The sequence below is a fragment of the Maribacter sp. ACAM166 genome (assembly GCF_005771495.1).
In the GTDB taxonomy this organism is placed as follows: domain Bacteria; phylum Bacteroidota; class Bacteroidia; order Flavobacteriales; family Flavobacteriaceae; genus Maribacter.
The window spans coordinates 1-57,671 of the sequence record NZ_VAUW01000023.1; the positions used below are offsets into that span (position 1 = coordinate 1).

The 57,671-nt window shown below is 35.7% G+C and carries 54 protein-coding genes and 1 pseudogene (1 of these 55 running past the window's edge); 22 read left to right on the forward strand and 33 right to left on the reverse strand.

Annotated elements, in window-relative coordinates; translation table 11 throughout:
* On the reverse strand, positions 1 to 96 hold a 96-nt coding region (locus tag ES765_RS22965), incomplete at its 3' end, for a transposase (protein ID WP_171017281.1).
* A gap of 70 nt (positions 97 to 166) precedes the next feature.
* Between ES765_RS22965 and ES765_RS14350 the strand changes: the two are divergent.
* Positions 167 to 529, forward strand: a pseudogene (locus ES765_RS14350) (radical SAM protein); the annotation flags it as partial.
* A gap of 72 nt (positions 530 to 601) precedes the next feature.
* Here the strand turns inward: ES765_RS14350 and ES765_RS14355 are convergent.
* The 3 genes from ES765_RS14355 to ES765_RS14360 form a co-directional block, all read right to left on the reverse strand.
* Positions 602 to 2,335: an amidohydrolase gene (locus ES765_RS14355; protein WP_138115007.1), complete on the reverse strand. Its 1,734-nt coding sequence runs from the start codon at positions 2,333 to 2,335 to the stop codon at positions 602 to 604.
* A gap of 173 nt (positions 2,336 to 2,508) precedes the next feature.
* Positions 2,509 to 2,643 (reverse strand): hypothetical protein, encoded by a 135-nt coding sequence (locus tag ES765_RS22605; protein WP_262710688.1) that lies wholly within the window; start codon positions 2,641 to 2,643, stop codon positions 2,509 to 2,511.
* A 406-nt stretch (positions 2,644 to 3,049) separates the two neighbouring features.
* Positions 3,050 to 4,156 carry a cellulase family glycosylhydrolase gene (locus ES765_RS14360; RefSeq protein ID WP_138115008.1) on the reverse strand — a complete coding sequence of 369 codons (1,107 nt, stop codon included), beginning with the start codon at positions 4,154 to 4,156 and terminating at the stop codon, positions 3,050 to 3,052.
* Between the two features lie 368 nt (positions 4,157 to 4,524).
* On the opposite strand from ES765_RS14360, the gene ES765_RS14365 reads away from it, so the two are divergent.
* Positions 4,525 to 5,958, forward strand: a complete 1,434-nt coding sequence (locus tag ES765_RS14365) for a glycosyltransferase (protein WP_138115009.1) — start codon at positions 4,525 to 4,527, stop codon at positions 5,956 to 5,958.
* Between the two features lie 106 nt (positions 5,959 to 6,064).
* Here the strand turns inward: ES765_RS14365 and ES765_RS14370 are convergent, their stop codons facing one another.
* The 3 genes from ES765_RS14370 to ES765_RS14380 all read right to left on the reverse strand — a co-directional run bounded on the left by ES765_RS14370 (position 6,065) and on the right by ES765_RS14380 (position 7,981).
* On the reverse strand, positions 6,065 to 6,751 hold the full coding sequence (locus tag ES765_RS14370; protein ID WP_138115010.1) for an HD domain-containing protein: 687 nt from the start codon (positions 6,749 to 6,751) through the stop codon (positions 6,065 to 6,067).
* On the reverse strand, positions 6,748 to 7,332 hold the full coding sequence (locus tag ES765_RS14375; RefSeq protein WP_317131421.1) for a lysophospholipid acyltransferase family protein: 585 nt from the start codon (positions 7,330 to 7,332) through the stop codon (positions 6,748 to 6,750). Before ES765_RS14375 ends, ES765_RS14370 begins: the two co-directional genes overlap by 4 nt.
* A 238-nt stretch (positions 7,333 to 7,570) precedes the next feature.
* Entirely contained in the window at positions 7,571 to 7,981 is a 411-nt protein-coding gene (locus ES765_RS14380; RefSeq protein ID WP_138115012.1) for a BrxA/BrxB family bacilliredoxin, read from the reverse strand.
* A gap of 129 nt (positions 7,982 to 8,110) precedes the next feature.
* Here ES765_RS14380 and ES765_RS14385 point away from each other — a divergent pair, with 129 nt between their 5' ends.
* The 4 genes from ES765_RS14385 to ES765_RS14400 all read left to right on the forward strand — a co-directional run bounded on the left by ES765_RS14385 (position 8,111) and on the right by ES765_RS14400 (position 11,735).
* Positions 8,111 to 8,851, forward strand: coding sequence for a TerB family tellurite resistance protein (locus ES765_RS14385; RefSeq protein WP_138115013.1), 741 nt, complete (start codon positions 8,111 to 8,113; stop codon positions 8,849 to 8,851).
* A gap of 132 nt (positions 8,852 to 8,983) precedes the next feature.
* Positions 8,984 to 9,571 (forward strand): HupE/UreJ family protein, encoded by a 588-nt coding sequence (locus tag ES765_RS14390; protein ID WP_317131422.1) that lies wholly within the window; start codon positions 8,984 to 8,986, stop codon positions 9,569 to 9,571.
* 86 nt (positions 9,572 to 9,657) lie between these two features.
* The gene (locus ES765_RS14395) at positions 9,658 to 10,095 is read left to right on the forward strand and encodes a deoxycytidylate deaminase (RefSeq protein WP_138115014.1); all 438 of its coding nucleotides are present in this window, start codon (positions 9,658 to 9,660) and stop codon (positions 10,093 to 10,095) included.
* 14 nt (positions 10,096 to 10,109) lie between these two features.
* Positions 10,110 to 11,735, forward strand: a complete 1,626-nt coding sequence (locus tag ES765_RS14400; protein ID WP_138115015.1) for a S41 family peptidase — start codon at positions 10,110 to 10,112, stop codon at positions 11,733 to 11,735.
* Here the strand turns inward: ES765_RS14400 and ES765_RS14405 are convergent.
* Both ES765_RS14405 and ES765_RS14410 read right to left on the reverse strand, forming a co-directional pair.
* Positions 11,732 to 11,935 carry a hypothetical protein gene (locus ES765_RS14405; protein ID WP_138115016.1) on the reverse strand — a complete coding sequence of 68 codons (204 nt, stop codon included), beginning with the start codon at positions 11,933 to 11,935 and terminating at the stop codon, positions 11,732 to 11,734. The genes ES765_RS14400 and ES765_RS14405 overlap by 4 nt on opposite strands.
* A 37-nt stretch (positions 11,936 to 11,972) precedes the next feature.
* Positions 11,973 to 12,551, reverse strand: coding sequence for a MarC family protein (locus tag ES765_RS14410; protein ID WP_138115017.1), 579 nt, complete (start codon positions 12,549 to 12,551; stop codon positions 11,973 to 11,975).
* A 115-nt stretch (positions 12,552 to 12,666) separates the two neighbouring features.
* Here ES765_RS14410 and ES765_RS14415 point away from each other — a divergent pair, with 115 nt between their 5' ends.
* The gene (locus ES765_RS14415) at positions 12,667 to 13,236 is read left to right on the forward strand and encodes a DUF3109 family protein (RefSeq protein WP_138115018.1); all 570 of its coding nucleotides are present in this window, start codon (positions 12,667 to 12,669) and stop codon (positions 13,234 to 13,236) included.
* Here the strand turns inward: ES765_RS14415 and ES765_RS14420 are convergent.
* Complete coding sequence (locus ES765_RS14420; protein WP_138115019.1) at positions 13,229 to 15,133, reverse strand: tetratricopeptide repeat protein; 1,905 nt, start codon at positions 15,131 to 15,133, stop codon at positions 13,229 to 13,231. The two genes, ES765_RS14415 and ES765_RS14420, sit on opposite strands and share 8 nt — an antisense overlap.
* Before the next feature lie 80 nt (positions 15,134 to 15,213).
* Entirely contained in the window at positions 15,214 to 15,948 is a 735-nt protein-coding gene (locus tag ES765_RS14425) for a LytR/AlgR family response regulator transcription factor (RefSeq protein WP_138115020.1), read from the reverse strand.
* Positions 15,949 to 16,406: 458 nt separating this feature from the next.
* Here ES765_RS14425 and ES765_RS14430 point away from each other — a divergent pair, with 458 nt between their 5' ends.
* On the forward strand, positions 16,407 to 16,799 hold the full coding sequence (locus tag ES765_RS14430) for a hypothetical protein (RefSeq protein ID WP_138115021.1): 393 nt from the start codon (positions 16,407 to 16,409) through the stop codon (positions 16,797 to 16,799).
* 1,345 nt (positions 16,800 to 18,144) lie between these two features.
* Here the strand turns inward: ES765_RS14430 and ES765_RS14435 are convergent.
* The 3 genes from ES765_RS14435 to ES765_RS14445 form a co-directional block, all read right to left on the reverse strand.
* Positions 18,145 to 19,062 carry a hydroxypyruvate isomerase family protein gene (locus ES765_RS14435; protein WP_138115022.1) on the reverse strand — a complete coding sequence of 306 codons (918 nt, stop codon included), beginning with the start codon at positions 19,060 to 19,062 and terminating at the stop codon, positions 18,145 to 18,147.
* An 80-nt stretch (positions 19,063 to 19,142) separates the two neighbouring features.
* Positions 19,143 to 19,790, reverse strand: coding sequence for a gluconate 2-dehydrogenase subunit 3 family protein (locus tag ES765_RS14440; RefSeq protein ID WP_138115023.1), 648 nt, complete (start codon positions 19,788 to 19,790; stop codon positions 19,143 to 19,145).
* Positions 19,790 to 21,502 (reverse strand): GMC oxidoreductase, encoded by a 1,713-nt coding sequence (locus ES765_RS14445; protein ID WP_138115024.1) that lies wholly within the window; start codon positions 21,500 to 21,502, stop codon positions 19,790 to 19,792. Before ES765_RS14445 ends, ES765_RS14440 begins: the two co-directional genes overlap by 1 nt.
* 173 nt (positions 21,503 to 21,675) lie before the next feature.
* On the opposite strand from ES765_RS14445, the gene ES765_RS14450 reads away from it, so the two are divergent.
* The 4 genes from ES765_RS14450 to ES765_RS14465 all read left to right on the forward strand — a co-directional run bounded on the left by ES765_RS14450 (position 21,676) and on the right by ES765_RS14465 (position 25,723).
* Positions 21,676 to 22,668, forward strand: a complete 993-nt coding sequence (locus tag ES765_RS14450) for a sugar phosphate isomerase/epimerase family protein (protein ID WP_138115025.1) — start codon at positions 21,676 to 21,678, stop codon at positions 22,666 to 22,668.
* Between the two features lie 17 nt (positions 22,669 to 22,685).
* Complete coding sequence (locus ES765_RS14455) at positions 22,686 to 23,129, forward strand: DinB family protein (RefSeq protein ID WP_138115026.1); 444 nt, start codon at positions 22,686 to 22,688, stop codon at positions 23,127 to 23,129.
* Positions 23,130 to 24,359: a nucleoside permease gene (locus tag ES765_RS14460; protein ID WP_138115027.1), complete on the forward strand. Its 1,230-nt coding sequence runs from the start codon at positions 23,130 to 23,132 to the stop codon at positions 24,357 to 24,359.
* A gap of 224 nt (positions 24,360 to 24,583) precedes the next feature.
* Entirely contained in the window at positions 24,584 to 25,723 is a 1,140-nt protein-coding gene (locus ES765_RS14465) for a Gfo/Idh/MocA family protein (RefSeq protein ID WP_138115028.1), read from the forward strand.
* A 72-nt stretch (positions 25,724 to 25,795) separates the two neighbouring features.
* Here ES765_RS14465 and ES765_RS14470 read toward each other — a convergent pair whose 3' ends face one another.
* Entirely contained in the window at positions 25,796 to 26,254 is a 459-nt protein-coding gene (locus ES765_RS14470; protein WP_138115029.1) for an ASCH domain-containing protein, read from the reverse strand.
* Between the two features lie 110 nt (positions 26,255 to 26,364).
* The gene (locus tag ES765_RS14475) at positions 26,365 to 28,068 is read right to left on the reverse strand and encodes a GMC oxidoreductase (RefSeq protein ID WP_138115030.1); all 1,704 of its coding nucleotides are present in this window, start codon (positions 28,066 to 28,068) and stop codon (positions 26,365 to 26,367) included.
* Between the two features lie 159 nt (positions 28,069 to 28,227).
* On the opposite strand from ES765_RS14475, the gene ES765_RS14480 reads away from it, so the two are divergent.
* The 6 genes from ES765_RS14480 (at position 28,228) to nadD (ending at position 33,039) form a co-directional block, all read left to right on the forward strand.
* On the forward strand, positions 28,228 to 29,280 hold the full coding sequence (locus ES765_RS14480) for a sugar phosphate isomerase/epimerase family protein (RefSeq protein WP_138115031.1): 1,053 nt from the start codon (positions 28,228 to 28,230) through the stop codon (positions 29,278 to 29,280).
* An 11-nt stretch (positions 29,281 to 29,291) separates the two neighbouring features.
* Positions 29,292 to 30,029 (forward strand): DUF1080 domain-containing protein, encoded by a 738-nt coding sequence (locus ES765_RS14485; protein ID WP_138115032.1) that lies wholly within the window; start codon positions 29,292 to 29,294, stop codon positions 30,027 to 30,029.
* Positions 30,030 to 30,044: 15 nt separating this feature from the next.
* Complete coding sequence (locus ES765_RS14490; protein ID WP_138115033.1) at positions 30,045 to 30,872, forward strand: DUF1080 domain-containing protein; 828 nt, start codon at positions 30,045 to 30,047, stop codon at positions 30,870 to 30,872.
* 136 nt (positions 30,873 to 31,008) lie between these two features.
* A complete protein-coding gene (locus ES765_RS14495; protein ID WP_138115034.1) occupies positions 31,009 to 31,866 on the forward strand; it encodes a YicC/YloC family endoribonuclease in 858 nt (285 codons plus the stop codon).
* The gene (gene gmk / locus ES765_RS14500) at positions 31,867 to 32,448 is read left to right on the forward strand and encodes a guanylate kinase (RefSeq protein ID WP_138115035.1); all 582 of its coding nucleotides are present in this window, start codon (positions 31,867 to 31,869) and stop codon (positions 32,446 to 32,448) included. It abuts the gene before it with no gap.
* 6 nt (positions 32,449 to 32,454) lie between these two features.
* Positions 32,455 to 33,039 (forward strand): nicotinate (nicotinamide) nucleotide adenylyltransferase, encoded by a 585-nt coding sequence (gene nadD / locus ES765_RS14505; RefSeq protein WP_138115036.1) that lies wholly within the window; start codon positions 32,455 to 32,457, stop codon positions 33,037 to 33,039.
* Here nadD and ES765_RS14510 read toward each other — a convergent pair.
* The 4 genes from ES765_RS14510 to ES765_RS14525 form a co-directional block, all read right to left on the reverse strand.
* Positions 33,036 to 33,758 (reverse strand): DUF6503 family protein, encoded by a 723-nt coding sequence (locus ES765_RS14510; protein ID WP_138115037.1) that lies wholly within the window; start codon positions 33,756 to 33,758, stop codon positions 33,036 to 33,038. The two genes, nadD and ES765_RS14510, sit on opposite strands and share 4 nt — an antisense overlap.
* 51 nt (positions 33,759 to 33,809) lie before the next feature.
* Positions 33,810 to 36,113, reverse strand: coding sequence for an inorganic phosphate transporter (locus tag ES765_RS14515; RefSeq protein ID WP_138115038.1), 2,304 nt, complete (start codon positions 36,111 to 36,113; stop codon positions 33,810 to 33,812).
* 74 nt (positions 36,114 to 36,187) lie between these two features.
* Entirely contained in the window at positions 36,188 to 37,390 is a 1,203-nt protein-coding gene (locus ES765_RS14520) for a porin (protein ID WP_138115039.1), read from the reverse strand.
* Positions 37,391 to 37,925: 535 nt separating this feature from the next.
* Positions 37,926 to 38,282 (reverse strand): carboxypeptidase-like regulatory domain-containing protein, encoded by a 357-nt coding sequence (locus tag ES765_RS14525; protein WP_138115040.1) that lies wholly within the window; start codon positions 38,280 to 38,282, stop codon positions 37,926 to 37,928.
* A 178-nt stretch (positions 38,283 to 38,460) separates the two neighbouring features.
* On the opposite strand from ES765_RS14525, the gene ES765_RS14530 reads away from it, so the two are divergent.
* A complete protein-coding gene (locus tag ES765_RS14530; RefSeq protein ID WP_138115041.1) occupies positions 38,461 to 39,804 on the forward strand; it encodes a deoxyguanosinetriphosphate triphosphohydrolase in 1,344 nt (447 codons plus the stop codon).
* Here the strand turns inward: ES765_RS14530 and ES765_RS14535 are convergent.
* Both ES765_RS14535 and dxs read right to left on the reverse strand, forming a co-directional pair.
* Positions 39,801 to 40,928, reverse strand: a complete 1,128-nt coding sequence (locus ES765_RS14535) for a DUF3078 domain-containing protein (protein ID WP_138115042.1) — start codon at positions 40,926 to 40,928, stop codon at positions 39,801 to 39,803. The two genes, ES765_RS14530 and ES765_RS14535, sit on opposite strands and share 4 nt — an antisense overlap.
* Positions 40,925 to 42,691 (reverse strand): 1-deoxy-D-xylulose-5-phosphate synthase, encoded by a 1,767-nt coding sequence (dxs, locus tag ES765_RS14540; RefSeq protein WP_138115043.1) that lies wholly within the window; start codon positions 42,689 to 42,691, stop codon positions 40,925 to 40,927. The genes ES765_RS14535 and dxs overlap by 4 nt, the downstream gene beginning before the upstream one ends.
* A gap of 64 nt (positions 42,692 to 42,755) precedes the next feature.
* Here dxs and ES765_RS14545 point away from each other — a divergent pair, with 64 nt between their 5' ends.
* A complete protein-coding gene (locus ES765_RS14545) occupies positions 42,756 to 43,196 on the forward strand; it encodes a nucleoside deaminase (protein ID WP_138115044.1) in 441 nt (146 codons plus the stop codon).
* A gap of 65 nt (positions 43,197 to 43,261) precedes the next feature.
* Here the strand turns inward: ES765_RS14545 and ES765_RS14550 are convergent, their stop codons facing one another.
* From ES765_RS14550 to aspS, 4 genes are all read right to left on the reverse strand, one after another.
* Positions 43,262 to 43,453 (reverse strand): cold-shock protein, encoded by a 192-nt coding sequence (locus tag ES765_RS14550; RefSeq protein ID WP_138115045.1) that lies wholly within the window; start codon positions 43,451 to 43,453, stop codon positions 43,262 to 43,264.
* A 70-nt stretch (positions 43,454 to 43,523) separates the two neighbouring features.
* A complete protein-coding gene (locus tag ES765_RS14555; protein WP_138115046.1) occupies positions 43,524 to 43,790 on the reverse strand; it encodes a hypothetical protein in 267 nt (88 codons plus the stop codon).
* Between the two features lies 1 nt (position 43,791).
* Positions 43,792 to 45,585 (reverse strand): chloride channel protein, encoded by a 1,794-nt coding sequence (locus ES765_RS14560; protein WP_138115047.1) that lies wholly within the window; start codon positions 45,583 to 45,585, stop codon positions 43,792 to 43,794.
* Between the two features lie 432 nt (positions 45,586 to 46,017).
* The gene (aspS, locus tag ES765_RS14565; protein ID WP_138115048.1) at positions 46,018 to 47,766 is read right to left on the reverse strand and encodes an aspartate--tRNA ligase; all 1,749 of its coding nucleotides are present in this window, start codon (positions 47,764 to 47,766) and stop codon (positions 46,018 to 46,020) included.
* A gap of 253 nt (positions 47,767 to 48,019) precedes the next feature.
* Here aspS and ES765_RS14570 point away from each other — a divergent pair, with 253 nt between their 5' ends.
* Positions 48,020 to 48,370 carry a toxin-antitoxin system YwqK family antitoxin gene (locus tag ES765_RS14570; RefSeq protein ID WP_249356459.1) on the forward strand — a complete coding sequence of 117 codons (351 nt, stop codon included), beginning with the start codon at positions 48,020 to 48,022 and terminating at the stop codon, positions 48,368 to 48,370.
* 65 nt (positions 48,371 to 48,435) lie between these two features.
* On the opposite strand, the gene ES765_RS14575 is transcribed toward ES765_RS14570, so the two are convergent.
* From ES765_RS14575 to ES765_RS14590, 4 genes are read right to left on the reverse strand one after another with little or no spacing between them, the layout of a single operon-like run.
* Positions 48,436 to 51,927 (reverse strand): efflux RND transporter permease subunit, encoded by a 3,492-nt coding sequence (locus ES765_RS14575; RefSeq protein ID WP_138115049.1) that lies wholly within the window; start codon positions 51,925 to 51,927, stop codon positions 48,436 to 48,438.
* Between the two features lie 6 nt (positions 51,928 to 51,933).
* Positions 51,934 to 53,100, reverse strand: coding sequence for an efflux RND transporter periplasmic adaptor subunit (locus ES765_RS14580; protein WP_138115050.1), 1,167 nt, complete (start codon positions 53,098 to 53,100; stop codon positions 51,934 to 51,936).
* A 24-nt stretch (positions 53,101 to 53,124) separates the two neighbouring features.
* Positions 53,125 to 54,465, reverse strand: coding sequence for a TolC family protein (locus tag ES765_RS14585; protein ID WP_138115051.1), 1,341 nt, complete (start codon positions 54,463 to 54,465; stop codon positions 53,125 to 53,127).
* Positions 54,466 to 55,071 (reverse strand): TetR/AcrR family transcriptional regulator, encoded by a 606-nt coding sequence (locus tag ES765_RS14590; RefSeq protein WP_138115052.1) that lies wholly within the window; start codon positions 55,069 to 55,071, stop codon positions 54,466 to 54,468.
* 208 nt (positions 55,072 to 55,279) lie between these two features.
* Here ES765_RS14590 and ES765_RS14595 point away from each other — a divergent pair, with 208 nt between their 5' ends.
* The gene (locus ES765_RS14595; protein WP_138115053.1) at positions 55,280 to 55,546 is read left to right on the forward strand and encodes a hypothetical protein; all 267 of its coding nucleotides are present in this window, start codon (positions 55,280 to 55,282) and stop codon (positions 55,544 to 55,546) included.
* 20 nt (positions 55,547 to 55,566) lie between these two features.
* Here the strand turns inward: ES765_RS14595 and ES765_RS22740 are convergent, their stop codons facing one another.
* From ES765_RS22740 to ES765_RS14605, 3 genes are all read right to left on the reverse strand, one after another.
* Positions 55,567 to 55,824, reverse strand: coding sequence for a hypothetical protein (locus ES765_RS22740; RefSeq protein ID WP_317131423.1), 258 nt, complete (start codon positions 55,822 to 55,824; stop codon positions 55,567 to 55,569).
* A gap of 108 nt (positions 55,825 to 55,932) precedes the next feature.
* Entirely contained in the window at positions 55,933 to 56,220 is a 288-nt protein-coding gene (locus ES765_RS22355) for an RNA polymerase sigma factor (protein ID WP_317131424.1), read from the reverse strand.
* 96 nt (positions 56,221 to 56,316) lie between these two features.
* Positions 56,317 to 57,671, reverse strand: the 3' portion of a protein-coding gene (locus ES765_RS14605; RefSeq protein WP_138115054.1) for a CRTAC1 family protein. 349 nt of this gene lie beyond the right edge of the window; the window shows 1,355 of its 1,704 coding nt (coding positions 350-1,704); its start codon lies beyond the right edge, outside the window; its stop codon occupies positions 56,317 to 56,319.

A 57,671-nucleotide genomic window follows, 5' to 3' on the forward strand; every position in this document is an offset into this window, starting at 1 on the left:
ACCTAACTCTCTCGATACATCTCCTACCGACCTTCCTTGTTCATTTTCCTTTAGAGCTTTAATAATCTGGCTCTCGCTAAACTTGCTGCTTTTCATGATGACAGTTTGAATTTAAAGTTAGTAAATTCGAATTATTAACTGTCCTACTTATGGGGAAGCCTACACTATGTTGGAACCCATTATACCAGGAATAAACAGTCATGAAATATTAAACTTGGCAAAGGCGGTATCTAAAAATGGCGCAGTATCAATGGCATTCACAATTGTACGGCTAAATGGCGCGATAGGTGAAATTTTTACCGATTGGATAAAGAAAACCTTACCCAATAAAGCGGATAAGGTTTTACATCAAATACAAGATTGTCATGGCGGCAGTTTAAACGATAGTCGGTTTGGTGTACTCGGTAAAGGGGAAGGTAAAATAGCGACACAAATTCAGGATATGGTGCGTTTGGCCAAACGCATTTGTTTTAAGAACAAAGAGTTTCCTAAACTGAATACCCATTTACACGAACCCTATAAAGATTAACAATTGAAATTATTTAAAATCTTTTTCTTTTTAAGCTAGAGAAAAATAAATTTCTATAAATAGCACTATCCGCTAGTTTGAATCAGTGTTGGTGTAAACCACGTTGCCATCAAAAATGGTCATTGCTATTTCTGTATCTAAAAGTTGATTTTCATCTACCTTCATAATGTCTTGATTATAGATGGTGAAATCGGCCAATTTGCCAACTCTGATCGATCCTTTTATGTCTTCTTCAAAAGCACCATAAGCAGCATCTAAGGTGTATGATCTTAACGCTTGTTCTCTGGTCATTTTCTGTTCTGGTTCATAACCACCTTCTGGGGTTCCTTTTAATGTTTTACGACTAACACTAGCATAAAAACTGGCGATGGGGTTTAATGGTTCTACAGGAACATCTGTACCGTTCACAATCGGAATACCACTTTTTAATAATGCTTGCCACATATAGGCACCCTCAACAATTCTCTTCTCACCCAACCGGTCTATGGCCCATGACCTATCTGAAGACATGTGAACGGCCTGCATGGCAGGTATAACCCCTAATGCTGCAAAACGGGGAATATCATCTGGATGTAAATGTTGCGCATGTTCGATACGGAATCTATGGTCGGTTGTTAATTCAGGTAATTCTGTAAAAGCGGCTTCATAACGGTCTAGTATTTCTCTATTGGCACGATCACCAATAGCATGTGAGCAAACTTGAAACCCATTCTGTAAACCGTTTAAAGCTGTTTCTTTAACAAATTCCATGGGGAGTGTTTCATGACCAAAATGCCCTGGCCTATCTGTATATTCCTCCAATAGCCAAGCCCCGCGGGATCCTAACGCTCCATCACAGTTTAATTTAACCGAACGGATGGTGAACAAATTATCTGGGTCTATTCGAGGACCCTTTTCATACCATTCTTTGAGTAAATCTTTATCCCACCCAGTTAGCATTGCGTACAGACGAATACCCATTTTATCGGCCGTCTTCATTTCGTCATAAAGAGCAATGGTTTCTTTACCGATACCTGCATCATGAAAACCAGTTATGCCATTTCTATGACACGCAGCTACGGCAAGTTCAAAAGCTTTACTGTTTTTTTCTGGGGTACTCTCTGGAATATGTTTTGTAATCAAGGTAGTGGCTAGTTCGTTGAAGACACCTGTTGGCGTGCCTAGTTCATCACGAATGACTTCCCCACCTTCAACCTCAAATTTATCGACTCCATCCTTCGATAATATTTCAAGTCCTGCAATTTCCATAGCTTTTGCATTAGCAAAACCGGCATGGCCACTGGCATGGCTTAAGTAAACAGGATTGTCTGGTGAAATCTCGCTTAGTTTATAATGTGTTTGAAAACCATTTACGGTATTTACGGGCATTGAGTCCCATTTGCTTTGATGCCATCCCCTACCGGTAATCCATTCTCCTGGGGCTGCTTTTTTAACCTCTTCGGCTACGGCATCCACGATTTCTTGGTAACTGGTGGTGTTCATTAAATCTAAGTTCAGTTCATTGTAACCCAATCCCATAAAATGACCATGCCCTTCTATTAGACCCGGAGTCATCGTTTTCCCGGCCAGATCAATCAGTTGGGTTTGGGCGCCTTTGAATTTTTCCGCTTCGGCAAAACTTCCGGCAAAAAGAATGGTATCGCCATGTGTAGCTACTGCCTCTACCATTGCTTGTGTAGAATCTACGGTATAAATAGGACCGCCATAAATAAGTAAGGTAGCTGAAGTTTTATTAGGGCCTGAGCAGGCGGCTAGAATAAGAAAACAAAAAGATAAGCTGTAGAAAATGGACTTTTTTGATTGCATGTGTGTTGGGTATTTAATACTACGTTTAAATTATAAGGAAGTAATATTTATATAAATATATGAAAAGGAGTTAGTCCTTTAATTGTTTTACTAGAACAACTAAAGAAGAATTACTGTCAACACCTGATTTAGCTATATTTATTTGCTCATCTTTTCCATTTTTAAAGGTTTTGTTACAGGGGTTGACCTATGAAGTTTATGGATTGTCCTTCTGATGAAACTCTATTTGTATCATCGGCTACTTCTTGTATTTCTAAAGAGGACATGTCTTCACTTGGCGCTTCTATAGTTGTTATTAGTTTGTGCATTGAGTCCAATATCCATTAAAATAGGATATAAATACCCAATGTGTATTTTAAATAATTTATGTTTCAAAGTCAGTTCGAGTGCTGTATTTTTTAAATCTTTCATTAAAAAATAGGGTGTATCGAGAACTTTTTAAAGCCTAAATCGATTCTCGATACATTTTTTCTATTTTTTTTCGAAAAAAATGCTTGAAGTGACTCTCATTTCAGATAATCTAATCATAATGAACAATGGGTTATAATTGTGTTTATGAACCTTGCTCTTAATAGTCTTGAAAATCAACTCTACATCTGTTATAATACCATTGTAACCATAAATAGGATAAAGAATGCTATATTTTTTTGACGTAAAGTATTTAGTCTATTCCAAATGATGAAGATTAAGACTTGATGTATAGATTAATTTACACTATTTGACCCCCGTTAATTCCATAATCAAATCAACTTCCTCTTGTTTATATGGAGTGCCATCTGTTCTGAAAATTTCGTGAAACCAAAGTTCTGGTTCAGAACCATCTGGTATGGGTTTATCCCATGCATATTTGGTATTCGATTTTCCCTCTACAAGCCCCCAACTGATTGCGCCAATATTTTCTTTTTTCAAAATAGGCATAATATTGCTGAATAAGCTGTTATGTTTACGTGCCATATATTCGGTACAAATTAGAGGTCTGTTGTATTGTTTTAAAGAATCTATAACATCTTGATGACTGATTTCATCGTTGTAATTGTGATAGGTAATCACATCAGAATGTTTTACTTGAAACGTATTCAAGTCGGGTAAATCTAGGTTCCATACTCCGACAGATAGCGGTTGTAACGGATTTACCGCTCTAGCCCATTCAAATACATTTTTTAAAAGAGGTAAGGATTTGTTTTTGTATCCGGAATTTCCAGGCTCATTGTACAAATCCCAAAGAAGCACCCTTTTATCATCCTTAAAAGAGGTTAAAATATCTTTGGTATAGGTTTCAAGAATAGGCATTAAATCTTTTGAAGTAAACAACAAATCACCCGGATCACGTACCCAACCCGAATTGTGTATTCCCGGTTTAGGTTCTGGCTGCTTCCCTGCTTCGTAGGTGGGATTCCAGCAATCATCAAAGATCACAAAAATGGTGGTAATGTTATGCTTATCAGCAATAGTTAGATACGTTTTAACTCTTTCTTTAAACCCTTGCTTGTCTACTTCCCACGCCACATGATGCAGATATACGCGCATGCAATTAAGCCCAATATCAGCAGCCCAACTTAATTCCCTATCTATAGTTTCTGGGTCAAAACTTTCCTCTTGCCAAAATTCCAATTGATTTATGGCGGTACTCGGATTGAAATTGGCACCGCGTAGCCATGGTTTTTTTTCTGCCCATGCATTGGCTTTTTCTTCTGACCAACGTTCATTTATAGCTATTGGTTTCTTGTGTTTTTGATTCTTTTTCGCCTCTTGTTTACAGGAATATAAAAATCCTATCGTAATTAAGCCTAGGTATAATAGAATACTTTTAGTTTTTAGCATACGCTGTTGTAAGGGTTGATTATGATTTCTCAAGTAAGGTACAAAAAAGTGCCTTGGGGTTTAAGAAGGCTTAAGTGTTTCATTTCGTATTAAAAGCTTCGATTTCTTAGTAACTGCTGTAATGCTCGCCATCAGAAATTTTGGTTCTTTAATAATCATACAACAGGCACAAAATTGTTGTTTTGTTTCAGCTTAAGGAAAGTTTATACGAAAAGAGAAGATGGTAGAAATCTTTAAAAAGAGATGATTTTAAATAAATAGGAAATAACTAGATATACGAGTACATCTGATTTTAAAGAAAAAGTTTTGTTAAAGTAAAATCCAAAGAAGAACTATATACGTATTACATCTGAATAGTAGAACCATTTATGAGAACCAAGAATACTGCCAAAAACGAATTAAATATTCTGAACCAGCAAAATAGGGAGACCAAAAAGGGGTCATTTTTTTTAAGAATTAAACAGATTGTTGAGAATGCCAATGCATGGGGTATTTTCGTGTTAGGGAGCACATTTGTGTTAATGTTCGGTTCTGCTTATTTAGCCTATATTTTACAAAACGATTTTACTCAATTACACCTTGAAAGAAGAAGTACTTTAATCGGTCTTATTTTTATGACTATAGCTGTAGCGTTTTTTGTTTTTAAATTGAGCTTCTTTGTCTACACCTTTACACGGTTTTTAAAATATAAGGCGATATCTTCAGTATCGAATGATGAGTTGCCAATGGTAACTGTAATAGTGCCAGCCTATAATGAAGGCAAGCAAGTTTGGGCTACTTTAAAGAGTCTAGCTGAAAGTGATTATCCAGAACATAAAGTACAGTTGTTGGCTATCGATGATGGTAGTAAAGATGATACTTGGAAATGGATGTTAGAGGCAAAGGAGGAATTGGGAGATCGTGTGTCGATTTGTCAACAACCAAAAAACATGGGAAAACGCCATGCTTTGTACAGAGGTTTTAATGAAGGTACAGGAGAAATTTTTGTCACTGTTGATAGTGATTCAATCGTAGATAAAGACACCTTAAGAAATTTAGTAAGTCCTTTTATCGTTGATGAAAATTGTGGTGCGGTAGCAGGTAATATTCGTGTTCTGAATAATAAGGATGCACTTTTACCCAAGATGTTAGATGTGAGTTTCGCACTTAGTTTTGAATTTGTACGTTCTTCTGAAAGTACGTTGAATTCTGTGTTATGTACGCCAGGAGCATTAGCTGCTTACAGGGCGACAGCGGTGTTTGCTTGTTTAGATGATTGGATCAATCAAACTTTTATGGGGCAACCTTCAGATATTGGTGAGGATAGAGCGATGACGAATATGATTTTGAAACAAGGATTTCATGTTTTATTTCAAAGAAATGCTTATGCGTATACCAATGTTCCGGAACAGTATCAGGGATTATACAAGATGTTTATTAGATGGGGTAGAAGTAATGTTCGTGAGAATATTCAAATGTCTAAATATGTGTTCACGAATTTTAGAAAAGGACAAAAGGCAGGGACAAGGGTATTATTCTTTAGCCAATTTTCGAGAATTGTACTTTGTTACCCATTCGTATTATTCATGCTAGTATTTGTGGTTACACACCCTTTGTTATTTTTAAGTTCAACATTTGTAAGTATATTGGTATTGTCGACTTTTCCAGTTTTGTTTTATGCTAAACGATATACATTTATAGAGTCTCTTTGGGCCTATTCATATAGTGTTCTATATACGTTTGGTTTATTCTGGATTACTCCATATGCTATTGCAACTGCAAGTAGAAGAGGTTGGTTGACTAGAGACTTGTCTCAGAAATAAAAAGGGTTTTAAGGTCTTAAAAGTGCTTCAATATTTTTATATTGAAGCACTTTTTTTTTGACCTAAATCCAAACTAAAAATTAGTGAGTATTTTAATTGAAAGTAATTACTGCTTTAAGTTTTTATAGAACAGCGGATTCCATTCTTTATAAAATTGCTCTAAATAATCTAGCATGAATTGATGTCTTTCCTTAGCTATTCGTTTTCCAGTTTTAGTATTCATTTTTTCCTTTAACAACAATAGCTTTTCGTAGAAATGATTGATTGTGGGTGCGTTGGACTTTTTGTATTGCTCTTTGGTCATTTCAAGATTGGGAGGTATGCTGGGGTCATAAAGCGTTCTGTTCTTGAATCCACCGTAATTGAACGCACGGGCAATTCCTACAGCTCCGATAGCATCTAAACGGTCTGCATCTTGAACAACGTGTAGTTCCATGGATGAAAATATTTTCTGTTTACTATTGTCGCCAGCTAAACCTGCTTTGAATGAACTATATTTTATAATTTTCACCACATGGTCTATAGTGCTTTTCGATGCGCCCATAGATGATAAAAAATCTTCTGCCATTTGCGGCCCTAGCGATTCATTGCCGTCGTTAAATTTGGCGTCTGCAATATCATGTAATAGCGCACCAAGACTTACTACTAAAAGGTCAACTTTTTCTTCTTTTGAAATTAGAATGCTATTATTGAATACACGTTCAATATGAAACCAATCGTGTCCTCCTTCTGCGTTTTGCAAGGTTTCTTTAACAAAGGTGGTCGTTTCTTCTATAAGTTCAGTATCGGTCATTTAAAAGAGTTTACGCCAGAGGTTACCGAAGCTTCGATTTGAGAGATAAGTTCGTCTAAATTGCCTTGGTTTTCTATAGGTTGTTGTACATCAAAAGAAATCTTTGCGCCTAAGCCCATAGGAAATTGTCCATAACGAACCAATTTCCAAGAATTATTAATACTAATGGGAACCACCAATGCAGAGGGTGCATTTTTAAGGAGCATTTTCAAACCCATGGGTTTAAATGGTTTTGGGTGACCATCTCTACTTCTGGTTCCTTCAGGGAAAATAACGGCACTTCTATTGTGTTTTTCGATATAGTTTCCAAGTTTTCCAATTTCCTTTAAGGCAGATTTTCCATCATTCCGGTCAATTAAAGCTGAACCACCATGAACTAGGTTAAATGATACACTTGGTATACCTTTTCCCAATTCTTTTTTACTTACAAATTTCGTATGGTGTTTTCGCAAGTACCATATAATTGGGGAAATATCATACATGCTCTGATGATTGGTCACTATAATTAAAGGCCTATTAACAGGTAACTCATGGTTATTGGTAAACCTATACGTAGTTCCCAAAATATTTGTACTTCGCATGAGAAACAAATTGAGAACACTTACTGTTTGTTTTAATCCCTGATATCCAAAGATTTTAAACGTTAACCATTGTATAGGGTGAAAAATGAGCAAACAGAGACCAAATGCTACAAAGAATATGGGTGTTATGGTATAAGAAATCAATTTCTGCATGGTACAAAAATAAAAAACCGCTCCATTGGAGCGGTTTTTTAAAGCTATTATTTTTTATTCGTTTTTAGCTTAGGCTAAAATAACTCTAGCAAAACTCATCATAAGCTTGCGCCAAGTTTTGTGTAATCATTTCAGCTGGTCTTCCTTCAATGTGATGACGTTCGATCATATGAACTAACTCACCATCTTTAAACAAAGCCATACAAGGAGATGATGGAGGGAAAGGAACCATAAGGTTTCTTGCCGCATTTACAGCCTCTATATCTACACCTGCAAACACAGTAACTGCATAATCAGGTTTTTTATCATTTTGCAAGCTCATTTTGGCTGCGGGTCTAGCGTTGGCAGCTGCGCAACCACAAACAGAATTTACAACTACTAACGTAGTTCCTTCTTTTTTGATGGCATTTGCTACTGCATCCGCTGTATGTAATTCTTCAAATCCGGCTGAGGCCAGATCATCTCTCATTGGTTTTACTAATTCCGAAGGGTACATATTGTTTTATTTAAATTTATCAATTACAAAGGTAACCAATTAGTTATAGAGGTGCTTCTGACCTTAACTTTTCCTTAGTGGTACTTTCTAGTGGTATTATTTTATCTTTGGCGAAATTGAAAATAGAACATGATTAAATGGTTGGGAGCCTTGGTTGGCTTTTTTGTTAGAGGTTTGTCGGGAGCAGTTTTAGGATTTTTTGCCGGCAGTATTATAGATGGTTTTTTTGGTAATAATAAAAGTAGTGCGCGTACAGTCTTTCAAGATTATACAAGACCTAATGTGTCACCCGCAGATTTTGAATTGAATTTACTTTCGTTATGTTCCATTGTAATTAAAGCAGATGGACAAGTGAGTCAATCTGAAATGGATTATGTGCGACAGTACTTTGTGGGCACTTATGGCAAGGATAAGGCTAATACAATCTTCAGAACTTTCAATGAAGTCAATAAAAAAAGGGAAATATCTGCCCAAGATACCTGTAGGTTTTTAGTGCAACGAACACGGTATGAAGTACGTTTGCAGTTACTACATTTTTTGTTTGGCATTGCCCAGGCAGATGGGAGTATTAGTAATCCTGAAATTCAAAAAATTCGAGAAATATCGGGATACCTCAAAGTGTCGTTAAATGAATTCGAAAGTATTAAGGCAATGTTCATTAAATCTGCCGACAATTCCTATAAGATATTAGATGTTGATAAATCTGCAACAGATGCAGAAATTAAAAAGGCATACCGAGTAATGGCTAAGAAATATCATCCAGATCTTGTGAATACGAAAGATGAGGCTATTAAAAAAGGTGCTGAGGAAAAATTCAAACAGGTGCAAGCAGCATATGAAACCATTCAAAAAGAACGCGGTTTAAATTAATTTTAGTCGGTCTAAAACGGTGATTAGTTTTTGAATTTAAGACTGAATTATTTGCTATTGCTATTGCTATTGCTATTGCTAATGTGAAATTGACTAGCCCAATGTGACACTGTTAAATTCGATACAAATCATATGATACAAGAATTTTGGTTTTATGTACAATTAGGACTACAACATGTATTAGATATTAATGCGTACGACCATATATTATTTTTAACCGCATTAGCACTGCCTTTTACATTCAACAGTTGGAAAAATGTAGTGCTATTGGTAACAATTTTTACTCTTACCCATTGTCTGGCATTGGTTTTATCTGTTTACGAATTGATTAGTATTGATGTAAGTTGGATTGAATTTTTGATACCAGTTACTATATTCTTGACTGCTATTTTTAATATGGTTTACAGTCAAGAACAAAATGAGAATAATCAAATTCTGTTTCCTGTGTTTGCAACTGGCTTCTTTGGTTTAATTCATGGTTTTGGATTTTCAAACTACTTTAAGATGATGATTATGGGCGAGGAGGATAAATTCGGACCATTGTTCGGTTTCGCCTCTGGAATAGAAATTTCTCAAGTGATTATCGTTTTATTGGTTCTCGCATTGGCATTTGTAGTTCAATCTATATTTAATATAAAACAACGTTTATTCGTTTTGGTAGGCAGTATATTTATTATGTTGGTAACCCTCCCGTTGTTATATCAAACAATACCATTTTAAGATTGTTAAATTTTAGCCTAAGATATTGATCTTGCGTAACAAAGCAGGTACCTTAGTGCTGTATACGTGCGAGAAGCATGGTGAAAATGAAGAAAGTAAAACAAACAAAGTACGATAAGGCCTATTTACGAATGGCTAAGGAATGGGGTAAATTATCATCATGCACAAGAAAGCAGGTAGGCGCTATTATTGTTAAAGATCGAATGATAATTTCTGATGGCTATAATGGAACACCTACCGGATTTGAGAATTTTTGTGAAGATGAAGATGGGTATACAAAGTGGTATGTTTTACATGCAGAAGCTAATGCGATTCTTAAGGTTGCCAGTTCCACTCAGTCATGTCAAGGGGCAACCCTATATATAACATTATCTCCATGTAGGGAATGCAGCAAGTTGATTCATCAGTCTGGCATTAAACGAGTAGTATACCAAATCGGATATAAAGACGATTCAGGGTTAAAATTTTTGGAAAAGGCAGGAGTCGAAATAGAACACATGCCAGAAATAAATGTTGTTATCTAACGTTAGAGCTAAAGATGAACAAAAAAAATAATTTTCTATTACCATTGATTATTTCTGCAGCTATAGCTCTAGGTGTTTTTATTGGTGGGAAACTTAGTTTTAACGATACGCCAGAAAGACTTTTCTCCACCAATTCTAAAAAGGATAAGCTAAATAGACTTATAGATTATATTGATTACGAATATGTTGATGAAGTCAATACCGACAGTATTGTAGATGTTACTGTAAATAGTATTCTTGAAAAACTTGATCCCCATTCGGTATATATTTCTGAAAAGGAAATGGACCGTGTCTCTGAGAATATGAAGGGCGATTTTGTAGGTATCGGTATAAATTTCTATGCGTATCGCGATACGATTACGGTAATTAAAACTGTTAAAGACGGACCAAGCTATTTAAAAGGAATTTTACCGGGAGACCGCATCTTAATGGCAAACAAAGACACTTTGTTTGGAAAGGAATACCCAAGTGAGGCCATTGTAGATAAGTTAAAGGGGAAAAAGGGAACCTCGGTCAACCTCTTGGTGTATAGAAAAGCTGAAAACAAGACGTTCAGTGTAAATGTAAAACGGGGTATTGTCCCTTTAAAAAGCGTAGAATCTTTTTATATGCTTACCAAAGACATGGGCTATATTAAGGTAAATCGCTTTGCAGAATCAACCTACAAGGAGTTTAAAAAGGCCTTGTTTAAATTACAAAAAGAAGGCGCTAAAAAACTAGTTTTAGATTTAAGGGATAATCCTGGTGGTTATTTAGGGATGGCCGAAGAAATGGCCGATGAGTTCCTAGTAGATGGTAAACTTATCTTATTTACCAAAAATAAAAAAGGAAATATAAATAAGAGCTATGCTACAGATGAGGGCAGTTTTGAGGATAAACCAATTTATGTATTAATCAATGAAAGGTCGGCTTCTGCTAGCGAAATCGTTGCAGGTGCATTACAGGATAATGATATTGGCACGATAGTAGGTCGTCGTTCATTTGGTAAAGGGTTGGTTCAACGAGAAATGCCATTAGGTGATGGTTCTGCAGTGCGTTTAACGGTATCTAGATATTATACCCCAACAGGGCGTAGTATTCAAAAGACCTATGCAAAAGGAATCAAAGATTATTACCAGCGTTTTACAGACCGCTTTCATAGTGGTGAAATGATTTCTGTAGACAGCATTAAGGTAGCAGATTCTTTAAAATTTGTCACACCAAAAGGTAAGGTAGTATATGGTGGAGGTGGTATTATCCCAGATGTATTTGTCCCAATAGGGACGAATGAAGAAGAGGCTGTGGAGAGTATGGATAGCTTAGGCTTTTTATCCTTTTTTGTATTTGAACATTTAGAAGAAGACCGTGAAAGGTATCACCAATACACTCAAGAAGAGTTTGTGAATGATTTTCAGGTAGACGATATTTTGTTTGAAAAATTTGTGGTGTATTCTGTAGATAGAAACTTAAGAATGAACTTCTATGATTATGAGTACAGTATTAAGCGGTTTTTAAAGGCAAGCATAGCAGAACAATTATTCAACGCCAATATTCATGCAAAAATAAAGGCCGATGAAGATGCCATGCTTCAAAAAGTATTAGAATTGGATAGCGAAAAAATTCAGCAAAAAGAAGCTGGGTTAATAAAAGCCCAAAATTAATCTTTGTTTATCTTATCCTGAATCTTTCTGCTTGTTAAGAATACTAAAAGCAGAATAATTGCACATAATGATGCCATAATACCAATAAGTGCAATGGTGCTATTCTTTTCAAATGGATCTACGAAATTCACTAACGTTAAATTATAGGCAATTAAACCTAGTGCGATAACTATGAATATAATGGATAACGTCTTGCTCATACACTAATTTTTTATAAAAGTACAACCTTCTTTTCGGCTAGAAAAGCTGATTAATGTTAGCGGCGAACAATTTTACTGCGATAGCCATAAGAATAACGCCGAATACCTTACGGATAACATTTACGCCACCTGTTCCTAACATTCTCTCAATTTTCACAGATGACTTAAGTACTATAAAAACAAAAATGATATTTACGATAATTGCTACTATAATATTTTCAACATGGTATTCTGCCCTTAAAGAAAGTAGTGAGGTTAAGGTTCCTGCGCCGGCAATCAATGGAAAAGCTATTGGTACAATAGATGCACTCTCTGGTTCTTCGTCTTTATATAAAGTTATACCCAAAATCATTTCTATAGCCAAAAAAAAGAGAATAAATGCACCTGCTACGGCAAATGAGTTTACATCGATACCTATAAGGTTTAATATTTCCTCACCAAGAAACAAAAAGGCTACCATTATTATGGCGGCAACAACAGAGGCTTTTTCAGATTGAATATGTCCAACTTTGTTTCTAAGCCCAATAATAATGGGAATACTTCCTAAAATATCAATAACAGCAAAGAGAACCATACTCGCTGTAACAATCTCTCTAAGATTAAAACGAAATTCCATAATGAAAATTTTTGCAAAATTACGCTTATAAATATCGGTTTTGATGTTTATTCTTAAAATATTCTAAGGGCATTTTTTTTCAAAAAAATGTATCTTGCGGCAATTAAATTAAGCCATGTTTCAATTAGGTAAAACCATAGTGTCAGAAGAAATTATTGAAAACGATTTTGTTTGCAATCTTAGTGCGTGTAAAGGGGGGTGTTGTGTAGATGGGGAAGCTGGTGCGCCAGTTGAAGACGATGAAACTGAAATTATGGTGGATATCTATTCAAAGGTAAAACCATTTTTACGCCCCGAAGGTATTAAGATAATCGAAGAGCATGGTGCTTTCGTGAAAGGTGAAGATGGTGAGTGGGAGACACCGTTAGTTAATGGAAGTGAATGTGCTTATGTGATTTTTGATGATCGCAAAATAGCTAAATGTGGTATAGAGGAAGCTTATAACCAAGGTAAGATTAAATGGAAAAAGCCTGTTTCTTGTGAGCTTTATCCTGTTAGGGTTCGAGAGTATACCGAGTTAACTGCCGTAAATTATCACAAATGGAGTATCTGCGATCCAGCTTGTGCATTGGGCGAAGAGTTAAAAGTTCCAGTTTACAAGTTTGTAAAAGAGGCCTTGATTCGAAAATTCGGTAAATCTTGGTATAAGGAACTAGAAGAAGTAGCAGCGGAGCATCTTAAATAGTGGGTATATAAATAATAATTTGTGTTCCAGTAGGATTATTTTCTTCATCGTATTTATCAATGATTTCTACTTGAAAATAATTCTCATAATCACGTGAAAAATTAGCTAAGCGTTCTTTAGTAATATCTATTCCAACCGATTTTCTTTTTAAAACTTTGCCGTTCTTAATCTTTTCTGCGGCATCTCTGCCCACCCCATTATCGATTATCATTATTTCGATAAATCCGTTTTTGCCTTTTTTAATCTCTAGGTCAATATGTTTAGCACCAGCCTTAGAAGAGAGTCCGTGCCACAGGGCGTTTTCTAAAAAGGGTTGTAGAATTAAAGAAGGTATTTTAATGTTTTGTGTATTGATATCATCCTTTATATAAATATTGAATTTAATCTCATTAGAGAATCTAATGTTTTCAATATTCATGTATAGCTCTACAGTTTCTAATTCTTCTGCTAATGATATTTCTTTTTGAGATGAGGCTTCAAGTATTTTACGAACTAATTTCGAAAATTTATTAAGATAGTGCACGGCATTCTTTTTCTCATTATTGATAATGTACAGTTTTATTGAATTCAGAGAATTAAATAAAAAATGAGGATTCATTTGACTACGTAACATGCTCTGTTCTAGGGTTAGAAGTTTCTTCTCTGCATTCAATTGGCTTTGCCTGTAAAGAATGTATAGGATACCGATAAGTAAGACCAGAAAAATACCAATTATGATTAACATGGTTCGGTTCTTTCTTAATTTTAAACGAACAGATTCGTTTTCTTCGGCTAATCTTTCAAATTGATTGGCTCTTATTTGAGATTCATACCGCAAGATCATATCATTAACATACCTTAGGTTAAGGGAGTTTGTAATACTTTCTTCATATTTTTTAGATTCTTTGAAATAGCGCATGCCTTTTTCATAATCATCTCGTTTGATCCAAAGTTCTGATAGAAACTTGTTGGCTTCTGCAATTTCAGAATCTATATCATAGCTTTTGGCCAAAACAAGACCTTTCTCTAAATTCAATTCTGCTGATTCATAGTCTCCGAAACGTATAAAGGCCCATCCTAAATTAATATAAATAGTTGTAATTATTTTTTTGTCGCCTAACGCTATGGCCTTCTTTAGGTTTGTTTGAAAGAGGGTAATTGCTTCATTTATTCTACCTATATGTACATATACGTGAGCAATGCTGTAGTTGCAAATAATCTTACCTTTTTCAGAATCGATGATTTCGTTATAAACGAGAGATTTTCTAAAATTTTGAAGTGCAGGTTCTAATTGGCCTTGGGCTTCGTAGCATTCACCTAAATTTTGATGATTGATGGCTAGGCCTAGTTTGTTATCTAGCTCTTTTTCTAAAATCATTGATTGTTCAAACTTTTCTATTGCAAGGTCATATTGCTCTAACATCTGGTAGATGTTGCCAATACTATTAAGAGAAACGTTGATGCTTCGTTTTAATCCAACACTCGGCTCAGACACCGTTTCTGCTAATTCTAATGCTTCTTGACTATAATCTAGGGCAGATTTAATAGCATCCGTTCTTCTATGAGTTACACTTATCATATTTAAGCTATAGACTCTAAATTCTATACTATTGGCTTCTATTGATATTTTTAATGCCTCCTTAAATAACGTTAATGCCCTTGGGTATAAGGAAATATTCCGATAAATTCTGCCTAATTGATTATTCGCATAAGCTTGACCATATAAATATTTTTTGTCTTTTGATTTATAGTCAAGGTATTTTAATAAGGTGCTATCTTGTCTGTATTGACGTAAAACCTTATCTATTTCTCGATAGGTTTTTGGGGCTGCTGAGATTAAACTATCAACCTTGTTTTTGAATGTGGGTGTAAGCTTTTGCGAAAAATTAATGTTTGAGAATAAAAAAAACAGTAACATACAAAACAGTAATTGAAACCTAGTTTTGTGCTTTAGTATTCGTATCGGGTGCGAGTATTTTAGAATAGCCATAAATAAATCTACAACATATCTAAAAAATCTGATTTTTTCTGTCTTGAAACGGGAATTTTATGGTTAGACTTTAGAACAACGTAACCATCGGTTTTTAAGAATTCTTTTATTTTATTTAGGTTAACAATGTATGAATTATGAATGCGAAAAAAGGAGTCTGAAGGAAGTAATTCATTTACCTCTTTTAACTTTTTGGTGAGAAGTATTTTTTGCCCGTCAGTTAAGAATATCGTACTGTAATTACCATCTGATTCTGCGTATAAAATCTCATCACTTTCAAGAAATATCAATTTTCCATCTGTATTAAGGGTAATTCTATTATGAGACGATTTAGAATTTAAATTTAATAATGCCATTTCCAATTTTTCAACAGAGAAGTTTTTGTTATTAAACTTTTTTATTTTGACTATTGTCTCTTTCAAATCATCTGTATCTATTGGTTTTAATAAGTAATCTAAAGCTTCATTTTTAATTGCCTTTAGTGCATATTGGTTATATGCTGTCGTAATAACTACAGGGAAGTTTTTGTTGGTAAGTTTTTGAATAAACTGAAATCCATCCATAGTGGGCATTTCAATATCAAGAAAAAGACAATCGGGTGTGTTTTTTTCTAAATATTTTAGGGCATCATGGGGATTTGTGAACGAGGCAATAACATTTATTTCATCACTGAAATTAGTAAGTTCCCAAGTTAAACTTTGCAACGCTTTTATTTCATCATCGACTATGACAGCTTGTAGCATAAATGTAGTGGTATCAAGTTAGAAAGTTAGGAAAAAATAGGGGCTTGATTCGTGCTCCAGTATAATATTGTATCAATGGATGCGGTTTTGGTGTAATTGGTTCAAATAACGCTAATTATGTTTCTATTTGAAAATCGTTTTTTTGAAAGAAAAGCATTACAAGACTATTTAGATAGGGATTATTTTAAGGTTAGTAATATCCGATTACACAATAAAAAGCACAATTTATACAATATCGAGGTAGGTCTTTTCATCTTAATATACCTTTAACATGCACGTTAGAATTATTTTAAATCTAATTAACATGAGAAAATGCGGCTTAATGTTTGGTTTATTGATTATAGTCTTGGTAATTGCTTCTAAGGTTACGCAGGCAGATGAAAATGAAAATTTAGTAGTAGCACTTGAGTTACAAGTTAAGCAACCATAATATAGTTCTTTCGTCAAATATGCTATCTATGATTCAATTAATGAGTAAGTCTTTAAGGATTTTTTTTTTAGGTATTACTCCACTGTTTCTAGCCGCTTGTGTTTCAAAAACAGATCGTGTTTACTCTAATCTTGATAGTGGAGTTAATCAATTCGAATTCTCAGGACCAGTGAATTATAATAGTGTTGGTTCAGGATTTTCTCAAAATATAGTTGAAAATGATGTATTCACAAATGAAGTGAATATTCTTAAATTGAATTTTAAGTCTAAATATAATTCTCATTTAGATTTGATTCAATTTCTCATCTCTCCAAATCCGTTAGGAGCTAATCATCTTTCTGCTGGTATATATGAAATTAAGAATCTGAACCAGTTGATTAAACGATATAATGGAGTAGAGTGTATGGTTTTGCCAATTTAGGAGGGTTGGTAAGTTGCTTTTTTTGTTAAAATAGGGACGATGACTGACAATAAAAATGAGACCGTTGGAGTAGTGGGAGGTCTAAAAGTAAAGTTTGAAAATGCGTACAAAGAGTCTTTTATTTATAAAAGGTTTTTTTTAACGCTGATTAAATAATAAATACCAAAGAGAAGTACGGTCCGTTATAAGGTAGTGTATGTTATTTTATTTCTGATGTTTTGAGCGCCAAAATAAGTGAGGTTTACGTCTTGTACGTAGCATTACAATCTAAGAAAAGGTTTCGGGGGAACTACCTTTATTAGACTTGGTGGGCATTTTTCATAACATGAGCATTGGAGGGATCGTACAATTTTGGTAATATCAACTGCAATTCTTATTCTTTCTACTTAAACAACTTAGTTTGAGACATAGCAACGAGATGTCTATACATAGAGTGGTGTTTTATTGGTCAAAGTCAGTTATTGAATTTGTTCATGGAACATCGCACTTTGAACAGGTATGTATTACTTACGTATCAACGCGGCAGTAGATGCGATTACGTTACAATAGACAAGATCAAAAAAAAGAAGCGCTGGTAGCTGTAGAATCTGAAGTGGTAATATCAGTTTTTATTGAATAGGTAGGGGTTGAAGGAGCTGCTTATAAAGTAATTCCCTAAGCGGAGTTGGATAATTTAGCCTTTGTCTTCACAAGAAATGAAAGAATTAATTGGTAGGACCAAAGGAGGTCAAACTGAGGACGATTTTTTAATAGAAGTAAATAAAAAGGACCTCTAATCAAAGAGGTCCTTTTTATTTGTGGCTAAAGTTTAGTTTATGTAATGGAGTTTTTAATTATCGTTTTTGAGGTAGGGCTTTAAAACCGTTGTGAACAACAAAGCAACTACGTATATGATTAATACTGTGATATAAGGATCCATAGTATTGAAATTTAAGGCAATAGATTATGTTCGGTTAGTATATCAGTATTGGTTACGGGAACTTAATAAAATTATTGAATAAACTGCTAAAGTTTAACTTGTAGTTATTTTTAATAAGTTGCCATTGAGAATTTAATTTCATTCGAAAAATCTCAAAAGAATTGGACTGTACCTTTATATATATATAATAAGATAATTTAGAGGCCAATAATAAACAGGCGTAGACGATTAATGTGTATAGGTATGGGGACATACACAAAAGAACGAAATAGTAGGCTATCTCTTACATTTTGCGAGTGCAGTTCATCGAAAGGTATGTTTTTTTCGTTGAAATACATGTTTCGACTCTTTGTATTAGCGATTTGAGTAATATTGTAATCAAGGAATTTTAGCGATATTTCGAATGATTCTCGTAAATAATAGATATTATAAAAAACTATCCTCGTGCTTGTAAGCTTCTAGAACTGCCAACTCACCATCTTTACCTTGTTTTGAGTTTCCATGCTCCATACCAAGAACTCCATTAAAACCTTTTTCATGTATCCATTTAAAGACGTTACGGTAATTGATTTCACCTGTGGTAGGTTCGTTTCTTCCCGGATTATCCCCAATTTGTATATAGGCTATTTCATTCCAAGTAAGGTTCATATTATGTATTAGATGACCTTCATTCTTTTGCATATGATAGATATCATACAGTATTTTGCACGCGGGACTATTTACACCCTTACATATCAAATAAGTTTGTTCAGAAGTCTGTAGGTGAAGATTAGGCGAGTCTGATAGTGGTTCTAAGACCATTGTCAGTCCATGTGGTTCAAAAATCTCTGCACCACGACGTAAGGCTTCGATAACATTGGCATTCTGAATACCAATAGGTAAATTTCTTTCATAACCGCCAGGCACAACGGTCATCCATTTGGCATTTACGCGTTTTGCTACGTCTACGGCTTTTCGGCATCCATCTAAAAAAATATCTAGATGCTCCTGTTTGCCTGCTGCTAGGGTGTTTTCCATATTCCCGCCTTTATCAACAACGAAAACGCCCATAGTCATACCTCGTTTTGCTAAAGTTTCACCCATTTTTTCTTGTAGGGCTATATCTCGCTTCATCATATTATTATCCTCAAATGCAGTAAATCCTTGATCTGCCATAAAATTTATTTGATCAATGGGGCCTTCACCAGCGAGATGTTTGAACATGCCTAAATGTGGTGCGTATTTCAAATTAAATTTATACGCATTTACAGAACTATTTAAGGTATTGGCATAAGATAAGGTACTGCCAATTGAAATAGCCCCTGTGCTTAAGGCTGTTTTTTGAATAAAACTTCTTCTTTTCATAACTATAGGGTTTAAACAAAAAAGCCAAGGGAATATAAAATCTTCCTCTTGGCTTTTTGATTGATAAATTATTTACAGGTTTATAAGGACCAGTCCTTGCCACCGGTAAGCTCTTGAACATCTGCACAGGCAATATACTCGCCTGGTATCGGTAAATATACCAAAACTTCCTCTCCAACATATTCAGAGGCCTTATAGCCCCAAATGACCATTCCTCGTAAATTATTTGCAAAGGCGAACCTAGTTGTAGCTTCATCAAGTGTAGAAGTTTTACCTTCTGCGATAGCTTTTGTATAACTGGTTATGGACTCAAGCATTTTTGTTTGGTCTTCTTTGGAAAACTTTAATGAACTAGATAGTACTGGCTCTAAATCATCAGCAGTTAAATCATCAGCTTTTTCTTTTCCAGAAGCTGCTAACGTTTTATCCAAAAATTTTCCCATTGACATTTTGAAAAAATCTTGTTGCTCTTTCTCCATCACGTCATTGGCGAACTTGTCAATAAAAATATCGACCTGAACTTCTGATGCAGATGGTGTATCTGTTTTTGGCAAAATAATGTCCACTAATTTGGTTAGAACATTACCTTCTTCTTGTGTTAAGAATTCGGGTGTCCAAGTAATAGCAGGTTCACTTTTGCAACTTTGTACAATTCCTAATAGAGTTGGGGTTGCCACTATATATCCAAGTGACAGTCCCATATTCTTCAATACGCGTCTTCTATCCATTATATATTTCCTTTTTTAAGTTCTTTAACCGCATGGTCTGCAGCTCTAGCCGTAAAGGCCATGTATGTTAATGATGGATTTACACAACTCGCTGAAGTCATGAAAGACCCATCCGTTACATAAACGTTAGATACATCATGTAACTGGTTGTTCCCGTTTAAAACAGATGTTTTTCTATCTCTACCCATGCGGGCAGTTCCCATTTCATGAATCCCTAAACCTAAAGCACTCTCATTATCGTAGCCTTTTACTTCTCTAAGTCCGGCTTTTTTCAACATTTCAACAGCCGACTCTAGTATGTCCTTACGCATTTTTAGTTCATTTTCTTGAAGCTCAGCATCAAAAGTAACGGTAGGTAGACCCCAATCATCCAATTTGTCATAGTCTAATGTAAATCTATTGTTTTCGTAAGGAAGCACTTCTCCAAAGCCCATCATCCCAAAGGTCCATCCCCCTGGTTTTAAAACAGCTTCTTTTAATTCTTTTCCATGAGAAAGCTCGGCTATAGTTTCTTCCCAATCACCTCTTGAGGCACCACCTTGATAACCAAATCCTCGTTTATAATCGGTTCTATCGGTATCGCCACCTATATTTCTAAATCTAGGAATATAGATGCCACTTGGTTTTCTTCCTTTATAATATTTATCCTCAAACCCATCAAATTTACCAGAAGCACCTACCTGTAGTTGATGATCCATAATATTACGTCCTAATTGATCAGACTCATTACCCATACCATTAGGGAATGTATCAGATTTTGATTGCATTAATATCGAGGTCGACGCAATTGCAGAGGCACAAAGAAATATTACTTTGGCCTTAAACTCAAAAGTTTCTTTAGTTATACTATCTATTACCCTAACACCTGTTGCTTTTTTTGTTTTAGGGTCATACATTACTTCATGTACTATAGAATCTGGTCTAAGTGTCATATTGCCGGTAGCTTCTGCTGCTGGCAAAGTAGAAGAAAGACTACTGAAATAAGCGCCAAAAGGACACCCTCTTATACATCTGTTTCTATATTGACATTTACTTCTGCCGTCAAACTGTTTCGTCCCTGTTAAGTGAGCAGTACGGCCCGCCGTTACCACACGACCATCAAAATTTTCGGATACTTTTTCCTTTATATGTTCCTCAACACAGTTAAGCTCCATCATAGGTAAAAAGTCACTATCAGGTAACTGTGGTAAATTTAATGCTTCACCACTGACCCCAATATAATTTTCAACTTTAGAATACCACGGTGCAATATCTTTATACCTTACGGGCCAGTCAATGGCGACACTTTCTTTTTTATTAGCATTAAAATCGATATCACTCCAACGGTAACTTTGACGCCCCCATTGTAAAGAACGACCTCCTAAATGATAACCTCGCATCCAATCAAAACGTTTCGTTTCGTTATATGGATGCTCTTTGTCATTTACAAACCACATATGGCTTGCTTGATTCGTAGTGTACCCAGTTCTATTTTGTTTGGGTTGTTGCTCAATTATCTCCTTCGTAGCGGCACCACCATTTGGAAAATCCCAAGGATCTTTATTTGCGGTGACATAGTCATCTATATGCTTTACCATTCGACCACGTTCTAAAACCAATGTTTTTAGGCCTGCCTCACATAATTCTTTTGCGGCCCAACCACCACTAATACCTGTTCCTACAACAATAGCGTCGTAGGATTCTTGCTCGTTATTGTAATAAAATTTGCTCATAAAAGTTGTTTATTCTATAAATTTATTGAATATAAAATTAATTCTATACATTTAATGTCCATTCTTCTTGCGAAATTCGCTAAAATTAGCAAAAAGTAAGAGTATTAAACCAATTAAATATATTTAACGGTAACCATTGAGGTTATATTTTAAACTACAGCAAACAACCAAACATGAAAAGAAGAAAGTTTATTCAAAATGCCACTACAGCAGGTTTTGGGGTCACACTATTAGGAACTTACGCATGTAAGCAAACCAAAAAAGAGAATACCGAGAATACAGAAACTGCACTAGACGACCAGATGTTAGAGCCATTTTTTAAATTGTCCTTAGCACAATGGTCAATACATAAAATGATTAATGATGATGGTGTTGATCCGTATACTTTTGCCGAAAAAGCTAAAAATTGGGGTTTTACTGGGTTAGAATATGTGAGCCAGTTATATAATCCGGAATTGTCTGATGCTGATTATTCCGCAGAGGCAATGGCGAATTTTGTTTCTAAATCTAATGCCGAAGCTGAAAAGCACGGTATGAAGAACGTTTTAATCATGATTGATGGTCAAGGTAATCTTGCAGTGAATGATGAGGCTGAACGAAATGAAACCGTTGAAAAACACAAAAAATGGGTAGATGCTGCCGCTGCTATGAGTTGTCATTCTATACGAGTAAACCTAAATGGAAGTGATGTCCCAGAAGAATGGAAGGTTAACGCCGTAGACGGCTTGACAAAATTAGCTACATATGCCAAAGCTAAAAACATTAACATCTTGGTAGAGAATCATGGAGGACTTTCCTCGAACGGAGCTTTACATGCAGCCGTTATGAAAGAAGTGGGTATGGATAATTGTGGTTCACTACCCGATTTCGGTAATTTTTGTATTGAGAGAAAACCAGATAGTTGGGATTGTCTAAAGGAATATGACAAGTATAAAGGAGTAAAAGAATTAATGCCATTTGCGAAAGCCGTAAGTGCTAAATCGAATAATTTCGATGCTGATGGTTATGATACAGGTATAGACTATGTTGAAATGCTGAGAATAGTAAAAGAAGCAGGTTACACAGGGTATATAGGTGTTGAATTTGAAGGTTCTGAAATAAGTGAAGAAGCAGGAATTATTGCTACAAGGGATTTATTATTAAAAGCATCCAAAGAACTGGGTTAATCTAGATAGTATTACATATGAAAGCCTTTTTTAATGAAATTTTTGATTACAATTATTATTGTAATAAAAAACTTATAGATGAATGTTTAGAATTGGTTGAATTGCCACTAAAAACAAAAAGTTTATTTAGCCATATTCTAAACGCTCATGATATTTGGAATGCTCGGATATTGGGAAAAGCATCTGGATATAAGGTTTGGCAAGAACACGACGTTAAAAATTGGGCGGATATACATTATGAAAACCAACGTAGCTCTTTTGAAATCATGTCTAATGCCGATGAGTTTGATAAGCGTATAGATTACGAGAATTCTGAGGGCCGAATTTTCACTAATACCTTACAGGAAATGCTTTTTCATATTATAAATCATTCCACTAATCACAGAGGGCAAATAGCGGTAGATTTTAGGAATAATGGGATAACACCTATTGGTTTAGATTATGTCCATTATAAAAGATAGATGAGAAATAAAGTACGAGCACAGCTGTGCTTCATGATGTTTCTCGAATTCTTTATTTGGGGTGCATGGTTTGTTACTCTAGGTACATTTTTAGGAAATAATCTAAAAGCTACAGATGGTGAAATTGCATTAGCATTTTCCACACAATCATGGGGAGCTATTATTGCTCCCTTTGTGATTGGAATTATTGCAGATAGGTATTTTAATGCTGAACGCATATTAGGAATATTACATCTTTTGGGGGCTGTTCTTATGTACTTTATGTATATGAGTGCAGAGTTTGATACCTTCTATCTTTTTATTTTAGGATATATGGTTTTATATATGCCGACCTTGGCCTTGGTTAATTCGGTGTCCTTTAATCAAATGCGAAACCCTGCCAAGGAGTTTTCTATGGTTCGTGTGTTTGGGACGTTGGGATGGATTATGGCCGGACTTTCAATTAGCTATATTTTTAATTGGGATCAAGGGACAAATATAGGGGACGGGCTTCTGAGAAACACATTTCTAATGACCGCCATTGCATCCTTACTTTTAGGATTGTTTAGCTTCACATTGCCCAAAACACCTCCTAAGGCCACAAAATCAGAAAAATTTAATATAAAGGAGCTTTTAGGATTGGATTCTCTTAGTTTATTCAAGGATAAAAACTTTTTGATTTTCTTTATTTCATCCGTTTTAATTTGTATTCCATTAGCATTTTATTATCAAAATGCCAATCCGTTTCTAGTTGAGGTGGGAATGGAAAATCCCACAGGAAAAATGACATTAGGGCAAGTGTCTGAAATAGTATTCATGCTGTTATTACCCTATTTCTTCACCAAATTCGGGTTTAAGAAAACAATTCTTGTTGCCATGGCCGCTTGGGTAATCCGTTATTTGCTGTTTGCATTTGGCGATGTTGGTGAGCTAGGTTTTATGTTGCTCACTGGGATAGCGCTTCACGGTATTTGTTATGATTTTTTCTTTGTTTCGGGTCAGATTTATACCGATAGTAAGGCGGGAGCAAAGTTTAAGAGTTCTGCTCAAGGCTTAATTACATTGGCAACCTATGGAGTAGGAATGTTGATAGGATTTTGGGTAGCCGGAGAAATCTCCACTGCATATCTTTTGAATGACGGCAAACATGTCTGGGAGACCATCTGGTTGTATCCAGCAGGTTTTGCTTTAGTAGTGTTTGTTTTGTTCGTAATTTTCTTTAAAACTGAGAAAATAGACTATCAGTCTTAGATAATTTCTCTAAATTAAACCCCTGAAATTATTTCTTGAAAATAGCTTTCATTTTTTTATAGATTTATGCTATAATTTATTGGCAAATAACATAATGTCAGTAAGTTAAAAGGGTTGCGGTATAAGTCAAATCTTGAATGGATTACTTGTTCGTTAAGAATGTGGCAGAATACGAAATAAAATAGAATTTAGAGGAACATATATTCAACTTAAACAGATTAAAAATGCCAAAGAAAATACGCTTAGGAATATTAGGAGGGGGAGGCGATTCCCTAATCGGAGTGCTGCATAGAGTGGCATCACACATCAACGATAATTATCAAATCACAGGAGCAGTTTTTAATCCAGATTTTGAAGTCAGTTTAGCTTTTGCGAAGGAAATTGATGTTCCTTTAAATAGAATTTATAAGGATTTCGATACTTTAATTGAAGAAGAATTAAAGTTGCCTGAAGATGAGCGAATTCAAGTATGTTCAATACTTACGCCAAATTTCTTGCATTATCCTATGGCCAAAAAATTATTGGATAATGGTTTTCATGTAATTTGCGAAAAGCCAATGACAACTTCGTTGGACGAGGCCAAAGATTTGCAAAAGTCCCATGAAAAAGCAGGTACTGTTTTTGCATTGACCCATACGTATACTGGCTACCCAATGGTCCGTCAAATGCGTGAAATGATAAAAGCTGAAGCATTAGGAAAGATACATAAAGTAGATGTGGTTTATTATCAAGGGTGGGTCAATACGATTATTCATGACAAAGAAAAAAGGTCTTCAGTATGGAGATTAGATCCTAAAAAAGCAGGTATCAGCTCATGTATGGCTGATATTGGGGTGCATGCTTTCAACCTTGTTGAGTATACCACCGGTTTAAAAGTAAATGAATTGCTTTGCGATTTTAATTACTTGTATGAAGATAATAAGATGGATGTAGATGGTACGGTACTTATACGCATGGGAGACCATGTAAAAGGAGTGCTAAGAGGTAGCCAAGTTGCTACCGGAGAAGAAAATGGTTTAGCCATTGCTATTTATGGTGAAAAAGGTGCTTTCCGTTGGGAGCAGGAACGTCCAAACTTTTTATATAAATTGAGCGACACCGAACCTACTCAGATTTATAAACCAGGACATGCCTATAACTCAGAATTGTCTTTGGATGGAACTAAACTGCCTGCTGGTCACCCAGAAGGGATTTTTGATTCTATGGCGAACATCTATTTGGGTGTAGCAAAAGCTATTAGAGGTGAAAAATACAACGATGGTGAATTCCCAACTATGATTGATGGTGTTCGCGGGATGAATTTTATTGAGGCCACGGTAGATTCTCATAAAAATGGAAATACGTGGGTTGCTTTAGAAAAGTAATTTAACTGAAATCATTAAATATAAGAGCCGCATAATGCGGCTCTTATTGTTTGCTGAAAATAGGGGTGTCCATTAAAATACTTTGACGAACTGTTGGCAAACAATAATCATACTTTCCCTAGGCTCTCTCCCAAATTCGTTTAACTCTCTTGTGTAATAGTCCCAATGTACTTTTTTCCAGTATTCAAGTGACTTATCACCTTCGCCTTCTAGTTGTGCATAAGGTATGTCGATACTAAAGTACGGTTTAAGGATGACTGCTGTTGTGCGAACAATACATTGTGCCTCACCATGCCAATTAGTTACCACTATAAAATCTCCTATTTTAGGCAGTACTTTTTTGCGATTTTGTAATCCTAAAAGAGAATGTGATGTTGCTTTTTTAACCTCTTTTTTTACCAGCTCTGCCAATTCATTAGCATCTTTTTCAGTATCACCATAATAGGTTGTTTCAGGAGTGTTTTCAAAAGCGTGTTCCAAATGGGTGTCTAAATAATCTCCCCACATATTTCTAGCCGAAGCATTTTCCATAAGATGATATTAACTTTTTTTGATTGTATTAATCAACCTTCATTGAAGGTTATACCTTGGTTTATAAAGTACTGAATCTATACGTTTGTCTTTTTGTATTTCATTTGTAATCAAGAAAATTTTCCTTCTTTTAATTGTTCGGCAGCATGGTTTGCCGCTCTTGCCGTAAAAGCCATATAAGTTAGTGAAGGGTTGACACAGCTTGAAGACGCCATAAACGCCCCGTCAGTTACATAAACATTAGGCACAAGGTGAACTTGATTGTTTTTATTTAAAATAGAGGTTTTTGAGCTATGACCCATTCTTGCGCCTCCCATTTCATGTATACCTAGACCCGGGCCCGATGCTTCATCATATGAATTTACATCTTTAAACCCAGCAGCTTTGAACATGTTTACAATTTCCTTTTTAATGTCTTTGCGCATGTTGTATTCATTCTCTTTAAACTCGACGTCAAACGCTAATTGAGGTAATCCCCATTTATCCTTTTCGGTAGGGCTTAGTGTTACCCGGTTATCATCATACGGTAAAAATTCTCCAAAACCGGTTACGCCAATGGTCCAATGCCCTGGTTTTAATATAGATTCCTTTAAGTCTTTTCCATATCCCATTTCACCGATTGCCTCAGACCAATCACCTCTACTTGCGGTTCCTTGGTACCCAAAGCCACGTAAATACCCGTCGCGTTTAGTCTGCTCATTGAGATTCACAAAACGGGGTATATAAAAACCGTTAGCACGTCTTCCTTTATAATACTTATCTAAATAACCATCAACCTTAGCTGTGGCTCCTAACTTGTAATGATGATCCATAATACCTCTTCCTAAGGCGTCTGAATCATTGCCCAACCCATTAGGGAATCGTTTAGATTTGGACTGTAGCAAAATACCTACAGATGCCATAGAAGAAGCACAAAGGAAGATAACTTTAGCTTTGAATTCTAGTTTTTCATTTGTTTCAGTATCTATAACTCTAACACCGGTTGCCTTTTTAGTTGTATCATCATATATAATTTCATGAACTATTGAATTTGGTCTCAACGTCATATTGCCCGTGCGTTCTGCTGCTGGTAAGGTTGATGAATTACTACTAAAATACCCCCCAAATGGGCATCCTCTCCAACAACGATCTCGATTTTGACAAGTACCTCGACCCTCAAAAGTTGCTTCGGGATCGGTAATATGTGCGGCACGACCTATTGTAATCAAGCGACCATCTTCAAATTTTTCTGCGGTTTGTTTCTTAAAATCCTCCTCAACACAATTTAATTTCATGGCCGGCTGAAATTTTCCATCAGGTAACACTTCTAAGCCTAATTTTTCACCACTAACACCAATATACTTTTCAATTTTATCATACCATGGCGAAATATCTTCATATCTAACGGGCCAATCGACTCCTATTCCCTCTTTTTTATTAGCTCCAAAATCAATATCGCTCCATCTGTAACTTTGACGCCCCCAAGTAAGCGATCTTCCTCCAACTTGATACCCTCTTATCCAATCGAAACGTTTAGTTTCTACATAAGGGTGGTCTAGGTCATTTACAAAAAAGTGTTTTACGTCTTCTTTTGGCGCCCAATTTACACGGCTTTGTACATGATATTTCTTCTTATCCTCCTTAGATAATTCTCCTTTCATAGGATAATCCCATGGATCATCGTTCATAGTTGGGTAATCCTCAATATGTTTCACCATACGACCGCGTTCCAAGACAAGGGTTTTTAATCCCTTTTCAGTTAATTCTTTTGCAGCCCATCCGCCACTAATTCCTGTTCCGACCACGATTGCGTCGTATATTTCATTTTGATTCATGCCTAAATTTTTATCTTTTTCTATTGGTATTTCCTATATTTAGGGCATTGCTCCTAAGTATTGAGGATACTGCAAACAATTCTTTAAATATAATATTAATTGACAAGTTTATAGTGCCAATATTGGTAACTAATTAAAATAACATATAGTATAAAACGTATGAAAACAATAAAAGGCCCAGCGGTATTTTTAGCACAATTTGTAGATAGTAAAGCACCATTTAATACTTTGGACGGTATGTGTAAATGGGCAGCGGATCTTGGATATAAGGGAATTCAGATTCCTACTTGGGAAAGTTTCTTAATTGACTTGGACAAAGCGGCAGAAAGTCAAACTTATTGTGATGAACTTAAAGGCAAGATAAATTCTTATGGTCTGGAAATCACAGAACTTTCCACTCACTTACAAGGACAATTGGTTGCAGTAAACCCTGCATATGATTTAATGTTCGATTCATTTGCTCCTGAAAATGTTCGTGGAAATCCGAAGGCAAGAACCGAATGGGCAATAGAGACCGTGAAAAAAGCAGCAACAGCAAGTAGAAGATTGGGCTTAAATGCTCATGCCACATTTTCTGGTTCCTTATTATGGCATACGATGCACCCTTGGCCACAAAGACCTGCTGGTATGGTTGAAATGGGTTTTGAAGAATTAGCAAAGAGGTGGACACCTATTTTAAATCATTTTGATAAAGAAGGCGTTGATGTATGTTACGAGATTCACCCAGGTGAAGACTTACATGATGGGGATACTTTTGAACGTTTCTTAAAAGCTACGGGTAATCATAAAAGAGTAAATATTCTTTACGATCCTAGCCATTTCGTATTGCAGCAGTTAGATTATATCACTTATATAGATCATTACCATGAATTTATAAAGTCTTTTCACGTGAAGGATTCTGAGTTTAATCCGACAGGAAAGAAAGGTGCTTTTGGCGGATATAATGATTGGGGGGATAGAGCAGGTAGATACCGTTCTTTAGGAGATGGTCAAATAGATTTTAAAACGATATTCTCAAAACTTACACAATACGGTTGTGATGTTTGGGCGGTAATGGAATGGGAGTGCTGCATTAAAAGTCCGGAACAAGGAGCACGCGAAGGCGCAAAGTTTATTCAAGATCATATTATTGAAGCTACCGAAAAGACATTCGATGATTTTGCCGGTGCTGAGATTGATAAAAAAATGTTGAAAAAAATGTTAGGACTTTAAATATTATAGAAATGAAGAAAATAATTGGTAGTGTCGCGTTTTTACTGTTTTTTGTCTCTTGTAAACAAGAGAAGAAAGAAACTTCAGAAGCTACGGTTCAAGAAATTGAAACTCCTGAAAGTGAATGGGAAGTTTTATTTGATGGTTCTTCTTTTGATAATTGGAAAGAATTTCAAAGTGATAGCGTAAGTGATGTTTGGCAAATCGAAGACGATGCCATGGTGTATAACCCGCCAGCCGATGGTGGGGAGAACAAAAATCATGATCTTGTCACCAAGAATGAATTTACTGATTTTGTGTTAAGCTTAGATTGGAAAATATCAGAAGCAGGAAACAGTGGTGTTTTCTGGGGCGTGAATGAGGATGACAAATACAATACTGGTTATAAGACTGGCCCTGAGATTCAAATATTAGATAACGATAAGCACCCAGATGCAAAAGCAGGTACAACACATCAAGCTGGTGCATTATATGATATGGTTTCTCCGGCAAAAGATGTTACTAAGCCAATCGGGGAATGGAATACCATGGTTGTTACCGTAAATCATAAAGAAAATAGCGGTAGCGTTACTTTGAACGGAACGGAAATGGTAAGTTTTCCTGTGGCGAATGAAGAATGGAACGCTATGGTAGCAAAATCTAAGTTTGCAGGTTGGGAAGGCTTTGGAAAGTTTACAACTGGTAAAATCGGATTACAAGACCATGGGAACGTAGTGGCGTTCAGAAATATAAAAATTAAGCAACTTTAATTCAAACAAAACCTGATGAAATACAAATATATAGTACTATTATTGGCCGCATCTTTCGGTGTAATATCGTGCCAAGAAAAAGTAAAAGTAGAGCCCATTGATGATGTGAATAATGATGCAATGAATAGTATTATTGTTTATGATGAATATATGGGCGAAGAGCCGACGACACCTGAGGAAACGGAATTTTATGAACCTAACGTTTCTGTGATACAATCAGGTGCTTTGGGAGCGCCACCAAGTGATGCCGTTGTTCTTTTTAACGGCACCAGTTTAGATAATTGGATCAGTTCAAATGATAGTACAGCAGCTAAATGGCATTTGAACAAAGATGCTAGTATGACCGTAAATGACAAAACAGGAAATATTCAAACCAAACAAAATTTTGGTGATGTACAACTGCATATTGAATGGAAATCTCCTTTGCCTGTTCAGTTGGAGGGACAGCATAGAGCTAATAGTGGTGTTTTTCTGAATGGTATTTATGAAGTGCAAATTCTAGATCAAAATGATAACCCTACATATGTAAACGGGCAAGTTGGTTCTATCTACAAGCAGCATGTGCCTTTGGCAATGGCATCTGTTCCGACAGGTGAATGGAATATATATGACATTATCTACCATGCACCAGAATTTAATACTGATGGTGGTAAAATTAAGTCGGGTGACATCACGGTTATCCATAATGGTGTGTTGGTTCAAGACCATATTGAGTTGAAAGGTACGACCCCTTACATTGGTTGGCCTAAAAACCCAGCACATGGTAAAGGACCATTGTTGCTGCAAGACCATGGTGATGATAGTCGTGTAAGCTTCAGAAATATTTGGGTTAGAGAGTTATAACACAATTTTAAGAATATAAAAAAAGGGGTGAACAAGAATTAATTTTTGTCTACTCCTTTTTTTATTAAGGATAGGTAGATTCATGAAAACTAAATTTCACAATTACCTTACCTTTGTCAAAATCTAAAATGCATCCATGATTCAATCCATGACAGGCTTTGGTAAGTATGTAATTCAATTACCAAATAAAAAAATTACGGTAGAGCTAAAATCACTCAATAGCAAGAGCATCGATTTAAACGCTCGTATGCCATCTAGTTATCGCGAAAAGGAATTGGAGTTAAGAAAGATAATCGCAAACTCACTTCAACGTGGTAAGGTAGATTTTAGTCTATATGTTGAACTTACAGGTGATGAAACTACTTCTCAGGTAAATGAGGTTGCTGTTAAGCAGTACATGGCTCAATTGAAAAGTATAGCTACGGGTGATGACCTAAAATTATTGGAGATGGCACTTCGTTTTCCAGATGCTATGAAAACCGCAAAAGAAGATATCGATGAAACCGAATATGAAGCAATCAAGCAAGCGTTACAAGGGGCATTGGTTGAAATAAACGAATTCAGGTCTGAAGAAGGCGGTGTTTTGGAACACGATTTTTTAGCTAGAATCGCTTCTTTGCAACACTTATTGGATACAGTAATAGAAATAGACCCAGAACGTCAAGGCACTATTCGTGAACGATTAGAAAAGGCTGTTCAAGATTTGAAGGCAGACGTTGACGCTAATAGATTTGAACAGGAGCTTATTTACTATTTAGAAAAATATGATATTACCGAAGAGAAAGTAAGATTGGCAAACCATTTAGATTTTTTCAGTAAAACGATGAAATCTGACGATAGTAATGGTAAGAAATTAGGTTTTATTTCTCAGGAAATAGGGCGTGAAATCAATACGATTGGTTCTAAGGCAAATTATGCGCCAATGCAGCAATTAGTGGTGCAAATGAAAGATGAACTTGAAAAGATTAAAGAACAAATGTTAAATGTGCTATAAATGAAAGGTGGAAAACTTATAATTTTTTCTGCACCTTCCGGAAGCGGAAAAACAACAATCGTACGTCATCTCTTGGCTCAACCCGAATTAAACTTGGCCTTTTCGGTTTCGGCGACATCAAGACCTAGAAGAGGTAAAGAGAAGAATAAGGAGCATTATTACTTCATGTCTGTTTCAGAATTTAAGAATCATATCAAAAATGATAATTTTTTGGAGTGGGAAGAAGTGTATAGAGATAATTTTTATGGCACTTTAAAAAGTGAAGTAGAACGTCTTTGGGCAGAGGGAAAGAACGTTATTTTTGACATTGATGTAGTTGGAGGCCTTCGTATAAAAAAGAAATTCCCAGAGCTTACATTGGCTGTATTTGTAAAACCACCTAGTGTAGATGAATTAAAAATCAGACTTAAAAAACGAAGTACTGAAAGTGATGATAAGATAAATATGCGTATTGCCAAGGCTTCGGTTGAGCTCGCTACAGCTCCGCAGTTTGACCGTATTATTAAGAATTACGATTTAGATATTGCGCTAAAGGAATCAGTAGAATTGGTAGCCGCTTTCATAGGTACTGAAAATGAATAGTTAGATATGAAAAAGGTTGGTCTTTATTTCGGAACCTTTAATCCTATACATATTGGTCATTTGGTCATTGCAAACCATATGGTGGAGTTTTCTGATTTAGATGAGGTTTGGTTCGTTGTTACTCCACAAAGTCCTTTTAAGGTCAAGAAAACGCTTTTAGATAATCATCATAGATATGAAATGGTCTACGAAGCAACGAGAGAGTATCCAAAGCTAAGCCCTAGCAAAATTGAATTTGACCTTCCCCAACCAAACTACACTGTAAATACTTTAGTTCATTTAAGCGAAAAATATCCTACTGGGTTTAGTTTTTCATTAATTATGGGAGAAGATAATTTGAAAGGGTTGCATAAATGGAAGAACTATGAGACCATTTTAGAGAATCACAATATTTATGTTTACCCTAGAATTTCTGATGGGTCTATTGAAAAACAGTTTATACAACATGAAAAAATACATCGTGTAAATGCGCCCATTATGGAAATCTCATCCACCTTTATTCGAAAAGAGCATAAAAATGGGAAAAACATAAAACCTATGTTGCCGCCAGAAGTCTGGACGTATTTAGATGAAATGAATTTCTATCGTTAGTTAGTAGTATTTGCTTTTACAAGCGTGTCAGTTGCTAAATAACCATCATCCTTATTATAAAACCATTCACGGATTTTAGGAATTTTCATCCCGTTAACGCTAATCATTTCCGATAGTAAGATATACTCTCCGTCGTTTTGGCTCTCATCATGGTAAAATTGATATACCTCCATAGCATACGTTTTTGGGTCAAAATAGAAATACCAGGTATCACTTCCCACTTCCTTGTCGTAACCAACTTTAAGTACTACATATTCTTTTCCTTTAAAACTCTTTTTAGTCACCTTGGAGTCAATGATACTGCCAGGGTCCTCTAACTTCATTGGGAGGCCATACAGATAGGTGTAATAATTCTTCATCATTTTAGCTCTCTCACACGTAATATTCAAACTATCCTTAATCGTAGGCAATATAGACGTGCTTCCATTTAATTTTAAGGTACATTCCCCTTGCTTCAATTCTGATTCAATTGTTGAATTATCCTTTTTAACAGTAGATTTAAAATAATTTTCAGGCAAATTGACCTCTAAAGTTGTACTGCGAGAATCATTACCCGGACTTTCCATTTCTATGAGCATCTTCCCTCTAAAAGATTTCCAATTACCATCTGGGTCATGAAAGGCAATAGCGTTTTTAAGAAGTTGTTTGCCACTAAGCTCTTGTCCAAAAACGGTAATATTTAACAGGAGCGCAATGAATAAAAAAAAGTACCTCATCATCAGATTGATTTGTGATGACAAGGTACTTATAATTTCAGATTTTAAAAATTGTTATGACTTCTTGGGTTGTTCTATTGTTGCTGGTGCTATAGAACTATCATGTTCATTATGGTATTGTTGTAATAGATTCATAACAGAAGTCATTAGATCTTTTGTTTCTAATAGTAATGAAAAGTATAACGTCGTGTTTTTAGGGCTCGATTCCTCTGTACGTGTTCTGGCTACCTGTGTTTGTATTTTATCAGAAACCATATCGAATAATTCTTGTTTCTGATTTAAAACAAGTCCGATTTGTTCAAAAGACTGATTGGAAAAAGCATCTTGAGTCTGATTTAGAATTTCTTCTAGTTTTAAATCGATTTGTTTTAGTTCTTTTATTTGATTGTACTTTAATTTTTTATGATTGTTGTTGACATGCTTGTGGCTAACTTTTCCAATATACTCCAAAGACTGAGCGATATCCGTCAAATAACCTAAGGTGTTAATGTAAAAATTACTAGCGCCAACACTGTTATCATCAAGGTTTTTGATAAAATAGAAAATATGGTCACGAAGATCATCAATTTCGTTTGAAAGTTTTTCTCCTTGTTTTTTATTCTTCTTCAATAAATTAACATCCTGTTTCGCTAGACCGTTAATAGAATTCGTGAAAATTTTATTAGTTCTTTTCAAGACATTTGAAATATTCATCGCACTTTCAAAAATCACCCCTTGAATAGAGCTACTCTCGGCCCTGTTCAATGAATCCTCGGCACGAAGCTCTTTTGCCTTTTTATTGTGGGAAATGTAGTTTCTTGCCAATAACAAAACAGCTGCGAATAATAGCACCGCTAACGCAGCACCTTTTCCAAAACTTATAAGGGTCAATATAATACCTGATGCGATAAAGGCGATAATTGCTGTTCCGAACCAACCGCCGATAACATTAAGTACACCTGCTACTCTGTATACTGCACTTTCAGCTCCCCAGGCCCTATCGGCAAGAGATGAGCCCATAGCAACCATAAAAGTCACATAGGTAGTTGATAGCGGTAATTTGTAGGATGTAGCAATAGAAATCAATATTCCAGCTACCATAAGATTTACAGCAGCACGAACCATATCAAAGGCAGGGAGTTCATGAACTTTATTTTTTGATAAAGCGATTACAGGTTTGTTAAATTGCGTATCAATTTTGGTCTGCCAAGATTTAGGCATTGCATAGGTTAGCATTTCGGAAATAGAGATTGCCAATCGCACCAAACTTCGTGATAGAAAATTTGGTTGAAAACGCTCTTTGGTGTCTTCTTGGCTTGATAAATCTATTGAAGTTTTGACTACACTTTTGGCTTTACTCGAGAACCATAAAGTAAGTACCATAATCATGCCCGCAGTGAATAAAAGTAAGGTTGGGGTTGGAACTTTTTGGGCCAATATGCCCATGCTGAAGTCTGAAGCGGCAACACCAGAGGTCATCCATGCCTCATACGATTGCCATGCAGCAATAGGTACTCCGATAAAATTCACCAAATCGTTACCAGCGAAAGCCAAAGCCAATGCAAAAGTGCCCACTCCAATAATCAATTTATAAATATTTACCTTGGCGAACTTCATTAAGATATAGGATAGGCATGACCAGATCAAAAAATTCAATAGGACTAATATAATTAATTTGGTCTCCAAGAATTCTTTTATAGTAATACCACCAATAATATCATAGCTTTCACCGGAAAACGAAGTTCCGCCAATTCCTTTAATTAAAATAAAATAGGTGATTGATGATAATGCAAAACCACCAAACAGGGCACCTACATGTGTTGGTTTTTTTTCAAAGTTATAGGATAAGAGTAATCTTGAAACCCATTGCACCAATGCACCAATAGAAAATGCGACAACTACCGAAAGTAATATTCCAAATATAATTTGAATTGCTTTATCATTATTGATATAATTGACAACATCTGTAAAACTACCATTGTCCGCTCCAATTTTAATCAATGACATTGCAACGGCCGCACCCAAAAGTTCAAATACGATTGAGACTGTTGTTGATGTTGGCATACCCAGGGTATTGAAAAAATCCAACAACAAAATGTCAGTAATCATTACTGCCATAAAAATGAACATGATCTCGTCGAAATAGAATTCACCTGGATTAAAGATCCCTTTTCTGGCTACCTCCATCATGCCGCTTGAAAAGAGTGCGCCTGCAGCGATTCCAAAACTAGCCACAATCATTATGGTTCGAAATGAAAGGGCTTTAGAACCAATTGCTGAATTCAGAAAATTCACCGCATCGTTACTAACTCCTACAACAAGATCCGCTACAGCCAAAACGGCTAGTGCGATAAGCATTAAAAAATAAATATTATCCATAATATAGTACGCTATCAATTTACAAATATCATTATCGCAATCCGCTATAATGTTAGGTTAAGGTTATTATTTCACTAGAAATGAACGTCTAGCTGCAATCTGTACATTAAACCATCTTGCCCAGCTTCTTCTGAAAGATAGCTGAGATCGGTCTGTATTTTTAATTTATGGCCTACAATGTACTTTGATAGCCCTAGGGTGTATTGCGACTGCAGATTTCTCCCTGTTATTTCTTTGTCTAGTTTAATGTTGGTGTATCGGCCTGATATTTCCCATTTATTTTTGAATAAATAGCCAGATTGAAGATTGATCCCATCACCAACTTGCACTTCCTCTCCAGTAAGCGAACCATCTGAATTTTTAGCTAGAGGGTCATTGGCTGTTCTATGGGCATATTCTCCCATAAATGAGAACCCGTTATATTTAAACATTGCGTCTATGAAAAGGGTGTTAATATCGGTTTCATAAAATCCAGTATCAGTGAACATATATGTGCCTTGATTACTTCTGGTTTTTACTGCGTTTTGATTACTGTCGAAGGTAGCTGCTAACATTAGTTTTGGTGTTTGCTCTCTTTTTTGGTCACTGCCCCTATATTCACCTTTACTTAAGAATTCACCAAAGGGTAAAAGCTCCAAGCGAGTTGAAAATTGATGACCTCCAAGATTGCCACTAGTGATATTTCTTCCTTCGCCTTGTGAAATAGCTAGAATTTCGCGTAACAAGAATTTTTCGGAAATATGAAATTGATGCCTTAATTGAAAACCGACGTCGCGATCAATGTTAAACCTACTATTTAATAAGGAGCGATCAACCTGCATTAGATCGCCAGATGAAATAACACGTTCTATATTGCCCGGTAATTTGGTCTGACCGAACCACAGCACAAAATTTTTATAAAAATTCCATTTCACCACGGCATCTAGAATATATCTTGGTGCGTTACTTGTAAACTGCGAAGCACCTGAGATATCTCGATTGGAAAGCCCGAGTTCTAATTTATATTCTAATTTTGGAGAGTATGCAAACCCAGCGAATTTAAGTCGTGCCCTACGAACAAGGAAATTTTGTTCAGGATTTATTAGACCACCATCAACAGCATTCCAATTGGAAATTGCCAAAATCTGCATTCTTGCCCCAACTTTCATAGTCCATGAACTATCTTTTCCAACAAGATTGAATAAGCCATTACCAAAGGCGGGCGAATTAACTTCTTGACTTTTAGCGCCAGATGAAATTAAAAAAAATAGGCATAGCCATAGTGGGTTGATTTGCATCAAGTATTAGTTTTTGTCGATTGCAAATTACTTAAATGAATGTTAAGTTAATGTATTCTTAAGATTAACTCTTGGTGTGGATTTTGGTATTTTAGGGTACAGTAAATTTAATTGTGCCCGCTCAATGTGGGCATATGATCACTTATGATGAGAATAGGATACAAAAAAAGCTACCTTGGCCAAGGTAGCTTTAGGATTTCAAAAAACTAGTCGACAAAAACTAATAGTACAAGAAATCATCTTTGTCTTAAGACATCAACGAAGATCAGTGTTATAAATAACCTTAATGTAAGGCTAACATTAAGTAATCTTTAATTCTTTTATAAAGTATATAAAATCGCTAATTATGCTTTTTCTGATCTCTGAATTAGTTACTACTGAAGTAAATTGAGTAGGAAAATTAACGTCGTGAAATGGTCAAAATGATTAAAAGAAGCAAGTGGTGTTAAGAAGTTACCATTAAAGCTATTTTTAAGATTGATATTTTATAAAAGTATCGATCTAATCTTATACAAACGTTAATTGTAGCAGCTACCTATTTTGATGCTGCTTTTACCGCAGTCAAGCCTATTACCCTTAAAGTTTTAGCTTTTAGGCTAGCTTGAATATTTTTTGTTTCGCCTGAGGCAACAGTTACTGATAATACAACGTTTTCATAGCCTAAATACTGTACTACGATAGTATATGCTCCCGGTGTAAGGTTATTAAATTCAAAATTACCACGAAAATTCGTGTGTGTAGTTAATGAAGTATGTTCAATGAAAACGGAGGCCATCAATAACGGTTCATTAAAAAGTTCACCATCTACTATATTGCCCTGAATTGAACCAGTATGCTGTCCAAAAGAAAAGGAACAGATGATTAACGTAAATAGTAAAAATACTTTTTTCATGTATGTTTTAACATTTGTTTACAAAGAAACCTCAGCTAGGTTAAACTAAGGTTAGCTAAGGATTATGAATGTATGTTTTAATGGTTAAGATTTTGCGCGCCCAATCTCCAATGAGTGATTTCTTGTTCTACTATGAAATCTCAAAAAATGTATCTTGCAGTCTGTTAAAAGAAATTACATGAATTGGGAGCAATTACTTTCTTTGCGAAGGCAAGGAGATAAGAATAAACGTTTAAGAAATGAGCAAGATGATACCCGTTTAGGGTTCGATGTAGATTACGATCGAATTATTTTTTCTTCAGCCTTTAGGAGTCTACAGGATAAGACTCAGGTTATTCCACTTTCCAAGACAGATTTTGTACATACTAGATTAACGCATAGTCTTGAAGTTTCTGTTGTAGGAAGAAGTCTGGGAAGGATAGCAGGTAAAAAAATTATAGAAAAATATCCCTATTTAAAAGAGGTATATGGATACGCCTTTAATGATATTGGTGCGATAGTGGCTGCAGCAGCATTGGCCCATGATATAGGTAACCCACCTTTCGGTCATAGTGGCGAAAAAGCTATTGGTGAATATTTTAAAACAGGTAATGGACTTCGGTTCAAAAATGTAATTACTGAAGTAGAATATCAAGATATTATTGATTTTGAAGGTAATGCTAATGGATTTAGGTTATTAACTCAAGACAGGGCAGGGGTGTCTGGTGGTTTGCGATTGAGTTATGCTACATTGGGGGCTTTTATGAAGTACCCCAAAGAATCACTACCCAAGAAACCTACAAAGCATATTTGTGATAAAAAGTTTGGTTTTTTTCAAAGTGAAAAACAGAATTTTAAAGAGGTAGCAGAAGATTTAGGTTTACCGAGTAGAAGTAACAATGAATCAATTTCCTATGGTAGACATCCGTTGACTTTTTTAGTGGAAGCAGCCGATGATATTTGCTATACCATAATCGATTTTGAGGATGGTATTAATCTAGGTCTTATATCTGAAGATTATGCATTAGAATATTTGATAAAATTAGTAAAGGGAACCATAAATACCAAAAAGTATAATTCATTGGTATTTATGGAAGATAGGTTGAGTTATTTGCGGGCGTTAGCAATAAACACCTTGATTCAAGATGCAGTTTCCATTTTTATTGAGAATGAAGAAAGTATTTTAAACGGTACTTTTGAGGTGTCTCTCATGGATAAAAGTGCCTATAAAGCGCAGATTGAAGATATTATTTCGTTGAGTGTTCAGAAAATATATCAATCTCAAGAGGTGGTTGAAAAGGAAATTGCGGGGTATAGCATCATTTCCGATATTTTAGATGTTTACATTGGTGCTTTAATGGGGAAAAAGAATGATAATACATCAAATTACCATAAACTAATATTGCGTACGTTACCAGGAGTATATCAACAGACCAATACATCGATTTATGAAATTCTATTGAATACTTGTTGCTACGTTGCCAGCCTTTCGGATAGTGCAGCAGTACATATTCACAATAAAATTAAAGGAAGGCAGCTTTAGAAGCCATAAAGTATCCCAACACCTAAGATTTGTTTGAATTGAATTTTGGGAGAGCCAGGGTCTACAATGGTACCGTTGTCATTTTTGATGACATCGAAAAGTATGTCATCATCGTAAATCATTTGTGTGCCTAAACTGGTGCTGATAAATTTATTCACCTTCAAATTTAGGTTGAGTTCCCAATCAACATCAATGTTGCCAAAGCTTTTAATATAGTCGGTATATAAGTTGACCCTGCTTGTTAACTCAATATTTTCTGCGATGTTATAATTGAAGTTGTTGGTTATGAGTATGCCAAATTCTAGAAGATGGTTTTCCCCTGGAGTTACCGTATTTCCGTTTACATCCAATTCTGCTTTCTTTACCCCAAATGCACCATTATCTGCTAAGTCCTGATCTAATACAAACGTTGATTTTTGTGTTATTGGTGATAAATACAGATTGAACTTTTCATCTTTTGTTATAAACGAGGTACCTGCTCCAAAAAGTAAATAACCGGGTGACATAAATCTGGAAATCGGTGCTTCTCTATCGGGATATTTATATCCATTCGAAAACTGTGTATTAAAATTCAGCTGTACTGAATAAAACCAATTACTGATGGTATCTTTTTTAAAACCTAAATTTGAACTTAAACGTATGACATCTTCTGTTTTTCTAAGCTTCCTCCCTGCTTGCGCGTTTAGACCATAACGGAGTTCCAAATTATTATCCCATTGAGAATTGCTGAATTTATATTTTCGGGCGAATTTCAAAAAGCCCAAACCACTAATGGCATTATCACCCCCAGCATTCCAATTTACAAAGGCTACTTCACTTACATTTATACCAAAACTATTTTCATTCTCCCAAAATGAGGGTACTCTAAATCGCTTAAAACCTTCTTGTAATGTTTTCGTCTTGTTAAAATTGATGTTCGGAATTTTAAGATTCACATCTTTTCTTAGTGAATATATTTTATTAACGGTTCTGCGTATGACAATGGTATCAATAACGACACTATCAACTATAATACTATCGGGTACAATGGGTGATGGTATTGTATCTTGACCATACGACCAAAATGTCACCAAAAAAAGTAATGGAATTAAAAATTTAATGGATTGTGAAACTATTCTTCTCATAGAAATTGTTGTACATATTTTTTTACGGACATCTTATCTATTCCTGCTTCTTTATATAGTTTTTCTGTAGGACCGTGAGGTATAAAGCGATCTGGAATGCCAAATATCTTAATAATTTTATTGATTCCAGTAGTATTTGCAAATTCTAATACCGCACTGCCAAATCCACCAATAGCAGAACTATCTTCTAAAGTGATAATATGTTCAAATTTTTGAACTATTTCTTCGAGTAATTGAGCATCCAAAGGTTTGATAAATGGAAAATTATAATGTGCTATAGTGGAGTTTTCTCCAACTTCATTAATTATTTCAGTTGCTATATTCCCTATTGGTCCTGTGCTTAGAATGGCAATTTTATTCCCTTCCTTTAAGAGTTCGCCCTTGCCAATGGTTAGCTTTTTCATTTTTTGTTGCCAGTTCACAATAGTGCCTCTACCTCTAGGATATCGAATCGCGATAGGCTGTTCTAGACCCATTTGTGCGGTGTACATTATATTGCGTAATTCAACTTCATTTAAAGGGGAGAAAATAATAAGATTTGGTATGCACCTTAAATAAGAAATATCAAAAACGCCATGGTGGGTAGGGCCATCTTCGCCGACTAAACCGGCACGGTCTAAACAAAAAATTACAGGTAAGTTCTGTAGGGCAACATCATGAATAACTTGGTCGTAGGCCCGTTGTAGAAATGTAGAGTAAATATTGCAAAATGGCACAAGACCATCAGCTGCCATACCAGCGGCTATTGTAACTGCGTGTTGCTCGGCTATGCCAACATCAAAGGCTCTATTTGGTAATACATCCATCATGAATTTTAATGAACTGCCAGTGGGCATTGCTGGTGTTATGCCTACAATCTTATCATTTTTCAGTGCTAATTCCACTAAGGTTTTTCCAAAGACTTCTTGAAATTTAGGCGCCTGTTGTTGCGTTTGTGTTTTTTGAAGTTCACCAGTCTGTTTATCAAATTTACCTGGCGCATGATAGACCACTTGGTTTTCTTCTGCCTTTTTAAGTCCTTTCCCTTTGGTGGTGATAACATGCAATAATTTTGGACCTTCTATTTTTTTTAAACGTTCTAATTCTTTTACCAATAGGGGTAGGTTATGACCATCTATTGGACCGGTATAATGAAAATTAAGGCATTCGAAGATGTTCTCTTCTTTCGCAGTTCCTATTTTTACGTTTGTTAGGTATTTTTTTAATGCACCAACACTGGGGTCTATCCCCATTGCATTATCGTTTAATACTACTAAAATATTAGCATTGGTTACCCCTGCATGATTTAAACCTTCAAATGCCATACCACTAGCAATCGAAGCATCACCTATAACCGCTATATGTTGTCTTTGTGTTTTTTCTTGTAATTGAGCAGATAATGCCATGCCTAATAGTGCCGAAATAGATGTAGAGCTATGTCCAGTTCCAAAAGCGTCATAAACACTTTCCTCCATTTTCGGAAAACCGCTTATACCTCCAAATTGTCTATTGGTTTCAAAAATTGATTTTCTACCCGTAAGTATTTTATGTCCGTAGGCTTGATGACCCACGTCCCAAATTAATTTATCTATAGGTGTGTTGAATACGTAATGAAGCGCAATAGTTAATTCTACAACCCCTAAGCTTGCGCCTAGATGACCTTCTTTAACCGATACGATGTCAATAATGAATTTGCGAAGTTCATGGGCCAAGTGCTCTAAATCTTCAGCGTTTAAAGTTCTGAGGTCTTGGGGATTATTAATATGTTCTAGAATTGCTTTCAAATTATGAATGTAATGAGTAACAAAAATACTTTTTTAAAAACGAAACTATTGTATTTTTGAAGCTATGGTTTTACCCTACGATGACACCTATTTTATGCAAAAAGCCTTGCAGGAGGCGGAATACGCCTTTGAAGGGGGTGAAATACCAGTTGGTGCGGTCATAGTTATTCAAAATCGTATCATTGCTAGGGCGCATAATCGTACTGAAAGACTGAACGATGTTACAGCGCATGCAGAAATGCAGGCCATTACTTCAGCTGCAAATTTTCTTGGCGGGAAGTATTTGAAAGACTGTACATTGTACGTTACGTTAGAGCCTTGTCAAATGTGTGCTGGGGCTTTATATTGGAGCCAGATTAGTAAAATAGTATACGGAGCTAAAGATTTGCAACGCGGTTGTGGTGTAATGGGAACAACCTTACATCCTAAAACAACAATTGTTGGAGGTATACTTGAAGATGATGCCGCACAATTATTACAGCAATTTTTTCTTAAAAAGAGATAGTATAGTCTAGACAAAAACCACGCAAAAGCCTGATTAAATTGATTTCAGGCAAAAAAGTATATTTTTTATAGTACTTGCACTTGTCCGGCAACCGTACCTTTTCTTCCCTCTTCTTCTTCATAACTAACTTTATCACCCTCTCTAATTGCCGTTCCTTGTAACGTAGTGGCGTGAACAAAAATATCTGTTCCAGTTTCTTCATTGGTTATAAATCCAAATCCTTTAGATCCATTGTAAAATTTGACGGTACCAATCATTGTCTTTAAATTTTCATATTAATATTCTAAATTTACGATATTTTGCTTTGATTGGTAGAAATTAGAGCAGTTAATTTAATGGAGTATCTTGATTATCAATGTTTTTGGGTTTTTTTCCTTGCATTTTTCGTACGTTGTCATCCGTCAACATATAATTTTTGAATTCTTTTCCTCTGCTTTCTTTGATCAAGAATAGTGGCATGGCCAGTAAAAACAATCCTAATGTACCAGAGCCAATAAATTTATTAGCCGTATCGGCCTGTTCCCCCTCAAGATTGAAACCATAGATTATTAATCCAATAGATATAAGTACAATGGCCGTTATAAGATATTTCATATTATTTGGTGATATTAATTAATTCTCTTCTATACGCGGTTAGTAGTTTCGATTTTGAGACAAACCCAATGTATTTTCCCTCTTCAACAACCGGTAGATTCCAAGCACCGCTATCTTGGAATTTTTTCATAATATCGGTCATTTTATCCTTTTTGAAATCAATTATATCTGGTGGAAAGTGCATGATGTCCCTAATAAAAACTTCTTTATACATTTCTTGGTTGAACATAATTGGTCGGATATCATCCAATAGAATGATACCTAACAATTCCCCTGTCATTTTGTTAACCACAGGAAAAATATTTCGGTTTGATTTCACAACGGCTTGATGCACCATTTCCCCTAAACTCATTTCTGGATAGAGTTTTATGAAATTGTCTTCCAATACTTTTTTCATATCCATCAAGGTCAAGACGGCATGATCTTTATCATGGGTAATCAGCTCGCCCTTTCGGCCCAGTTCCATATTATATACGGAATGTGGGTGAACGAATTTAGTAATGGAGAACGACAACGTAGCCGTTATCATTAAAGGAATAAATAGTTCATACCCTCCTGTTACTTCCGCAATTAAGAAAATTGCGGTCAAAGGGGCATGCAGTACGCCAGCCATCAGTCCCGCCATGCCTACCAACGTAAAATTGCTTTCAGAAATTTTGGTGGAGAATAGTCCAATATTATTAATGATTTTTGCCGTGCAATTACCCATAATACTACCCATAAACAAGGTTGGCGCAAAAATACCCCCAACGCCGCCTGCTCCAAAAGTAAGAGCGCTTGCAATTATTTTGAATAGTACAAGACCTGCAAGTAACATGATTATAATCCAGATATTACTTAGATCTAGATTGAAAAGATTATTTTTTAAAACTTTCTCTGGATGGCCTTTAAGTAAGTTGTTGATAACATCAAAACCTTCTCCGTAAAGTGGTGGCACCAAATAAACTAGTATTCCTAAGGTAATACCACCTAATAGGAGTCTTTTTACTGGTGATTTAATTTTATCGAATATTTTCTGGATTCTCTCATACATTTCGGTAAAATAAATGGAGGTGAGACCTGAGAATAGCCCTAAAATCAAGTAAAAGGGCACATCGCCGATTTTAAAAGAATCTTCTATTTTGAAGGGTAATAGTACATCTGACCCAAAGAAAAAATAGGAGGTGATAATGGCAGACAGTGAAGCTAATAACAAGGGTAACATCGAGGCAATGGTCAAATCCAAACTAAAAACTTCAATTGCAAAAACGATGCCCGCAATAGGCGCCTTGAATATGGAGGACAAAGCACCTGCCGCTGCACAACCTATAAGGAGGTTACGTGTGGTTTGGTTCATGTGGAACATTCTTGAAATATTGGAGCTAATGGCAGCACCGGTAGCAACCGTAGGCCCTTCAAGTCCAACAGAACCACCAAAACCTACAGTTAACGGTGCAGTCAAGATAGAGCCGAACATTTGAAATTTGCGCATTATTCCCTTATGCTTTGCTATGGCAAACAGGGTAGAAGGTATGCCGTGGCTAACCTTGTGTCTTATTATATACGTGATTATAAAATATACAAGGGTTAGGCCGATAATGGGGAAAACAAAATAAAATGCCTGATGATAGTATTGAACCAAGTTGCCCTCAAGTAAATGCTGGTAAAAGTGTGTGAGGTTTTTAAGAATAACGGCACCTATCCCAGAAGTAAAACCAACAAGGATACTTAAAATATAAATGAACTGGCGTTGTGTGATATATTTGGCACGCCAAATTAATAGGTGCTTTAAAAAACTTCTCTTTTTTGTTGGCATTTCGATGACCTTTTTCTTAGGTAGGCCAAAGTTATTTAAATAAGCTGTATAATATTGATTTTAAGCTCTTCTTAATCTTCTAGATAAATTTGTCATAATGTTTCTACGTGATCCCTATTGTTGAAATCAACAATGGCATCATCAATCATCGTAAGTGTTTCTTGCTTTTTTCTTTATCGCTTAGGATAAGGGTTTTGTAATGTTTAGTATCTATAGATTTTGATAAAGTAGTAAATCATCTTAGCTACTTTCATAATAATAGTATAAATAGTGATCACCTCAATGAAGTATCAGGAGCATTCCTAAAAATCTATGAGTGAGTGGTTATAACCACTTTTTTACTTTTAAAAAATAAGTAAATTAAGCAGTACAATTTAGTCATTGGGTTTTTGAAATAGTGTGATTTTTTTCAATTTATTCATTAGGACTTTATTACAAGTCCAATTTCAAACTTAGTTCCTTCAACTGTTTGGCATCAATAGTAGCTGGTGCATCAATCATAACGTCACGACCGCTATTATTTTTAGGGAAAGCAATGAAATCTCGTATCGTTTCTTGTCCTCCTAAGATGGCAACAAGTCTATCCAATCCGAATGCGATACCACCATGTGGTGGAGCACCATATTGAAAAGCATCCATCAAGAATCCAAACTGTTCTTTTGCCTCTTCAGGCGTAAAACCTAAATGCTTAAACATAGTCGCTTGTGTTTCCTTATCGTGAATACGAATAGAGCCACCGCCTATTTCATTACCGTTTAAAACAAGGTCATATGCATTTGCACGCACTGCACCTGGATCAGCATCTAATAATTCTAATTGACCAGGTTTAGGAGAAGTAAATGGGTGGTGCATGGCATGGTAATGTCCTGTTTCTTCATCCAATTCCAACAAAGGAAAATCTACAACCCAAAGTGGAGCAAATTCATTCGGTTTTCTAAGGCCAAGTCTGGTAGCCATTTCCATACGAAGCGCACTTAGTTGTGTTCTTGTTTTATTAGCATCACCAGATAACACGCAAATAAGGTCGCCTGGTTTGGCACCTGTCGCTTCTGCCCATTTTGCCAAATCTTCCTGAACATAGAATTTATCAACGGTAGATTTGAAAGTTCCATCTGCGTTACATTTAACATACACCATACCTTTGGCACCAACTTGAGGGCGTTTTATCCAGTCTACCAATGCGTCAAGTTCTTTTCTAGTGTACGCTGCTGCACCTGGTACGGCAATACCGACAACCAACTCAGAAGAATTGAAAACTCCAAATTCTTTGTGTTGGGCTATCGCATTTAATTCGCTGAATTCCATTCCAAAACGAATATCAGGTTTGTCATTCCCATACTTCGCCATGGCATCATCATAGGTCATACGTGGGAAAGAATCTATCTCGACTCCGTTAATTTCTTTTAAAAGGTGCTTGGTCAATTCTTCAAATACAGCAAGAATATCTTCTTGCTCTACGAAGGCCATTTCACAATCTATCTGTGTGAATTCTGGTTGTCTATCTGCACGTAAATCTTCGTCCCTAAAACATTTTACGATTTGAAAGTATTTATCCATACCGCCCACCATCAACAATTGCTTAAAGGTTTGTGGTGATTGTGGCAAGGCATAAAACTGACCTTCGTTCATTCGGCTAGGTACTACGAAATCTCGTGCGCCTTCAGGGGTTGATTTTATCAAATATGGAGTTTCCACTTCTATAAATCCTTGGTTGGATAGAAATTTTCGAACTTCCATTGTCACCCTACTTCTAAAGATTAGGTTGTTCTTTACCGGATTTCTTCGGATATCCAGATATCTATATTTCATTCGGAGGTCTTCACCACCGTCTGTTTCGTTTTCAATTGTAAATGGAGGGGTTTTAGATTCATTTAAAATAACAAGTTCTGAAACCAAAATCTCAATGTCCCCTGTTGAAATATTAGCATTTTTTGAAGCTCTTTCTATCACTTCTCCTTTAATTTGAATCACAAATTCACGACCCAAATTTCTCGCTTGCTCCAATAATTCTTTAGAGGTACGGTCTTCATCTAAAACTAGCTGTGTAATACCATAACGATCGCGTAAATCTATCCAAACTACGAAACCTTTGTCCCTAGTCTTGGCCACCCAACCAGAAAGGGTGACTATTTTGCCAATGTGTGATTCTCTTAACTCCCCGCAGGAATGGCTTCTGTACATAGTAGTTGCTTTAATGAAAGGGCAAATTTAAGAAGTCTAGTTCATTAAAGATCTATTTAAAATGCGGGTTTTATGCTAGATGGACGAATATAAGGTGACTTTTTCGTCAAAACATAAACCACTAGAAAATAAATAGTTACAGTTTCAATGTTAATTTAATGTAAACTTTAAGTTATGTAAACATTGATTTATTTGAAAATAAAGGTATATTTATAACGTTACTGTTAAATAGAAATGGTTTAAAATCAAATAGATGATGAAGAAAACACTAATTATTGCTATGCTAGTTTTGTCTTTTGGAACTTATGCACAAATCGACCCTACATTCGAACAGGAAGGGAATAAAGTAAAAGCAACCTATTTTCATACTAACGGAGAAATAGCTCAACAAGGATATTTTTTAAATGAGAAATTGCAAGGGGCATGGAAAATGTTCAATGAAAAGGGAGATAAAATAGCCATGGGTAATTATGATTATGGTGTAAAAACCGGTAAATGGTTATTCTGGGAAGGTGATATTAAAAAAGAAGTAAATTTTGATAATAACAGAATTGCGAGTGTTACCAATGCCAAAACTATAGAACCCGTTACTGTAAATAAATAGACTCAAATAAAATAAAAATAGCCCGTATCTTCAGATACGGGCTATTTTTTTTAGGAAGAATTCAATTAAGCAACACTGTCTAATTGTTCGTTTTCTTTATTGCTAGTACCCCCAAACCTTATTTTAATACGGTATACAATATTGAATAATACCGGTACTATAATTAGGGTTAAAAACGTAGCAACTATTAATCCAAAGATTACCGTCCATGCCAAAGGACCCCAGAAAACAACATTGTCACCACCAATATAAACATTAGGGTTGAACTCTGAGAATAATGAAAAGAAATCAATATTAAGTCCGATTGCTAAAGGTATTAGCCCTAGAACGGTTGTAATCGCAGTTAGTATTACCGGTCTAAGCCTAGCTTTTCCGCCTACAATCATGGCATCTGTGGCATCGTTCATTGTCAAAAGGTCACTGTCATCCATGCCTAATTTAACCTTTTTACGATCTACAAGAATTTGGGTATAATCTAAAAGTACCACACCGTTATTTACCACAATACCTGCTAACGAAATAATTCCCATCATGGTCATCATGATTACAAAAGACCATCCTGTCAACATTAATCCACCAAATACTCCTATAAAACTTAGGAAAATAGCAATCATAATGATTAAGGGCTTTGAAATTCCTCCAAATTGAAATATCAGAATAAGCAAGATTAAGCCTAAGCCAGAGAAGAAAGCACCAATCAAGAACTTTTGTTGTTTCATCTGTTCTTCTAATTGACCTGTATAATCAATTTTAATTGCATCGGGCGTACCCTTAAAGCTTTCCATTTCTTTTTGAATCTCACCTACTATTGCACCAGCATCTGTAAAGCCAGGTTTTAATCCAGAATAAATGGTAACGACTCTTTTACCATCTCTATGCTTAATCGCACTAAAGCCAGAAGTATTCCTTTCTTTCGCTACTGCAGCAATAGGAATTTCTTTAATCTGACCACTTGCGGCATCCCTAAATATGATATTCTGATTAAATAGGGCACTTTTATTGTATCGTAATTCTTCGTTGAACCTAATATTAATATCATAATCCTCACCATCTTCTTTGTATATACCTGCCTTTTCTCCAAAAATAGATCGTCTTAATTGGTTGCCGACTTGACCTACTGCTACGCCAAGCTCACCTGCTTTTTTACGATCGACAATCACTTGCATAGATGGCTTGCCTTTGTTTACATCGATTTTTAACTCTTCAATACCGGCAATATTCTTGGTGTTGATAAAATTTTTGATGTCTTCTGCAGTATTGATCAGCTCTTCATAATCTTTACCTTCAAGCTCTATATTAATAGGGAAACCGGCCGGTGGACCGTTAGCATCTTTCTCAACAGAAATTGCCACACCCGGATAAACTCCGTCAAGAGCACTTTGAACACGACCTCGAATGTCTTCGGTGTTCAAACCTTCTCTATATTTGAATTCACTAAAGTTTACGGTTACTTTTCCTTTATGGGGCATTTCTGCTGAAGAGCCACCGTCGGTAAGCGGGTTTCCTGCTCCTTCACCAACAACCGAAACCGCTGAGGCCATCATAAAATTTTCGCCATTCTTTTTGTATTTTGGGTCATCCATTATAGCATAAACCTGATTCTCCACCTCTTTGGTGATAATGTTCGTTTTTTCTATTGACGTTCCTTCCGGATATTCTACATAAACATAAATCTCGTTAGGTTTATTATCTGGAAAGAATTCTATTTTGGTACGACCACTTCCAACAGACATTCCAAATAGCATAAATACACCTATTAATAACAAAAATGTAAGGCCAAAATACCAGTATACGTTACTCCCCCTCAAAGCATGCTTCAAACGGCGCTCATACCAATTTTCAAATCGAGACATTGTCTTTTTCTGAAAGTTCTGCGCACTACCCTTTATTAGGTATTTATAGGCCCAGAACATGATGCCTGTTAAAATTAATACAGACCCTAAACCACGCATTGCTCCTCCAAATACAAGTATTAATGTACCTATAACACCTAAAATAACACTCAATCTAATGAGTTGCTTCAAGGTAAGCTCCTTTTCATCTGTACTCATAAATTGAGAAACGAGCATAGAATTCATGAAAATAGCAACGAATAATGATGAACCTAACACTACAGAAAGCGTAATAGGGAAATAGATCATGAATTGGCCAAAAATTCCTGGCCATAAACCTAATGGAACGAATGCTGCAACCGTTGTTGCAGTCGAGATGATAATAGGAAATGCTATTTCACCAATACCTTTTTTTGCAGCTTCGATTCGTGGCATACCTTCGTCCATAAGTCGATACACATTTTCGACCACAACGATGCCATTATCGACCAACATACCAAGCCCCATAATCATTCCGAAAAGAATCATTGTATTTAGGGTATATCCAAGCCAAGAAAGAATAACAAATGACATGAACATTGACATAGGTATCGCAAACCCAACGAAAAGTGCATTTCTAAATCCTAGAAAGAACATTAATACAGTAACCACTAGAATAATTCCGAAAATAATATTGTTTACAAGATCATCTACTTGGTTCAGCGTTCGAGTAGAAGAATCATTGGCAATAGAAATGTTAAGGTCTGGTGGAAAATAATTAGCTTTCTCTTTCTTAACTAATTCCTTTATTTTGTCTGCTGCAGATATGGAATTTCTACCAGCTCTTTTCTTAATGTCTAGCATTACTACGTCATCACCAAATTCACGCGCATACGTAGTTTTATCCTTAGCATTAAAATTAACCTTGGCGATGTCTTTCAAGTAAACCACACCCTTATCTGACTTAACCACAAAATCATCAAGCTCTTTTGGGTTTTCTATCTCCCCAAGTATTCGAATTGTACGTCTTTGCCCAATAGTTTTTAAGTTTCCTGCAGACATGGTCATATTGCCATTGCTTATGGCGTTGATGACATCTTGAAAGCTAATTTTGGCAGCCATCATTTTGTAGATATCAACAGCTACTTCTACTTCTTTATCCTGAGCTCCACGAATATCTGCTTGTTTGATTTCGGGAAGGTCTTCAATTTCATCTTGAAGATATTCAGCAAATTCTTTAAGCTTTTCAACAGGATAGTCTCCTGTAAAATTGATGTTCATAATCGGGACTTCTTCAGAAAAGTTCAAATCAAAAACATTGGGCTCTACTTTAGCACCATTAAAAGTTGGCCAATCTTCACTAGCTTTTTCACTATCTACCTCATCTTTCACCTTTTGCTTTGCCTGTTCAACAGTAATCTCTTCGTCAAACTCGATAGTTAGTATGGCGTAATCTTCTTGTGAAGTGGAGATGACCTCTACAACATTACTTATGTTTTTCAACCGATCTTCTAAGGGGTCGGTAATTAGCTTTTCAATATCCTCAGCTGTATTGCCTGGGTAAGGTGTGCTAATGTAAATTTTAGTCTCTACAATTTCAGGGAAATCTTCCCTAGGCATATCCATATAGGCACTGAACCCTAGCCAAAGAAAAATACCGATCATTACATAAATGACCGATGGGTTATCAATGGCCCAAGACGATAAACTGAATTCCTTATCAGCATTTTTTTGTACTTTGCTCATCGATTTTTATTTTTGAATTTTTACTTTTTGACCATCCTTAACGCTTCTTGCGCCTTCCTTAATAATATGGTTCCCATTAATCAAACCAGATAGTACTTCTATTTTTGCGCCCTGCGTTTTACCTGTGGTAATGATGGTTTTTTTAACCACTGCCTCGTTATCTGCATTTGGTTGTTCTGCTACAAAAACATACTGATCACCTTCTGCATTTTCAGATATTATACTAGTTGGGATAAGTATTGCATTTTCATTGGTGTAATCATTTAAGTTTACTTTAGCAGTTAGGTTAGGCTTTATTCTGCCTTCTTTGTTAGTAACCGGAATTTCTACTTCAAAAGATCTATTTGACGGATTTATGAAGTTACCTGTTTCTCTGATTTGTGCAGTGATACTGTCTCCTAAAACCGGAAAGTATACTAATGCTTCTTTTCCTTTTGTAACAGAACCTAAATACGTTTCTGGCACTTCTACTTTGACATACATATCTGATAGGTTTACAAGACGGAATACTTCAGAACCTGGTCCAGGAGAGACTACTGTTCCTTGGTCTTTAATGACCTTGTCTATAATACCTGAAAATGGGGCTCTTATGTTAGATTTCCCCAATTGACTTTGCGCTTGAGAAACCATATTCTCTGATGACTCATAATTAGTCTTCGCCTGTAAGTATTGAATTTCTGAACCTATGTTTTGGTTCCATAAACGTTCTTGACGTTCAAAAGTCGTTTTAGCCAAAGCCGCTTGTGATTTTAATTGGCTTAATTGACTTGACATACCGCCATCATCTATATTTGCCAATAATTGCCCTTTCGCTACACGGTCACCTTCTTTAACATACACCCGTTGTAACGTACCTGCCATTTCCGGATAAATTAATACATTTTGCTTCGTACTTACATCGCCCTGTAATTCTAGGTAGTGTGTAAAAATCTCCTTCTTCGCAGTCAATGTATTAACCAGAGGTAATTTTTCATCGTTACCTAATATTGCAATAACTGAGTCTAACGATTTAATTTGTGCCTCAATTAACTTTTGTTGTGTAGAGATTTCGTTCTTCTTGACTCTAATTGCTTCAAGATTGCCATTTGCTATAACGCCACTTACTGACTGGTCTCCACCACCACAGGAAACCAAGCTAATGATGGTTATGAGTACTACTAATATATTTTTCATGATACTATGTTTAATGATTGATTATTAGGCTCTTTTATTTAAAATGATTTCTAATTCGGTCTTTTTGTTTATTACTTCTACCATGGATTGTAGGTATTCTTGTTGCGTGGTATACAACTGTGTTTGAGCTTGCCTAAGCTCAAAACTAGTAGCAAGACCTTCTTTATATTTAATTTGATTTTTACTTTCTATACGTTCAGAAAGTGTAAGGTTTTGTTTGGCCGTTTCATAATTGGCTATGGCAAGCGTGTAATTATTCTTTGCATTTTCTAGCTGTAGTCTAATTTGTTGTTCTGCTTCGGTCAGTTGCGTCTTGGCTTTTTCTAAGGCAATTTTTGCGCGTTGTGTACTTGCACTTCTTTTTAGGGAACTAAAAATTGGAATGCTGAGGTCAAACCCTAATACCGAAGAATCAAACCATTGTTGGTCGTTGCTTAAAAAAGAAAAATCATTTGAGAAAGCTGAACTACCATAATTAACAAAAGCATTTAGCGTAGGTAATGCACGACTTCTGGCCAATTTCCATTCGTAGTAGCGTTGTTGATTTAAATTTTCTGCTAACTTAAAATCAACGTTGTTAGCCAAATTGAAATTAGAATTAAGAATATCATAATCAATTTTTGATACCGTTAAGTCTTCTAGATTTTCTTGAAGTTGTGTAGGAGCCTTCAAATCTAAGCCCATACTAATATTTAGCATTTGCAAGGTGATTTCTTTTAATCTCAATGAATTTTGTAGTTGGTTTTCTATAGAGGATAGCGTGATTTGAAGTTGGTCTACGCTTTCTTGTTCTCCTAGTCCGTTTTCATAAAGCTTTGAAGTCTCATATACATTTTTCTCTAGCGTAGTTTTATTCTTCTCTAGAATTTTAACACTTTCTTCTGCCAAAAGCACATTGCCATAGGCTTCTACTACCTGTTTTCTAACATCTAAGGCCGTTTTCTCTTTATTATTGGTACTATAGTTTAGAAAAGCTTTTGTGGCCTGTACACCAACAATGTATGAGCCATCAAAAATTTGTTGTTTCAATGTTGCGGTGGCCATAGCTGTTTGCGGTTGACCAAAAACGACCTCGACGAACGTACCTGGTTCACCACCAAAGATATCTGCCGGAATTACGCTAACGGGTTGTTTTAACTGATTCTGGTAGCTAACGGCACCACTAATTTGAGGTAGTCCGCTTGCAATGGTTTCCCATTTTTGCTTCTTTGCATCTAGAATATCCCTATCGGCATTGATAGCGGCATAGTTGTTTTCTAAAGCGAATTGTATTGCTTCTTCTAAAGAGAAGCTATGGGTCTGTTCTTGTGAATATCCTAAACTAAAGCTTAGAATGGTTATTATAATTAATACTAGATTTCGCATTTATTCTTGATTTGAATTGATGATTATATTTAATATTTTCTTTCCTTTTGGAGAGACAATTCCACGTAAATGGTATTCTAAAAACGAGTCCATTAATTTCGATACAGGAAATCGATTCTGCTGAAATATGTTTTGATCCTTAATACTATTTAGTCCTGAATAATAAATTCTCGCAATAAATTCTGAGTCCAGATTATCTCGGTAGATTTCTTGTTGAACTCCTCGCTCTATATTAGACAGAACACATTTATGCATTTTATTATAATGCATGGAATTGATATTTTTATGAATTTTTGGATAATACTTCATTAGCTGAAATTGTGGAGAGGTCTTTTCATCATTTAGATGAGACAATACATATTTTTTAATTTCATAAAGTTCCTGAATTGGGTTTTCATCCATGCCTATTATTAAATCGATACCCTCACTCATATCACAATATTTGTGCATCACACAATCTTCGACCAATTCGGTTTTATTGCTGTATTCGCTATAAATTGTTTTTTTGGATATGCCAATTTCATTTGCGATATCATCCATCGTAATACTCTTGAAACCACGCTCTAAGAAAAGTTTGGTAGCCGTGTCTCTAATTTTTTCTTTCATAACGGGTGTAAATATACAATAGGAAACTTAGAAAACTATAAAAGTTTCCAAAGTTTTTACTAATTTAATGTTGGTCCGTTTCACTCGCCCGTTATTTGCCGAATGATTTCTATTTATATGATTTTTATAGGCCTGCTCACCTTCCTCTTTCCAAAATTCATCGTACGATTTTCATTTCGAAAAATGGGTTCTCATAGAGCTGCATGAATTGGGTTTGAATAGTTTTTTTACCTTTATTTGGGCCATCGCCATCGCCATCGCCATCGCCATCGCCATCGCCATCGCCATCGCCATCGCCATCGCCATCGCCATCGCCATCGCCATCGCCATCGCCATCGCCATCGCCATCGCCATCGCCATCGCCATCGCCACTGCCAAATCCGAATATGATTCTAGAGAGGAGAAGTATTCCAACCGCTTTCCAATAATCAATTCCTGGCTACCCAAATGGGTCTGGCATAAGCCAATTCCATAAGCGTATAACAACATATCCTACTAGAAAGGCAATACATACCCAAGGATGATGTAGAAGAGAATTTTAAAGCCTTTGTTAACATAAAATTTGGCTCTTTTTTTATGATTTTTCAATTTTAGATTTCCTATGTATGTTTTTAATGTGTTATGTATTTCTATATCTTTTAATAAAATAGACAATGCCCTGTGTCTTCTAGCCATTAATGTGCCTCGTGGAATACCATTTTCTAGTGCAATTTCTTTATAGTTGTAATTTTCAAAGTCTACAGCTATGAATATATCCCTTTAAGTAGGTTTTAAATTGGTAATTGCAATTTTTAGTTTTTCTCTTATTTGTGCTGGGTACTCTGGTGAAGAGCCATCATAGAACTTATTCGTAAAATCTGTCTAAAGTTGTTCTAACTCCTCCTGATGATTAATGCGTTTCTTTTTCGTGCGCATTACATCTGTAATTTTGTTTTTAATAGCACTATAAACAAAACTACCAATACTGTTGCTTGGTAAAGCATCTATTGGCCTTGAAAAACTTCGCAAGGCAACCTCCTGAATTATATCCTCGGCATCACTTTCTGATGTTTGTTTGATTTTTGATTGGATGTAGCGCCTAAGCGAGTCATATTGCTCTTCAAAGAAACTATCTAGATTATTGTTATCTTTTGTTTGGATGCCAACCAGGAGTTATTTTAATCGTCTTTAGTTATAAAGACGCAAATTTCAAAGGCTATTGCATTTTCAGGGGATATCTTTTGCTCTTTTTCAAGTAAGGCACTTTTATTTTCTTGTTTTCCTTCTTTTACGATATAAAGTAAATGCTACAAGAGTTAACAAAATAGCACCTAAAAAGCACCAAAAATAGTGTAGGTATCTTGTTGGTGTATTTACTTCTATTATTTTTAATTGTTGATTTGCTTGTACTTTGGTAAATAGTTGTGTCTTACCTCCAGTCCAATCTACAATGACAGAATCTACTAGGCTATTAGTACCCAATCCAAAATGTGCAATTACCGAATTTTGAGAAAGGTGGCTTGATCCACCACCATCAATTTCTCGAATTAATTTCTGCCCATTGACAATTATGGTTACTCGTGAACCTATACCATTCGTTTCAGATTCTTGTCCTTTAAGGGCTACTTTTAGCCAGTTGCCTTCTTCCAAATCATTTCGAAAAAGTTTTGTTTTTGAAGGAATTGGGTAATTTAATATGGGTTTTTGGTTCACGACCAATACATCCATATCACCGTCATTGTCCATATCGAATATTACCGAACCTCTACCTATACCGTAATCATTAATGGCGAATTCCCTTCCTTTTTCCGTAAAGGTATTAGCGTTATTTTGGAAATAGAAATTGCCCATGGGAGTGCAATTTGGGTTTAAATCCCCGTTAGAAACAAACAGGTCTAAATCTTCATCATGGTCAAAATCAGCAAAATTAGCACCCCAGCTAATGGCTAAGTTATAGGTGCCCAGTTCTTTGGCTTTATCAACAAACGGTAAACCATTGCCCTGGTTCTCCATGAGCATATTAAACTTAATATTGGTGATGTAATAATCCAGCCATCCATCATTATTATAATCTCCAACTGCCGCACCCATAGCATTAATCTTAAGATCCATTCCTTTTTCCTTACTTACATCTTCAAAATAGTCGCTTGGATATTCATTTTCATAAAGAAAATTTGGGACAGCTTTATATCCAAAATCTTGATTGACCAATAAATCTTGATCTTGGTCATTGTCAAAATCCGTGAAAACACCTCCAAAGCCAAAACCCCTATGCCCTAAATCATAATCTTCATATACATTTTCGAATTTTTCGCCACTTTTATTTTTCAATAAATAACTTTTGGCTGTTTGGTTTGCACTGACAATCGTTGCATCTTTTATGACTCCTAGCTTGCCGGTAAATTCTTGAAAATAATTACCAACGAATAGGTCTGGGTAGCCATCAGCATTAATATCACCAAAGCTGGGCCCAGTACTAAATGAGTTCAAATCTTTTAAGCCATACGCATCTGTTACGTCTTTAAATGTTGAATCGCCTTGGTTTAAGAATAATAAATTTTTTGCCCTTGGAATGATGTTTTTTCCATCTGTCGTAGTAATCGTAGTAATGAACAAATCTC

Coding starts and splice junctions, on each gene's coding strand:
- gmk (WP_138115035.1), top strand. CDS start 31,867: ATGAAAGGTGGAAAACTTATAATTTTTTCTGCACCTTCCGGAAGCGGA.
- ES765_RS14455 (WP_138115026.1), top strand. CDS start 22,686: ATGAAAGCCTTTTTTAATGAAATTTTTGATTACAATTATTATTGTAAT.
- ES765_RS14590 (WP_138115052.1), bottom strand. CDS start 55,071: ATGAAAGAAAAAATTAGAGACACGGCTACCAAACTTTTCTTAGAGCGT.
- ES765_RS14570 (WP_249356459.1), top strand. CDS start 48,020: ATGATGAAGAAAACACTAATTATTGCTATGCTAGTTTTGTCTTTTGGA.
- ES765_RS14375 (WP_317131421.1), bottom strand. CDS start 7,332: ATGCGAAGTACAAATATTTTGGGAACTACGTATAGGTTTACCAATAAC.
- aspS (WP_138115048.1), bottom strand. CDS start 47,766: ATGTACAGAAGCCATTCCTGCGGGGAGTTAAGAGAATCACACATTGGC.
- ES765_RS14580 (WP_138115050.1), bottom strand. CDS start 53,100: ATGAAAAATATATTAGTAGTACTCATAACCATCATTAGCTTGGTTTCC.
- ES765_RS14395 (WP_138115014.1), top strand. CDS start 9,658: ATGAAGAAAGTAAAACAAACAAAGTACGATAAGGCCTATTTACGAATG.
- ES765_RS14490 (WP_138115033.1), top strand. CDS start 30,045: ATGAAATACAAATATATAGTACTATTATTGGCCGCATCTTTCGGTGTA.
- ES765_RS14390 (WP_317131422.1), top strand. CDS start 8,984: ATGATACAAGAATTTTGGTTTTATGTACAATTAGGACTACAACATGTA.
- ES765_RS14355 (WP_138115007.1), bottom strand. CDS start 2,335: ATGCAATCAAAAAAGTCCATTTTCTACAGCTTATCTTTTTGTTTTCTT.
- ES765_RS22605 (WP_262710688.1), bottom strand. CDS start 2,643: ATGCACAAACTAATAACAACTATAGAAGCGCCAAGTGAAGACATGTCC.
- ES765_RS14415 (WP_138115018.1), top strand. CDS start 12,667: ATGTTTCAATTAGGTAAAACCATAGTGTCAGAAGAAATTATTGAAAAC.
- ES765_RS14485 (WP_138115032.1), top strand. CDS start 29,292: ATGAAGAAAATAATTGGTAGTGTCGCGTTTTTACTGTTTTTTGTCTCT.
- ES765_RS14560 (WP_138115047.1), bottom strand. CDS start 45,585: ATGCCAACAAAAAAGAGAAGTTTTTTAAAGCACCTATTAATTTGGCGT.
- ES765_RS14535 (WP_138115042.1), bottom strand. CDS start 40,928: ATGAGAAGAATAGTTTCACAATCCATTAAATTTTTAATTCCATTACTT.
- ES765_RS14575 (WP_138115049.1), bottom strand. CDS start 51,927: ATGAGCAAAGTACAAAAAAATGCTGATAAGGAATTCAGTTTATCGTCT.
- nadD (WP_138115036.1), top strand. CDS start 32,455: ATGAAAAAGGTTGGTCTTTATTTCGGAACCTTTAATCCTATACATATT.
- ES765_RS14550 (WP_138115045.1), bottom strand. CDS start 43,453: ATGATTGGTACCGTCAAATTTTACAATGGATCTAAAGGATTTGGATTT.
- ES765_RS14450 (WP_138115025.1), top strand. CDS start 21,676: ATGAAAAGAAGAAAGTTTATTCAAAATGCCACTACAGCAGGTTTTGGG.
- ES765_RS14470 (WP_138115029.1), bottom strand. CDS start 26,254: ATGGAAAATGCTTCGGCTAGAAATATGTGGGGAGATTATTTAGACACC.
- ES765_RS14520 (WP_138115039.1), bottom strand. CDS start 37,390: ATGCAAATCAACCCACTATGGCTATGCCTATTTTTTTTAATTTCATCT.
- ES765_RS14585 (WP_138115051.1), bottom strand. CDS start 54,465: ATGCGAAATCTAGTATTAATTATAATAACCATTCTAAGCTTTAGTTTA.
- ES765_RS14465 (WP_138115028.1), top strand. CDS start 24,584: ATGCCAAAGAAAATACGCTTAGGAATATTAGGAGGGGGAGGCGATTCC.
- ES765_RS14515 (WP_138115038.1), bottom strand. CDS start 36,113: ATGGATAATATTTATTTTTTAATGCTTATCGCACTAGCCGTTTTGGCT.
- ES765_RS14370 (WP_138115010.1), bottom strand. CDS start 6,751: ATGACCGATACTGAACTTATAGAAGAAACGACCACCTTTGTTAAAGAA.
- ES765_RS14460 (WP_138115027.1), top strand. CDS start 23,130: ATGAGAAATAAAGTACGAGCACAGCTGTGCTTCATGATGTTTCTCGAA.
- ES765_RS14400 (WP_138115015.1), top strand. CDS start 10,110: ATGAACAAAAAAAATAATTTTCTATTACCATTGATTATTTCTGCAGCT.
- ES765_RS14530 (WP_138115041.1), top strand. CDS start 38,461: ATGAATTGGGAGCAATTACTTTCTTTGCGAAGGCAAGGAGATAAGAAT.
- ES765_RS14430 (WP_138115021.1), top strand. CDS start 16,407: ATGATTCAATTAATGAGTAAGTCTTTAAGGATTTTTTTTTTAGGTATT.
- ES765_RS14380 (WP_138115012.1), bottom strand. CDS start 7,981: ATGTACCCTTCGGAATTAGTAAAACCAATGAGAGATGATCTGGCCTCA.
- ES765_RS14360 (WP_138115008.1), bottom strand. CDS start 4,156: ATGCTAAAAACTAAAAGTATTCTATTATACCTAGGCTTAATTACGATA.
- ES765_RS14555 (WP_138115046.1), bottom strand. CDS start 43,790: ATGAAATATCTTATAACGGCCATTGTACTTATATCTATTGGATTAATA.
- ES765_RS14545 (WP_138115044.1), top strand. CDS start 42,756: ATGGTTTTACCCTACGATGACACCTATTTTATGCAAAAAGCCTTGCAG.
- ES765_RS14525 (WP_138115040.1), bottom strand. CDS start 38,282: ATGAAAAAAGTATTTTTACTATTTACGTTAATCATCTGTTCCTTTTCT.
- ES765_RS14365 (WP_138115009.1), top strand. CDS start 4,525: ATGAGAACCAAGAATACTGCCAAAAACGAATTAAATATTCTGAACCAG.
- ES765_RS14475 (WP_138115030.1), bottom strand. CDS start 28,068: ATGAATCAAAATGAAATATACGACGCAATCGTGGTCGGAACAGGAATT.
- ES765_RS14495 (WP_138115034.1), top strand. CDS start 31,009: ATGATTCAATCCATGACAGGCTTTGGTAAGTATGTAATTCAATTACCA.
- ES765_RS14410 (WP_138115017.1), bottom strand. CDS start 12,551: ATGGAATTTCGTTTTAATCTTAGAGAGATTGTTACAGCGAGTATGGTT.
- ES765_RS14440 (WP_138115023.1), bottom strand. CDS start 19,790: ATGGATAGAAGACGCGTATTGAAGAATATGGGACTGTCACTTGGATAT.
- ES765_RS14445 (WP_138115024.1), bottom strand. CDS start 21,502: ATGAGCAAATTTTATTACAATAACGAGCAAGAATCCTACGACGCTATT.
- ES765_RS14385 (WP_138115013.1), top strand. CDS start 8,111: ATGATTAAATGGTTGGGAGCCTTGGTTGGCTTTTTTGTTAGAGGTTTG.
- ES765_RS14480 (WP_138115031.1), top strand. CDS start 28,228: ATGAAAACAATAAAAGGCCCAGCGGTATTTTTAGCACAATTTGTAGAT.
- ES765_RS14420 (WP_138115019.1), bottom strand. CDS start 15,133: ATGTTACTGTTTTTTTTATTCTCAAACATTAATTTTTCGCAAAAGCTT.
- ES765_RS14510 (WP_138115037.1), bottom strand. CDS start 33,758: ATGATGAGGTACTTTTTTTTATTCATTGCGCTCCTGTTAAATATTACC.
- ES765_RS14435 (WP_138115022.1), bottom strand. CDS start 19,062: ATGAAAAGAAGAAGTTTTATTCAAAAAACAGCCTTAAGCACAGGGGCT.
- ES765_RS14425 (WP_138115020.1), bottom strand. CDS start 15,948: ATGCTACAAGCTGTCATAGTCGATGATGAAATAAAAGCGTTGCAAAGT.
- ES765_RS14405 (WP_138115016.1), bottom strand. CDS start 11,935: ATGAGCAAGACGTTATCCATTATATTCATAGTTATCGCACTAGGTTTA.